The 57496-nt window shown below is 73.6% G+C and carries 44 protein-coding genes, 1 pseudogene and 1 riboswitch (1 of these 46 cut by a window edge); of the genes and pseudogenes, 23 read left to right on the top strand and 22 right to left on the bottom strand.

Translation table 11 applies throughout. From position 1 onward, the window contains the following. Window positions 1–91: 91 nt before the first annotated feature. Both ACWC9R_RS06095 and ACWC9R_RS06100 read right to left on the bottom strand, forming a co-directional pair. Entirely contained in the window at window positions 92–1426 is a 1335-nt protein-coding gene (locus ACWC9R_RS06095; protein WP_450729190.1) for a zf-HC2 domain-containing protein, read from the bottom strand. 158 nt (window positions 1427–1584) lie between these two features. After that, window positions 1585–2145: pseudogene (locus ACWC9R_RS06100) on the bottom strand (sigma-70 family RNA polymerase sigma factor); the annotation flags it as partial. 476 nt (window positions 2146–2621) lie between these two features. On the opposite strand from ACWC9R_RS06100, the gene ACWC9R_RS06105 reads away from it, so the two are divergent. Further along, window positions 2622–2996, top strand: a complete 375-nt coding sequence (locus ACWC9R_RS06105; protein WP_262041265.1) for an STAS domain-containing protein — start codon at window positions 2622–2624, stop codon at window positions 2994–2996. An 80-nt stretch (window positions 2997–3076) separates the two neighbouring features. Here ACWC9R_RS06105 and ACWC9R_RS06110 read toward each other — a convergent pair whose 3' ends face one another. From ACWC9R_RS06110 to ACWC9R_RS06125, 4 genes are all read right to left on the bottom strand, one after another. Further along, on the bottom strand, window positions 3077–4321 hold the full coding sequence (locus ACWC9R_RS06110; protein ID WP_450729191.1) for a sensor histidine kinase: 1245 nt from the start codon (window positions 4319–4321) through the stop codon (window positions 3077–3079). Window positions 4322–4368: 47 nt separating this feature from the next. Beyond that, entirely contained in the window at window positions 4369–5031 is a 663-nt protein-coding gene (locus ACWC9R_RS06115; protein ID WP_450729192.1) for a response regulator, read from the bottom strand. 348 nt (window positions 5032–5379) lie between these two features. Then, window positions 5380–5679, bottom strand: coding sequence for a hypothetical protein (locus ACWC9R_RS06120; protein ID WP_450729193.1), 300 nt, complete (start codon window positions 5677–5679; stop codon window positions 5380–5382). A gap of 217 nt (window positions 5680–5896) precedes the next feature. Next, entirely contained in the window at window positions 5897–7114 is a 1218-nt protein-coding gene (locus tag ACWC9R_RS06125) for a helix-turn-helix domain-containing protein (RefSeq protein WP_450729194.1), read from the bottom strand. A gap of 201 nt (window positions 7115–7315) precedes the next feature. Between ACWC9R_RS06125 and ACWC9R_RS06130 the strand changes: the two genes are divergently transcribed. Beyond that, window positions 7316–7873, top strand: a complete 558-nt coding sequence (locus tag ACWC9R_RS06130; protein ID WP_450729195.1) for a GNAT family N-acetyltransferase — start codon at window positions 7316–7318, stop codon at window positions 7871–7873. A 51-nt stretch (window positions 7874–7924) separates the two neighbouring features. On the opposite strand, the gene ACWC9R_RS06135 is transcribed toward ACWC9R_RS06130, so the two are convergent. Continuing rightward, entirely contained in the window at window positions 7925–8947 is a 1023-nt protein-coding gene (locus tag ACWC9R_RS06135; RefSeq protein WP_450729196.1) for a hypothetical protein, read from the bottom strand. Window positions 8948–9382: 435 nt separating this feature from the next. On the opposite strand from ACWC9R_RS06135, the gene ACWC9R_RS06140 reads away from it, so the two are divergent. The 3 genes from ACWC9R_RS06140 (at window position 9383) to ACWC9R_RS06150 (ending at window position 15053) form a co-directional block, all read left to right on the top strand. Then, window positions 9383–11332, top strand: a complete 1950-nt coding sequence (locus ACWC9R_RS06140) for a serine/threonine-protein kinase (protein ID WP_450729197.1) — start codon at window positions 9383–9385, stop codon at window positions 11330–11332. Between the two features lie 130 nt (window positions 11333–11462). Beyond that, the gene (locus ACWC9R_RS06145) at window positions 11463–13163 is read left to right on the top strand and encodes a succinic semialdehyde dehydrogenase (RefSeq protein WP_450729198.1); all 1701 of its coding nucleotides are present in this window, start codon (window positions 11463–11465) and stop codon (window positions 13161–13163) included. An 18-nt stretch (window positions 13164–13181) separates the two neighbouring features. After that, window positions 13182–15053 carry a GMC oxidoreductase gene (locus ACWC9R_RS06150; protein ID WP_450729199.1) on the top strand — a complete coding sequence of 624 codons (1872 nt, stop codon included), beginning with the start codon at window positions 13182–13184 and terminating at the stop codon, window positions 15051–15053. A gap of 70 nt (window positions 15054–15123) precedes the next feature. On the opposite strand, the gene ACWC9R_RS06155 is transcribed toward ACWC9R_RS06150, so the two are convergent. Then, window positions 15124–16218 (bottom strand): LAETG motif-containing sortase-dependent surface protein, encoded by a 1095-nt coding sequence (locus tag ACWC9R_RS06155; RefSeq protein WP_450729200.1) that lies wholly within the window; start codon window positions 16216–16218, stop codon window positions 15124–15126. 896 nt (window positions 16219–17114) lie between these two features. Beyond that, the gene (locus ACWC9R_RS06160; protein WP_450729201.1) at window positions 17115–17408 is read right to left on the bottom strand and encodes a chorismate mutase; all 294 of its coding nucleotides are present in this window, start codon (window positions 17406–17408) and stop codon (window positions 17115–17117) included. Window positions 17409–17657: 249 nt separating this feature from the next. Between ACWC9R_RS06160 and guaA the strand changes: the two genes are divergently transcribed. Next, entirely contained in the window at window positions 17658–19244 is a 1587-nt protein-coding gene (guaA, locus tag ACWC9R_RS06165) for a glutamine-hydrolyzing GMP synthase (RefSeq protein WP_362607903.1), read from the top strand. A gap of 95 nt (window positions 19245–19339) precedes the next feature. On the opposite strand, the gene ACWC9R_RS06170 is transcribed toward guaA, so the two are convergent. Further along, complete coding sequence (locus tag ACWC9R_RS06170) at window positions 19340–19840, bottom strand: SRPBCC family protein (RefSeq protein WP_450729202.1); 501 nt, start codon at window positions 19838–19840, stop codon at window positions 19340–19342. Window positions 19841–19986: 146 nt separating this feature from the next. On the opposite strand from ACWC9R_RS06170, the gene ACWC9R_RS06175 reads away from it, so the two are divergent. Next, window positions 19987–20772 (top strand): class II aldolase/adducin family protein, encoded by a 786-nt coding sequence (locus ACWC9R_RS06175; RefSeq protein WP_450729203.1) that lies wholly within the window; start codon window positions 19987–19989, stop codon window positions 20770–20772. A 69-nt stretch (window positions 20773–20841) separates the two neighbouring features. Here ACWC9R_RS06175 and ACWC9R_RS06180 read toward each other — a convergent pair whose 3' ends face one another. Continuing rightward, window positions 20842–21600: a bestrophin-like domain gene (locus ACWC9R_RS06180; RefSeq protein WP_450729204.1), complete on the bottom strand. Its 759-nt coding sequence runs from the start codon at window positions 21598–21600 to the stop codon at window positions 20842–20844. A 989-nt stretch (window positions 21601–22589) separates the two neighbouring features. On the opposite strand from ACWC9R_RS06180, the gene ACWC9R_RS06185 reads away from it, so the two are divergent. Together ACWC9R_RS06185 and ACWC9R_RS06190 are read left to right on the top strand one after the other, a co-directional pair. Then, complete coding sequence (locus tag ACWC9R_RS06185; RefSeq protein ID WP_450729205.1) at window positions 22590–23888, top strand: hypothetical protein; 1299 nt, start codon at window positions 22590–22592, stop codon at window positions 23886–23888. Window positions 23889–24090: 202 nt separating this feature from the next. Beyond that, window positions 24091–24636 (top strand): TQO small subunit DoxD, encoded by a 546-nt coding sequence (locus ACWC9R_RS06190; protein WP_450729206.1) that lies wholly within the window; start codon window positions 24091–24093, stop codon window positions 24634–24636. Between the two features lie 227 nt (window positions 24637–24863). Here ACWC9R_RS06190 and cpt read toward each other — a convergent pair whose 3' ends face one another. The 3 genes from cpt to ACWC9R_RS06205 form a co-directional block, all read right to left on the bottom strand. Next, window positions 24864–25397 carry a chloramphenicol phosphotransferase CPT gene (gene cpt / locus ACWC9R_RS06195; protein ID WP_450729207.1) on the bottom strand — a complete coding sequence of 178 codons (534 nt, stop codon included), beginning with the start codon at window positions 25395–25397 and terminating at the stop codon, window positions 24864–24866. A 318-nt stretch (window positions 25398–25715) separates the two neighbouring features. Next, window positions 25716–25946, bottom strand: coding sequence for a hypothetical protein (locus ACWC9R_RS06200; RefSeq protein WP_450729208.1), 231 nt, complete (start codon window positions 25944–25946; stop codon window positions 25716–25718). Next, complete coding sequence (locus ACWC9R_RS06205; RefSeq protein ID WP_450729209.1) at window positions 25946–27439, bottom strand: PspC domain-containing protein; 1494 nt, start codon at window positions 27437–27439, stop codon at window positions 25946–25948. Before ACWC9R_RS06205 ends, ACWC9R_RS06200 begins: the two co-directional genes overlap by 1 nt. Before the next feature lie 249 nt (window positions 27440–27688). Between ACWC9R_RS06205 and ACWC9R_RS06210 the strand changes: the two genes are divergently transcribed. From ACWC9R_RS06210 to ACWC9R_RS06225, 4 genes are all read left to right on the top strand, one after another. Beyond that, on the top strand, window positions 27689–29485 hold the full coding sequence (locus tag ACWC9R_RS06210) for a serine/threonine-protein kinase (RefSeq protein WP_450729326.1): 1797 nt from the start codon (window positions 27689–27691) through the stop codon (window positions 29483–29485). 115 nt (window positions 29486–29600) lie between these two features. Next, a complete protein-coding gene (locus ACWC9R_RS06215; protein ID WP_450729210.1) occupies window positions 29601–30899 on the top strand; it encodes a PspC domain-containing protein in 1299 nt (432 codons plus the stop codon). Window positions 30900–30991: 92 nt separating this feature from the next. Next, entirely contained in the window at window positions 30992–31705 is a 714-nt protein-coding gene (locus ACWC9R_RS06220; protein ID WP_450729327.1) for a LuxR C-terminal-related transcriptional regulator, read from the top strand. A 184-nt stretch (window positions 31706–31889) separates the two neighbouring features. Continuing rightward, window positions 31890–33014 (top strand): alpha/beta hydrolase, encoded by a 1125-nt coding sequence (locus ACWC9R_RS06225; RefSeq protein WP_450729211.1) that lies wholly within the window; start codon window positions 31890–31892, stop codon window positions 33012–33014. A gap of 33 nt (window positions 33015–33047) precedes the next feature. Here ACWC9R_RS06225 and ACWC9R_RS06230 read toward each other — a convergent pair whose 3' ends face one another. Further along, window positions 33048–33239, bottom strand: a complete 192-nt coding sequence (locus tag ACWC9R_RS06230) for a GNAT family N-acetyltransferase (RefSeq protein WP_450729212.1) — start codon at window positions 33237–33239, stop codon at window positions 33048–33050. A 419-nt stretch (window positions 33240–33658) separates the two neighbouring features. Then, window positions 33659–34798, bottom strand: coding sequence for an NlpC/P60 family protein (locus ACWC9R_RS06235; RefSeq protein WP_450729213.1), 1140 nt, complete (start codon window positions 34796–34798; stop codon window positions 33659–33661). Window positions 34799–35134: 336 nt separating this feature from the next. Between ACWC9R_RS06235 and ACWC9R_RS06240 the strand changes: the two genes are divergently transcribed. After that, the gene (locus ACWC9R_RS06240; protein WP_450729214.1) at window positions 35135–35488 is read left to right on the top strand and encodes a hypothetical protein; all 354 of its coding nucleotides are present in this window, start codon (window positions 35135–35137) and stop codon (window positions 35486–35488) included. A gap of 118 nt (window positions 35489–35606) precedes the next feature. On the opposite strand, the gene ACWC9R_RS06245 is transcribed toward ACWC9R_RS06240, so the two are convergent. Continuing rightward, a complete protein-coding gene (locus ACWC9R_RS06245) occupies window positions 35607–36746 on the bottom strand; it encodes an NlpC/P60 family protein (protein ID WP_450729215.1) in 1140 nt (379 codons plus the stop codon). A gap of 7 nt (window positions 36747–36753) precedes the next feature. Continuing rightward, a riboswitch (cyclic di-AMP (ydaO/yuaA leader) is annotated at window positions 36754–36937 on the bottom strand. Window positions 36938–37225: 288 nt separating this feature from the next. Here ACWC9R_RS06245 and pcrA point away from each other — a divergent pair. Beyond that, window positions 37226–39712, top strand: a complete 2487-nt coding sequence (pcrA, locus tag ACWC9R_RS06250) for a DNA helicase PcrA (protein ID WP_450729216.1) — start codon at window positions 37226–37228, stop codon at window positions 39710–39712. Window positions 39713–39772: 60 nt separating this feature from the next. Here pcrA and ACWC9R_RS06255 read toward each other — a convergent pair whose 3' ends face one another. Both ACWC9R_RS06255 and ACWC9R_RS06260 read right to left on the bottom strand, forming a co-directional pair. Continuing rightward, window positions 39773–41530, bottom strand: coding sequence for a peptidoglycan DD-metalloendopeptidase family protein (locus ACWC9R_RS06255; protein WP_450729217.1), 1758 nt, complete (start codon window positions 41528–41530; stop codon window positions 39773–39775). 246 nt (window positions 41531–41776) lie between these two features. After that, window positions 41777–42727 carry an esterase/lipase family protein gene (locus tag ACWC9R_RS06260; protein WP_450729218.1) on the bottom strand — a complete coding sequence of 317 codons (951 nt, stop codon included), beginning with the start codon at window positions 42725–42727 and terminating at the stop codon, window positions 41777–41779. A gap of 378 nt (window positions 42728–43105) precedes the next feature. On the opposite strand from ACWC9R_RS06260, the gene ACWC9R_RS06265 reads away from it, so the two are divergent. Next, the gene (locus ACWC9R_RS06265) at window positions 43106–43564 is read left to right on the top strand and encodes a cobalamin B12-binding domain-containing protein (protein ID WP_450729219.1); all 459 of its coding nucleotides are present in this window, start codon (window positions 43106–43108) and stop codon (window positions 43562–43564) included. A gap of 101 nt (window positions 43565–43665) precedes the next feature. Here the strand turns inward: ACWC9R_RS06265 and ACWC9R_RS06270 are convergent, their stop codons facing one another. Further along, window positions 43666–45369 carry a DUF5691 domain-containing protein gene (locus tag ACWC9R_RS06270; protein ID WP_450729220.1) on the bottom strand — a complete coding sequence of 568 codons (1704 nt, stop codon included), beginning with the start codon at window positions 45367–45369 and terminating at the stop codon, window positions 43666–43668. A gap of 67 nt (window positions 45370–45436) precedes the next feature. Then, entirely contained in the window at window positions 45437–46798 is a 1362-nt protein-coding gene (locus tag ACWC9R_RS06275) for an SWIM zinc finger family protein (protein ID WP_450729221.1), read from the bottom strand. A gap of 166 nt (window positions 46799–46964) precedes the next feature. On the opposite strand from ACWC9R_RS06275, the gene ACWC9R_RS06280 reads away from it, so the two are divergent. The 5 genes from ACWC9R_RS06280 to ACWC9R_RS06300 all read left to right on the top strand — a co-directional run bounded on the left by ACWC9R_RS06280 (window position 46965) and on the right by ACWC9R_RS06300 (window position 54333). After that, window positions 46965–48119 carry an ATP-binding protein gene (locus ACWC9R_RS06280; RefSeq protein WP_450729222.1) on the top strand — a complete coding sequence of 385 codons (1155 nt, stop codon included), beginning with the start codon at window positions 46965–46967 and terminating at the stop codon, window positions 48117–48119. After that, on the top strand, window positions 48116–50542 hold the full coding sequence (locus tag ACWC9R_RS06285) for a DUF5682 family protein (protein ID WP_450729223.1): 2427 nt from the start codon (window positions 48116–48118) through the stop codon (window positions 50540–50542). Before ACWC9R_RS06280 ends, ACWC9R_RS06285 begins: the two co-directional genes overlap by 4 nt. Then, window positions 50539–51822 carry a VWA domain-containing protein gene (locus ACWC9R_RS06290; protein ID WP_450729224.1) on the top strand — a complete coding sequence of 428 codons (1284 nt, stop codon included), beginning with the start codon at window positions 50539–50541 and terminating at the stop codon, window positions 51820–51822. Before ACWC9R_RS06285 ends, ACWC9R_RS06290 begins: the two co-directional genes overlap by 4 nt. A 134-nt stretch (window positions 51823–51956) precedes the next feature. Continuing rightward, entirely contained in the window at window positions 51957–52808 is an 852-nt protein-coding gene (locus ACWC9R_RS06295) for a hypothetical protein (RefSeq protein ID WP_450729225.1), read from the top strand. Window positions 52809–52902: 94 nt separating this feature from the next. Continuing rightward, a complete protein-coding gene (locus tag ACWC9R_RS06300; protein WP_450729226.1) occupies window positions 52903–54333 on the top strand; it encodes a hypothetical protein in 1431 nt (476 codons plus the stop codon). Between the two features lie 186 nt (window positions 54334–54519). Here the strand turns inward: ACWC9R_RS06300 and ACWC9R_RS06305 are convergent, their stop codons facing one another. After that, complete coding sequence (locus ACWC9R_RS06305; protein ID WP_450729227.1) at window positions 54520–55485, bottom strand: peptidoglycan-binding protein; 966 nt, start codon at window positions 55483–55485, stop codon at window positions 54520–54522. A gap of 771 nt (window positions 55486–56256) precedes the next feature. On the opposite strand from ACWC9R_RS06305, the gene sucC reads away from it, so the two are divergent. Next, on the top strand, window positions 56257–57432 hold the full coding sequence (sucC, locus tag ACWC9R_RS06310) for an ADP-forming succinate--CoA ligase subunit beta (RefSeq protein WP_450729228.1): 1176 nt from the start codon (window positions 56257–56259) through the stop codon (window positions 57430–57432). 20 nt (window positions 57433–57452) lie between these two features. Continuing rightward, window positions 57453–57496: the beginning of a succinate--CoA ligase subunit alpha gene (sucD, locus tag ACWC9R_RS06315; RefSeq protein WP_030082896.1), read on the top strand. It continues 841 nt past the right edge of the window; 44 of the gene's 885 nt are visible here — the first part of the coding sequence; the start codon lies at window positions 57453–57455; the stop codon falls past the right edge of the window.

Below are 57496 nucleotides of genomic sequence, written 5' to 3' on the forward strand. Positions count from 1 at the left end.
AGTATCGGGGCGACCCTCCGCCTTGCGATCGCACGCACCAGACGCCGCGGGGCCGCCCTTCGGGCGAACGACGGGAGTTTGACGACAGGTCCTAGAGCCGGGACAGTGACGCGGTCGCGAAGAGCACCTCGCGGATCGCGTCGCGTTCGCCGTCCTGGCCAGCGGCGGCCTCCTCGGGGGAGATGTGGCCCGCGGCCAACTGGCAGAACTCGGCGCTGTCCAGGGCGATATGCGCGACGGTGCGGTCCGGGGTGCCCAGCGCGGCCGGTGAGTCCAGCGCTATGTACCAGTGGCCGCCGCCGTTGCCCTCGACCTCCAGATGGAGGGTACGGCCGGGTGCGCCCGCCTCGACCAGTCGCCGTGGCGGTGCGGCGAGCCCGGCCCGGCGGCGTTCGGCCAGCGCGCTGGGCAGCAGTCGGGCGGCGAGGTCGACCATCTGGTGGAGATGCCCGGAGGCCGGGGGAACGTACGGGTAGTCCACCGCCTCCGCGATGTCGCCGGCGTGCACCCAGCACTCGAAGGCGCGGTCCAGGAACGCGTCGCGCAGCGCCAGCCGGAAGTCCCCGTAGGGGACGGCGAGTTCGGCGGCCCGGCTGCCGGCGAACGACACCTGCCGCACCAGCGCGTAGCTCTGGTCGCGCCACGGCGCGTGCACGGCGACCGGCTTCCGCTCCTCGCCCGCCGCGCGCCAGAACGTTTCGGTACGGACGAGCGGGTCCGGGGTGCCGGGCGGGGCGGCCGTGCCGAGCGGGTCGGTCAGGCCCAGCGCCGTCGCGACCAGGCCGTCCACCGCCATCAGATGCCCCATGACACCGGCGACGGTGGTCTCCCGCTCGACCGCGCGCTCACCCTCGAACCAGCGCAGCCGCACCGGAGCGCGCCACTCCGCCTCGCCCATGTCGTGCAGCAGCGCATCCAGCTTGGCGGTCTCCGCGTCGTACGGCGACGCCCACTCGGGCACCGGGATACGGGCCGGCCGCCGGCCCAGACAGCCCTCCAGCACACGGGAGCGCAGCAGCGGATCGAGGTCGAGGCTGTCGGCGGGGTGCAACAGCCCGACGGCGTCGCGCAGCCGCAGCGCCTCGTCCGCGCAGGAGGCGCAGTCGGTCAGATGCGCCTCGACGGCGGCCGTCTCCTCGGCGGAGCAGGCGGCCAGCGCCCAGGCGCCGAGCAGCGACTTGAGGACGCGGTGCGGCGGAGCCGCCGGGTCGGGGTCGGGCAGCGGTGGTGCGGTGGGCGGTTCGGACCCGGGCCCGGCGTCCGTGAGGGGGCCGGCGGTGTCGTTCACCGGGTCGCGGACGGGCACCGGCGGGGTGTCGGGAAGGGGGCCGTGGTCCTCGGCGGCGGCGCGCGGGGAGGGTATCCGCGGCCGCTCGCCGGGGCTGCCGGGCAGCTCGCGGCCGTCCCATTCGTCCGGGCCGTTCACAGTGACCTTCCCTGGCCCGGGCCGGGTGGTGCGGAGGTGCCGGGGCCGGTGTGCTGGGAGTGCGGCGGGAGCGGGCCGCGGGGTGGGTGGGGCGCCGGTGCCGTGCCGGGCGCCGCGGGGGAGGAGCGCGGGGCGCGTGCGGTGTACGAGGCGCGGTGGCCGGGCGGCAGGGCGTGGTGGTGATGGGCGGTGGAGAGCAGTTGGAGGCCCAGCCGGAGGCGGCGCCGGGCCTCGTCCTCCGTGACGCCGAGGTCGGCGGCGGTCTGGCGGTAGTCGCGGCGCTGGAAGTACGCCAGCTCCAGTGCGGCCCTCAGGGGCGCGGGCATGGACGTGACGATGTAGTCGGCGCGGGCCGCCGTGGAGGCCTCGCGGATCTTCTCCTCTATCTCGGCGGGCGCCGGGGCGCCGTCCCCGCTGTCGCGCGCCGAGGCCGCCTCGGTCTGGCGCAGCCGCTGGACCGCCTGATGGCGGGTGACGCCGGCGATCCAGGAGCGCAGCGGGCCCTGCTTGGGGTCGTAGGAGTCCGGGTGTTCCCAGATGTAGCCGAACACCTCGCGGGTCAGCCGGTCGGCGGCGTCCTCGTCGTCCAGGACACGGTGGGCGAGGCTGTGCACGAGCGAGGCGAAGCGGTCGTAGAGCTCGCCCAGCGCGGCCGCCTCGCCGTGGGCGAGCCGCTGTTGCATCCGCCTGTCCCAGCGCGGTGGCGCGTCGTGTCCCATCGGAACCCCATCCCTGCCCGTCGCCTCCGGGCTCACTCCTCAGCCGTCAACAGCCGCTGCTCCGGCACCCGCACCCACGCCCGGAGCTGTGTGCGCGATCACAGCGCCCACCGTCCCATCGAATGTAATGCGCGGGTCTGACAACGCACGCTCCTTTGCGGCAAACCGAGCCCCGACGGAGACGCGGGTGGTAAAGGCCGCCGGGTGACCGGACTCACTTTGTGGCGATACTGCCCGATCGGAGCCGATCGATGCCGATCGTTCGGGTGCGCATACGGTGAGGTGTTATCCGTGTGTGACCGGATGTCGGCGAAAAGCAGCGGCCCCTGGGGCATAGCCTTAGGCGGACTGCCTGTTGCGCCAAGGATTCGGAAGAGTTTCAGGGGAGAGAGGCCGGGCAGTCGAGGCGGGGAAGGATGAGTTCCGGATGCTACCGGGCCCATCCGGTCCGAAAGCGAGCGAAAGGCTTCGAGCGCGTGTCGTTGAAGGTGGCAGAGGACGAACAGGGCCCATGGGCCGTACTCCAGGTGTCCGGGGAGATGGACCTGGTCACGTCGCCCGCGGTGCGCCAGCATGTGCACGACGCGGTGGCCGACGGCCGGAGATCACTGGTGCTCGACCTCTCCGAGGTGCGGTTCTGTGACTCCAGTGGGGTCGGCGTGCTGATCGCCGCCCGCCGTCTGATGCGCTCCTGTCAGGGGCGGCTGCGGCTGATCCTCCCCGCGCAGGGTGCCGTGGACGGCTCGCACGTCAACCGTGTGCTGGCCGCGCTGGGTGTCCGCCGGCTCTTCGAGGTCTACCCGGACCTGCGCACCGCCGTCGACGAGGCCGCCGCCCCGCTCTCCGCCTGAACGTCCGCCGCGGTCCCGCTCGCCGCCTGAACGTCCCCGGGGCGCCCCCGTCGGCCCCCGTACGCCCGCCTCCGGCTGATTCACCCCGCTCCGTACGGAAACTCCGCCCGTACGACGAAGCCGCCGTCGGAGGTGTGCCGCGCCTCCAGCGTCCCGCCGAGGCTCTGGGCGCGCTCGCGCAGCCCCACCAGCCCGTGCCCGCCGCCGGGAAGCGCGGGAACCGCCGCCGTCGCGTCCGGCGGCCCGTTACGGATCTCCACCCGCAGCCCGTGCGCCGCACGGCTCTCCTCGGCCCGCGCGGTGCTCCGCCCGGCTCTCTCGCCGCGTCCGGCCCCTTCGCCGCGTTCCCCGTCCACCGGATCGACCCGGACCCGGACCCGCGCCCCCGGTGCGTGCTTGCGGATGTTGGTGAGCGCCTCCTGCACCGTGCGGAAGGCCGCCCGCTCCACCGTCTTGGTGCCGCTCGCGCCGGCCGCCACCCCGCCCTCGTACGTCACGTCCAGCGCGCTCATCTCGATCAGCCGCGGCAGCTCCTCCAGGTCCGGCTGCGGGGCCAGCTTGTGCGCCGCGTCCGCCTCGCCGCCGTCCGCCCGCAACACACCCACCATGTGCCGCAGTTCCTCCAGCGTCCGTACGGACAGCTCCCGGATCGTCCTGGCGCCCGCGCGCGCCGCCGGGTCCTCCGCGCCGACCTGCATCGCCCCCGCCTGCAGGCTGATCAGGCTGACCTGATGGGCCACCACGTCATGCATCTCACGGGCCAGCCGCGCGCGTTCGGTGGTCTTGACCCGGTCCGTGAGCAGCCGGTGCTCCCGGCGGCGGCTGCGGGTCAGATCCTCTATACGGGAGGCGAGTTCCCGGCGGGTGCGCATCAGCAGGCCCAGGGCGATCGGCGCGGCCGAGGTGACACTGGCGTCGATCAGCACCTGGGTGTTCTCGCGGTAGACGGTGAGCTCGAAGTCGGTGATCGGATACGGGAAGAAGTGCGCGGCGATCAGCAGCGCCGCGCAGGTGCCCAGCCGCGCGCGGCCGGGCCGCTGGAGGGCCAGGGTGTAGAGCCCGATCATCGGCGCGAACCAGATGTAGCCGATGTAGAGCCCCGGCAGCGTGACGAGGAAGACCAGCAGGGGGAAGCGCCGGCGCAGTACCAGGGCCGCCGCCGCCAGCATCGAGACGCCGACCTCCAGGTCGAGTTCGAGGCCGTTGACCAGCATCGAGTCGGCGATCGCCAGCAGCACCGGGACCACCAGCGGGACGAGGGCGCGCAGCCGCCGCCCCAGCGCCCCGCGCGTCAGCGCCCGCCCCTTCGCCTCCCCGTGGGACACCGCCCGCCCCGCGCGCGCCCGCAGACGGCTGCGGTCGCCCCGGGCCCTCACCACGCCCCCCGGGGGTCGCCTGCCACCAGTCCGGCACGGTCGGCGACGATGGCCGCCTGTATGCGGTTGATGCCGCCCAATTTGCCCAGCAGGGCGCGCACATGGTCCTTGACCGTACTGGGGGCGAGCCCCATCCGGTCGGCTATCTGGGCGTTGCCCAGGCCCTCGCCGAGGAGGGCGAGCACCTCCGACTCCCGCGGCGTCAGCCCGCTGACCGCCCGCGCCGCCGACGTCTGGTCCTCGGCGGTCAGATAGCCCCCGATCACCGCGCGGGTGACCCCCGGATCGAGCACGCTCCCGCCGTCCGCCAGCGTCCGTACGGCCCGTACGAGTTGCTCCGGGTCGGAGTCCTTGAGCAGGAACCCGGCGGCGCCCTCGCGCAGCGCCGCCGTCAGGTACTCCTGGGCGTCGAAGGTGGTCAGCATCGCCACCGCGGGCGGCTCCGGAGCGGCGCGCAGCCGGCGCAGTACGGTCAGCCCGTCCACGTCCGGCATCCGGATGTCCAGCAGCACCACGTCCGCCGCACAGTCCAGCACGGTCCGCACGGCCTCGGCGCCACCGCAGTCCGCGACCATCTCGATGTCCGGGGCCGTCCCCAGGATCATCCGCAGTCCCGATCTGACCAGCCGCTCGTCGTCCACCACAGCGACACGGATCACCGGCCGCCCCTTTCTCCTTCGCACCACCCGAGCCCGCGGAACCGCCCGGCGCCGCGCGATTCCGTTCCCCTGTCACCCGGGACCGCCCTGCGACGGACCCGCACCCCCGCCGAGCGGCGGGGGTGAGCCCGCGACCTCTGGAGGATGCCGTGGGGAGGTCCCCACGGGCAGAGTGGTTCACATGCTGCACCACTGAACAGGCCCCGAGCCCAGGACGCGTTGCAGTTCACATCGGCGGCCGCCGCGACCCCCACACGCGGCGGCCGTCTGTGGCGTGCGGGGGCGGTTCGGAGGGGGATCTCCCCCGCACCGCTCACGCGCGACCTTTCACCCCCTCAAAAGCGCTGGTCAGACGCACTTTCCCGGCCCCGCCGGCCGCTCCCCGCGACACTCCGCGACCCGCACCGCGTCCCGTAACGCCGCACTGAGCTGAACCGACAAAAACCGCAACTGCCGCGCATCCACCGCCGGATCACCGATCAGCTCCCGCGCGTGCTCCAGCAGTCCGACCGCCATCCCGAGCTGCAGCTCCGCCACGTCCTCGGCGTACCGGGCGACATAGCCGCCCTCCCGGTCGGTGAGCAGATAACAGGGTTTCTCGTCGGGGGTGGTCCAGGGGAGGAGGCGGGGGGTGTGGGGGTCGTTCATCGGGTGGCCTCCGGTGCGTACGCCGGGAGGCCGGCGCGGACGGGGAGTGCGTGGGTCACGTCGGTCTGCTTTCGTCGGGAGGACGAGCCCCCGGGGAGCCCGGAGCGGCTGCCAGGGGCCGCCGTCGTTGGCTACGGCGCTGCCACGCTAGGCAGCACGACGCGGCCCGGACAGTGACGTGCCGTGCCACTTTCCGCGCGTACTGGGACGCCGTGTCCTACCCGTCGAGGCCGAGGCGGTCGGCGAGTTCCGTGAGCGGGGAGGTGCGCCGCCGCTCGCGGTGGCGGAGGTCGGCCACGAGACGGCGGCTAGTGGAGTGGTAGCGCATCCATTCCGGGGCGGTGCGCTCGGCGGTGAGCAGCGCCTGCAGCGCGCCGTCGTCCTTGTGCAGGTCGGCGAAGGCCAGCGCGCGGTCCACGTGGAACCGCGCCCGCCAGGTCGGCGGGAGTGCCCCCAGGCCGGGCACGGTGCGCGCGGTCCGTAGTGCCTCGTCGCTCCGGTCCATCTCCACCAGGAAGTTGACCTTGGCCACGCCCATGTTGGCCGGGCCGAACGGCGTCGCGTAGTCCAGGCGGTCCGTACCGATCCGCGCCGCCGCCGCGCCGGCCAGGTTGAGCAGGTCCCGTACGGTGTCGTGCCGCTCCCGGCGGACCGCGGCCGTCGCCGCGCGCAGCAGCAGGACGCCCCACAGGGCCAGTTCGGCCGGCGGGGAGCGGAACCCCGGCTCAACACGTTCGGCGGCGTTCAGCGCGACCTGCTCGGCGTCGGCCAGCCGCCCCTGCTTGGTGAGGACCCAGGCGAGGCTGGAGAAGCCCACGGTCCGCAGATGCGGATCGTCTCCTTCGGCCGCCGCCGCCATCGACCGTTCCAGGGCGGTGAACGCGGCGTCCTCCTTGCCCAGTGCCGCCAGCGTCGTGGCGGCTACCTGGTAGGCCTCCGCCAGGACCGAGTGGGCCGCGGCGGCCTCGGCCCCGGTACCCGCGCGCGCCGCCGCCTTGGCGTCCCTGATCAACTGCGGCAGCAGCGCGCCGATTTCCCCCATCCGCCCGTCGCGGCGGATGCGCTCCGTCGACCGCAGCGAGGCCCGCAGGGCCGCGATACCGGGGGCGTCCTCGGGGTCCGGCTCGTCGCCCAGCAGGTCGGACACCGGCGAGACAGCCTGACGCAGCGCCAGGACGGAGGGCTGCTCGCCCTCGTCGCGCACCTCGAAGGTGGCGGGCTGCCCGACGAGCGCGGACGGCTCCACATCCAGGGCTCTGGCCAGCGCATTCAGCGTCGTCAGCCGCGCCGTCCGGCGTACGCCCTGCTCAAGCTTCCGCACGACATCGACAGACAGCCCCGCCCGCTCGGCGAGCCCCTCCTGGGTCAGCCTCCGCCGCGCCCGCAGCCGCGCGATCCGCTCACCGATACCGGGTTCCTCGTCGAACAACTCCATGGCCACCCCCGCGAAAAGGACGTACCGGCCACGCTACGCCTGTGGGGGCGGGGACGGTTCCCCCAGCTTCGGTCGCGGACGTCAGCTGCGCCCTGGCGACCCGGCCCGATTCCCCGACCGGCAACCGTACGGTCGGCGGAACGGAAGAAGCGGCCCGTTCGTTTCTCCGGTGACCGAGTGGCCCGAGGACGCGGAGTACAGGTGAGCCCCGAACGACGGATCGTGTACCGGGAAGCGCGGCCCGCGGACCGGGAACAGATCGACGCGCTCGACGACTCGTTCACCACGGACACCGTCTACGAGGTCGTCGCGGGGGACGAGGGGTTCGCGCTGCGGTCGGTCTTCGTCGATCCGCCGCTGGTCAAGGTCTTCCCCGACGACGAGGACGATGGGGACGGCGGGACGGATGAGGGGGTGCACAGGGAAGTCGCCGTCGACGGCGGGACGGTGTGCGGTGTCGTTGCTGTCGGGGTCGAGGAGTGGCACCGCCGTCTTGTCATCCAGCAGATAGCGGTGGCGTCCACGCACCGTGGGCACGGTGTCGGCGCGGCGCTGATGGAGCGGGCCTGCGCGTACGGGAGCCGCCTCGGGGCGCGGACGGCCTGGCTGGAGACCACGAGTGTGAACGTCCCGGCTGTCCGGGCGTACCGGCGGATGGGGTTCGCCCTCTGTGGCCTCGACACCACCCTCTACCGGGGTACGCCGAGCGAGGGTGAGACCGCGCTGTTCATGAGCAGGGAACTCGGGGCCGGCGGCTGAACCTCCCCGTGGCCGGTGCCCGGTGGGGGTGCACCGGGACGCGGGCGCCCCCTACAGCCACCCCTCGCGCCCCACCACCGCCGGCCGGACCCCCTCCGGGCGGGGGTCGCCGTACGGGCGGGTGCCGCGGCCGGTGGCCAGGACGACGACCGAGGTCATGGCGGCGAGGCCGTAGGCCGTGGTGGCCATGGACAGGGCGCCCTCGGTGGTTTCGAAGGAGCGGTTGAAGAAGTCGGAGACGGTCAGCCACACCACCGTGCGGACGGTCATGTAGAGCTCCAGTGCCGCGAACACCAGGAGCGCGCCGCGGATGTCCCGGCGCCCCCGGAGGGCCAGCACGCTGAGGATCAGCAGGACGAGGACGGAGCCGACGGTGGTGAACTCGGCGGACGCCGCGAGGTCGAGGGCGCCGAGGACCGAGCCGTCGACCACGCCGCGCAGATAGCGGCCCGCGTCCACGCCGGTGGCCGTCAGGTCGCGGACCGCCCAGCCGAGTTCGGCGAGGGCCATGACGAGGAAGAGCACGCCGCAGATCCGGGACAGGCGGCGCCACTGGGCGTCCTGGCCGGGTGTTTCGGGTGCGGGGCGGCCGTCGTCGGTCCGGCGCTCGGTGGCCGGGAACATCGAGCACAGCACGACCAGCGCCACCACCACGCCCAGACCGCGGGTGGCGAGCGCCCAGCTGCCCAGCGGGTCGTTGCTGTACTGGTGGCGGTAGGCGGCGTGGAGCAGGCCCACGCCCTCCCGCAGGGAGAGCGCGAGCAGCACGAAACCGGACAGCAGCGCCGCGGAGCGCGCCACCCGCCGCTGGGCCAGCGTGAGCGCGGCGATCACCAGGAACACGGCGGTGAAGGCCCATTCGTACGGGCCGAGGATCTGGGTCGTGAGGGAGGCGCCCGGGTTGAACAGGCCCTCGACGAAGTCCCAGGTGCTGCTGTCCCCTTGGGTGATGCCGAAGACCGTCCAGGCGCCCAGCACACCGGCGTACAGCGACAGGCACAGCCCGGTCGCGAGGTAGGCGCCGCTGTGTTCCGGAGCGGCCCGGCGCGGATCGGGACCCGGACGGACATCCACCGTTCCACCGTCCTGCATCACCATGACCGACCCCCGATCCGCTTCTCGTGGCCGCCGTACCGGTCGTTCCCGTACAACAGCCTCACTGTGTCAAGGACGGCGGGAGAGCCGGTGGAGGTTCCACCCCGTGTCGTCCCGCTCACGCGCCGGTCAGCGGCGCGGCTGCCCGCCGGTGGCGGCGAGGAGGCCCCGGAGGCCCCGGCGGGGTCTCCCGGTCGCGCGCCCCGTGCGGCTCCGTCGCCGCCGTCACCTGTTCGCTGCGGTTCAGTATGACGGGGCCGCCCGTGGTCATCTGGCCCCGGAACATGGGTTCTTGGGCGCGGTGGCGGGTCCTGCGGACGTCCTCGCGCGGCTCCGGGAGGGGGTGCGGGTGACCATGGCCGGTCCGTGGGCGCCACCCCTGCCGTGCGGGGCGCCGTACGGCAAGATGGGGCCATGGGGATCTTCGGGGGCGAGGGCCGACTGATCGGTGGCCGGTACCGCCTGGGAATACGGCTGGGCCGCGGTGGGATGGGAACGGTCTGGCGTGCCACCGATGAGGTGCTGGGCCGGCAAGTCGCCGTGAAAGAACTGCACTTGGACGAGGGAACGGCCGAGGCCGAGGCCCGGGTGCAGCGGGAGCGGGCGATGCGCGAGGCGCGGACCGTCGCCGGGATCAAGCACCCGAACGTGATCGTCGTGCATGACGTGGTCGAGCAGGACGGCCGGCCGTGGATCGTGATGGAGCTGGTGGAGGGTGCGTCGCTGGCCGACCGGCTGCAGAGCGGCGGCCCGGTCGCGCCCCGGGAGGCGGCCCGGATCGGCGTCGCGCTGCTGGGCGCGCTGCGGGCCGCGCACACCCGCGGGGTGCTGCACCGCGACATCAAGCCCGCCAACGTCCTGATGGAGTCCGGCACCGGCCGCGTCGTGCTCACCGACTTCGGCATCGCCCAGGTGCCCGGCGTCACGACGCTGACCGACGCCGGCGGCTTCGTCGGCTCGCCCGAGTACACCGCCCCGGAGCGGATGTCCGGGCACGGCACCGGCCCCGAGGCCGACCTCTGGTCGCTCGGGGTGCTGCTGTGCGCCGCGCTGAGCGGCGCCTCGCCGTTCCACCGCGACTCGCTGGGCGGCGTGCTGCACGCGGTGGTCTACGACGAGATCGAACTCCCGGAATCCGCCCGCCCGTTGCACGCCGTCGTGGACGGGCTGCTGGAGCGGGAGCCGGAGCGGCGGCTGGGCGTGGCCGAGACGGAGCGGCTGCTGCGCGGCTATCTGCGGTCGGGCCGCGCCCCGGAGCGTGAGCCGGGCGGGCACCCGGCGCACGGGTCCGGCCGTGGCCCCGGCGGCTCCGGCGGCGGAGGCTTCGGGGCCGCGGGCCTCGCGGCGGAGGCCGAGGCCGTGGCGGGCGGGGGCGCGCCGGGCGGCCCCTTCTCCGGGGGCCCCGGCACCCCGCGCCGCCCCGGGGCCGACGTCCACGCCCCCCTGTACGACGCCCCCGGCGGCGGCCTGCCCGGTGACCACCCGTCCGGCGACCATCCGCCCGGTGAGCACCCGCCCAGCGAGGACCTCCCGGCCGCGGGCACGCCGCCCCCTGGCCCGGCCGCGGCCGGCCCTCCCCCTGCCGGCGGTGGCGCCGGACGGCCCGGCGGCCGCGTCCCGGGCCAGCCGATCCGGGACGCCCTCGACGGCCGGGCGCTGGCCGCGGCCGCCCGCCCGCACACCGGCCGCGCCCGCACCGCCCTGCTGGTCGCGCTCGCCGCGGTGGTGATCGGCGGCGCGGGCGCGGGCCTCGCCGTACTGCTGATGCACACGGACGGGACCGGCGGCGGCACCGGCACCGGCGGCCGCCCCAGCCGCTCCCAGCAGGCCTCGGACAGCGGGCCACCACAGAGCGGCGGCGCCGGCACGGCGCGCCCCACCGTCACCGCGCCGCCGGCCTCCGGGGGCGGCGGCCGGGTCCCGGCCGGATACCGCCTCGTCCGCGACCCGGCCGGCTTCTCGCTCGCCGTCCCCGAGGGCTTCACCCGCTCCTACGAGAACGACCGCGTCTACTACTACTCCCAGGGCAAGCGGTTCCGGATCGGCGTCCAGCTGCAGCGGCAGGTGCCGGAGGGGCCGCTGGGCGCGATGCGCGCCGCGGACGCCAAGGGCCCCGCCGATTACCGCGGTTACCGTCAGGGGAAGGTCACCGAGACCACCCACAACGGGCTCCAGGCCGGCCTCTGGGAGTTCGTCTGGAACGGCGGCACCCAGGACGGCGGCTCGCGCTACACCTACGACCTCAGCTGGGACGAGGGCGGCCGGATGATCGACCTGTGGATCTCCTCCCCGCTCGCCTCGCGCACGGAGGCCAAGCGCCACCTCGACACCGCGCTCGACGCGTTCCGGCTGTCCGGGACGTGAGCCCGGGCGTCCCTTTCGTCCCAGACCAGCACCCTTGCGGCCAGTGAACACTGGCGCGATGGCGGATGCCGAGGGAAAACTCATTACTGCCGGGTACACAAAGCGCCGGGGGAGGAATACGCTCGCCCGCATGACGGACTCGCAGGACACCGGAACAGCTGCCTCCACCGCGGAGGCCCCCGCCGAGGCCCCCGCGGCCGCGCCCGCGGCGCCCGTGGCCACCGCGCCCGCCGAGGCCCCCGACGGAGGCAACCCGGTCGCGCCGGCCCCCGCGGGCGCCCGTACCGCCGCGGAGGTGGTCACCCCGGAGATCGCCGCCCGGCTGGGCCGCGGTGTGGTGAGCGGGGGAGGCCGTACCGCCAACCACACCCCGTTCACCGGCGAGAAGCTGGCCGACCTGCCCGAGTCCACCCCCGAGGACGTCGCCACCGCCTTCGAGCGGGCCCGCGCCGCCCAGGAGCGCTGGGCGAAGGTCCCCGTCAAGCAGCGTGCCGCGGTCCTGCTCCGCTTCCACGACCTGGTGCTGCGCCGCCAGGCCGAGATCCTCGACCTGATCCAGCTGGAGACCGGCAAGGCGCGGCTGCACGCCCACGAGGAGCTGCAGGCGGTCGCCGTCACCGCCCGCCACTACGGCCGCAGGGCCCACGCCTACCTCCGGCCCAAGGCCCGCACCGGCGTCGTGCCGACCCTCACCAAGGTCACCGAACTCCGCCAGCCCCGGGGCGTCGTGGGGCAGATCGCCCCCTGGAACTACCCCTTCGAACTCTCCGTCGGAGACGCCCTGCCGGCCTTCGTCGCGGGCAACGCCGTCGTCATGAAGCCCGACACGGAGACCGCGCTCACCGCCCTGTGGGCGCGCGAGCAGCTCATCGAGGCCGGGCTGCCGGAGGACGTCTGGCAGGTCGTGATCGGCGAGGGCCCGGTCGTCGGCCCCGCCGTCGTCGCGCACGCCGACTACGTCTCCTTCACCGGCTCGACCCGTACGGGCCGCGAGGTCGCCCAGGGCGCCGCCGCACGGCTGGTCGGTGTCTCCCTCGAACTCGGCGGCAAGAACGCCATGTTGGTCCTCCGGGACGCCGACGTGGAGAAGGCCGCCGCCGGTGCCGTCCGCGGCTGCTTCGCCTCCGCCGGCCAGCTGTGCATCTCCATCGAGCGGCTCTACGTCCACGAGTCCATCGCCGACGACTTCCTCCAGCGCTTCGCCGCCCGGACGAAGGCGATGCGGCTCGGCAGCTCCCTCGCCTACGGCGCCGACATGGGCTCCCTGGTCGGCGAGCGCCAGCTGGAGACCGTCACCCGCCATGTCGACGAGGCGGTCGCCAAGGGCGCCACGCTGGTCGCCGGCGGGCGGCCCCGCCCCGACATCGGCCCGCTGTTCTACGAGCCGACCATCCTCGACGGCGTACAGGCCCCGATGGCGGTCTGCGACGAGGAGACCTTCGGCCCGGTCGTGTCCGTCTACCGGTTCCGCGACGAGGACGAGGCGGTGGCGCTCGCCAACGCCACCCCGTACGGGCTGAATTCCAGCGTCTGGACCAAGGACGGCCGCCGCGGCCGCGCGGTCGCCGCCCGGATGCGCACGGGCACGGTCAACGTCAACGAGTCCTACGCCGCCGGGTACGCCAGCGTGCAGGCGCCGATGGGCGGCATGGGCGACTCGGGCCTGGGCCGCCGCCACGGCTCCGAGGGCATCCTCAAGTACACCGAGGCACAGACCGTCGCCCACCAGCGCCTGATGCCGCTGGCCCCGTCCTTCGGCATGACCGACGAGAAGTACGCCCAGTTCATGAGCCGCAGCCTGCGCGCGATGAAGGCGTTCCGGCTCCGCTAACCACCGCAGGGAGAGCCAGTGCCCCAGGAGAACTCTGCCCGGAATCAGGACGGCAACGGCGACCGGGAGGCCGCCGACGCCCCCGAAGCACCCGGCGCCCCCGACGCCCCCGACGACGGCTACGACTACGACGTGCTCGTCGTCGGCTCCGGCTTCGGCGGCTCGGTCTCCGCCCTGCGGCTGACCGAGAAGGGCTACCGCGTCGGCGTCCTCGAAGCCGGCCGCCGCTTCACCCGGCAGACCCTGCCGAAGAACTCCTGGGACATCCGCAACTACCTGTGGGCCCCGGCGCTCGGCTGCTACGGCATCCAGCGGGTGCATCTGCTCGGCAACGTCATGGTGCTGGCCGGTGCGGGCGTCGGCGGCGGCTCGCTCAACTACGCCAACACCCTCTACGTCCCCCCGAAACCGTTCTTCGAGGACCCGCAGTGGGGCGCCATCACCGACTGGCAGGACGAGCTGGCCCCGTACTACGACCAGGCCAAGCGGATGCTGGGGGTGCGCCTCAACCCGACGATGACGCCCTCCGACGTCCACCTCAAGGAGGCCGCCGACAAGATGGGCGTCGGCGACACCTTCCACCTCGCGCCGGTCGGCGTCTTCTTCGGGGACGGCGAGGACGCGCACGGCACCTCGAAGGCGGCCCCGGGCACCGAGGTCCCCGACCCCTACTTCGGCGGCCGGGGCCCGGCCCGCAAGGCCTGCACCGAGTGCGGCGAGTGCATGACCGGATGCCGGCACGGCGCCAAGAACACCCTCAACGAGAACTACCTCCACCTCGCCGAGCGCGCCGGGGCCGTCATCCACCCGATGACCTCGGTCGTCACCGTCACCGAGGACTCACGCGGCGGTTTCGCCGTCGCCACCCTCCCCACCGACAACAGGCGCCGGGGCCGGGGCCGCACCTTCACCGCCCGCCGGGTGGTCCTCGCCGCGGGCACGTACGGCACCCAGACCCTGCTGCACAGGATGAAGGACAGCGGACTGCTGCCCGGCATCTCCGGCAGGCTCGGCGAGCTGACCCGGACCAACTCCGAGGCGCTGGTGGGCGCGCAGACCGACAGCCGCCGCTACCGCAAACGGCACGGCACCAAGGCCGACTTCACCCGCGGTGTCGCGATCACCTCGTCCATCCACCCCGACGCCGACACCCATATCGAGCCGGTCCGGTACGGCAGGGGCTCGAACGCGATGGGCGCCATGTCCATCCTCCAGGTGCCCGTCGAGGGCCGCGGCTCGCGCGCCACCCGCTGGGCGGCGAACTGTCTGCGGCATCCGCTGCTGCTGCTCCGCTCGCTCTCCAACCGCCGCTGGTCGGAGCGCACCATCATCGGCCTGGTGATGCAGTCGCTGGACAACTCCCTGACGACGTACCGCAAACCGGACGGCATCGGAAAGGGCCTGCTCACCGCCCGTCAGGGCCATGGCGCCCCGAACCCCGGGCAGATCCCGGAGGCGACCCGGGCGGCCACCCTGCTGGCCCAGGAGATCAACGGCTTCGCCGGCAGCAACGTCGGCGAGCTGATGGGGACGCCGCTGACCGCGCACTTCCTGGGCGGCTGCCCGATCGGCGCGGACGCCGAGCACGGGGTCATCGACCCGTACCACCGCCTCCACGGCCACCCGGGCCTCTCGGTCGTCGACGGCGCCGCGGTCTCCGCCAACCTGGGCGTCAACCCGTCCCTGACCATCACCGCGCAGGCCGAGCGCGCGATGTCGCTGTGGCCCAACAAGGGCGAGGCGGACCCGCGCCCCGCACCGGGACGGCCCTACCAGCGGCTGGCCCCGGTGGAGCCGGTCCGCCCCGCCGTCCCCAAGGAGGCGTTCGGCGCGCTGAACCTGCCCTTCCTGGCCGTCCCGCCGGTCCCGCCGAAGAAGTCGCTGACGTAGCAGGTGCCTTGAGCGGCACGACGGAGGGCCGCACCCGACGCGGACGCGGCCCTCCTCTGCGCGTCCGTGGTTACGCGGCGGCGCCGTCCGTCTTACGGCGACGGACGGCGAGGACCGCGCCCACGCCGACGGCCATCGCGATCCCGCCCGCGACGCCGATGACCGGCAGCGCCGAGGAGGCACCGGTCTCGGCCAGGTTGCCGGTCACCGGCAGCTCGGCCACGCCGCTCTTCGGCTTCCCGGCGCTGACGGGCTTCCCGCCGCCCTGCGTACGGGGCTTGTTGCCGGGCTTGCCGGGCTTCGCCGGCGGGATCTCGCCCGGGTGGCTGCCGGCGGACAGGATGGTGAAGTCGTACCACTGCTCCTCGGACCAGCCGCAGGAGCCGTCCTTGTTCCGGTAGTCACCCGCCACCAGCGCGAAGCCGTCACCGGCCGTGGCGCCCCGGTCGGCGCGGATGCGCAGCTTCAGCTCGGCGGTCCGGTGCGCGTCGAGCCGGAACCAGCCGAAGTACTCCGCCTCGGCCCACTCGTCGAACGAGGTCCACCGGCCGGTGTCCGGGTGCTGGTACTCCAGGTCGAGCTGCGACTCGGGGTGCTCGACGTCGCCGGTCGGCACCGCGTAGAGGACCGGGTAGACCTCGTCCAGCGTCCGGTCCGTGGTGTTGGCCAGCCGCACGCTGAAGCCCTGCCAGCCGCCGCCCGCGACGAGCCGGGAGGGCAGGCCGGCGACGCTCACCTTGATCGCGTCGTCGTCGACCGTGCACTCGTCCTCGCCCTCGTCCCCGTCCCCGGGGGCGCCCGTCTCGGAGGGGTCGGCCGAGGGGGTGGCCCCGGGGGAGCCGCCCGGCTCGGTGGCGTCGGCGTCCGGGGTCTCTGGGGCGTCCGGGGCCGACGGCCCGGTGCCGTCACCGCTCCCGGCCTCCTCACCGGACTCGGTGCCGTCGCCCGGGGTGGTGCCGCCCGTCGTCGCGTCCCCGGAGCCCGGGGTCTCAGGACGCGCGGTCTCGCCGGACTGCTCCGGGCCGGGGGTGCCCGGTGTGGGCTCGGCGCTCGCGGTGGACTCGGCCCCGGGGCCGGTCGCGTACGCGGCGGGGGCCGCCAGCAGAGCGGCGGGGGCTATGACGGCCGTCGCGGCGGCAGCCGTCAGGGCACGGCGAAGCTTCATCGAGAAGACCTCTCGGGTCCGAAGTGCCGGTTTCCGGCACCAATGAGTTGCGGGCCGTCGCGGTGGGGCGCGGTAGGGCCGTGCGATTGCAGGTACATGACCGGCCATGGCCAAAAATGGTTGTCCGCTCAACCAGAACCGCTGCCGTGATGCCAGTCACACCCGTCACAGCAGCCTCACAGGAATCCCAAAGGCGGCGCACAGCACCTGCCGGAGAGTCCTCACGCGCCGGGCGCACGCCGGGCACAGCGAAGGGCCCCGGACGCCGTCCGCGAGGGGGGTGCGGGCGGCCACGGGGCCCTTGGCTTTCGGTGCCGGCGTCAGGGCAGCGCCGGCACCGAGGGGCGGCGCCGGGGGGGGGGGGGGATGGCGCCGCTGGCTTTTCGGGGTGGTGCGCGAGGGGGCGAAGTCCGCGGCGGCCGGACCCATGGCACTGCAGGGGCCCCGCCGGACGCGGTGCGTCGTGTGTGAAGCATCGTCCTGGATGCGCCTCACCTGGCGCAACCGTTTCGACCGGATGCGGTCGGTCCCGGGCGTCCCCAGGACCGACCACCCCATCGGATGTGACCGGGCTGCTGTCCCCTGCTGACCGGCCACGGCACCGGAGTGAGGTCCCACGACGCGGGCCGCTGCTGGCGGCCGGCGTCTCATCGCTCCGGGTTTCCGCCCGTGAGGCGGCGTCTACGCGTAGTCCTGCAGGCCGCGCCTGGCTGGCGTGGCACCGGGAACAACGAAGCCTCGCGGCGGCCGGTCACGCGCCGTACGGGTGAGTCGGCAACCGAACTCAGATCCGGCAGCCGCGCCGGGGCGCACGCGTCCTGGCACGCGCCTGACCGGCGCGCAAAACCGACCGCAGACCAGCCAAAACCGGCCATGCCGCCGGTCTCGTGGCTGCCTCAGATCTGGCCCCGGGACAGCTCCAGCAGGGTCTTCGCCAGCGAGGTGCCCGGCTTGCCGAGCTGGTCGCGGTAGTGGGCGAGGATCTCCATCTCGCGGGCGAGGTTCACCCGCCGTCCGCCGGAGGTCACGCGCTCGTGCTGGATGACCGCAGAGACGGCCATCCGCTCCTGGACGAGGCCGATGATCCGGCCGTCGAGATCGTCGATCCGCTGCCGTGCGTCGGTGATGACTCCGGCGGCCTCGGGGGAGCGGGCGCCGGTGTCGGGGGCGGTGCTGGTCGAGGTGCTCATGTCCGTGTCTCCTGGGGTGGGTGGCCCCGGGTCCGGGAAGGTCCCGGACAGACACAGGCGCCCCGGACCTTGTCGGCCCGGGGCGCCTGGGAAGTTGCTCGTCAGTGGATCAAGCAGCACGACCATGGCAGCCGGTTGGGCCGGTGCCATAGGTAAAGACGAAGGTCAGCTGCTTGTTCATGGGGCTCAGTATGAGCCCGTTAGAATCGAAAGTCCAACCCTGCTCCACACCGCCGGAAGGCCGCCGAAGTGCCATCAGCGCCCCCTGCCGCTGCCCCGGACGTCGTCCTCGTAGTCGACTTCGGCGCACAGTACGCCCAGCTCATCGCCCGACGGGTCCGCGAGGCCCGGGTCTACAGCGAGATCGTGCCGTCCACCATGCCGGTGGCCGAGATGCTCGCCAAGAACCCCAAGGCGATCATCCTCTCCGGCGGTCCCTCGTCGGTCTACGCCGAAGGCGCCCCCAGCCTCGACCGTTCGCTGTTCGAGGCCGGGGTCCCGGTCTTCGGCATGTGCTACGGCTTCCAGCTCATGGCCCTGAGCCTGGGCGGCACCGTCGACAACACCGGCGCCCGGGAGTACGGCCGTACGCCGCTGACCGTCTCCCGTCCCGGCTCCACCCTCTTCGAGGGCACCCCGGCCGAGCAGCCGGTGTGGATGTCGCACGGTGACGCCTGCTCCGCCGCCCCCGAGGGCTTCACGGTCACCGCGTCCACGGACGTGGTCCCGGTCGCCGCCTTCGAGAACGACGAGAAGAAGCTCTACGGCGTCCAGTACCACCCCGAGGTCATGCACTCCACGCACGGCCAGCAGGTGCTGGAGCACTTCCTCTACCGCGGCGCGGGCATCGAGCCCAGCTGGACCACCACCAGCGTGGTGGAGGAGCAGGTCGCCGCGATCCGCGCCCAGGTCGGCAGCAAGCGCGCGATCTGCGCGCTGTCCGGCGGCGTGGACTCCTCGGTGGCCGCCGCGATCGTGCAGAAGGCCATCGGCGACCAGCTGACCTGCGTCTACGTCGACCACGGTCTGCAGCGCAAGGGCGAGTCCGAGCAGGTCGAGAAGGACTTCGTGGCCGCCACCGGCGTCCAGCTGAAGGTCGTCGACGCCGAGGAGCGCTTCCTGACCGCGCTGGCCGGGGTCAGCGACCCCGAGCAGAAGCGGAAGATCATCGGCCGGGAGTTCATCCGGGTCTTCGAGCAGGCCCAGGCCGAGCTGGTCGCCGAGGCCGGCGCCGAGGGCGAGGAAGTCGCGTTCCTGGTCCAGGGCACGCTCTACCCGGACATCGTCGAGTCCGGCGGCGGCACGGGCACCGCCAACATCAAGTCGCACCACAACGTCGGCGGGCTCCCCGACGACATCGAGTTCCAGCTCGTCGAGCCGCTGCGCCAGCTGTTCAAGGACGAGGTCCGGATGGTCGGCACCGAGCTGGGCCTGCCGGACGCGATCGTCCAGCGCCAGCCGTTCCCCGGCCCCGGCCTGGGCATCCGCATCGTCGGTGAGGTCACCAAGGAGCGCTTGGACCTGCTGCGCGAGGCCGACGCCATCGCCCGCGAGGAGCTGACCGCGGCCGGTCTGGACCGCGAGATCTGGCAGTGCCCGGTGGTCCTGCTCGCCGACGTCCGCTCGGTCGGCGTCCAGGGCGACGGCCGCACCTACGGCCACCCGATCGTGCTGCGCCCGGTGTCCTCCGAGGACGCCATGACCGCGGACTGGACCCGGATGCCGTACGAGGTCCTGGCCCGGATCTCCACCCGCATCACCAACGAGGTCGCCGACGTCAACCGCGTCGTCCTCGATGTCACCAGCAAGCCGCCGGGCACCATCGAGTGGGAGTGATCCCATCCGTGGGGCCGGGGGCGATCCCGCCGGTTTCCTGACCACGCCGCCGCTCGGCCCGCTGAGCGGCGGCGTTGTCGTCGGTGGCCGCGCCGTCAGGCCCGTACGGCCGAGGCCAGCCGCTCCAGCGTGGTGGCCATCGCCGGGCCCATCCGCCGTGGGAAGCCGGGGAGTTCGACGACGAGACGGGGGAGGCGGGCGCGCGACCAGTCGTAGGTGTGGGTGACCCGGGTGGTGGCCGCGCCGCCGGAGCCGTCCATGGCGTCCGTGCCGTCCGTGCCGTTCACCGGCGTCAGCTCGTAGCGCCAGCGCTGTCCGCCGACCAGCCGCCGGCCGCGGAACTCGCCCCAGGTCTCCCAGGCGAGCAGCCGGTCCTTCTCGTACTCCACCACGACGTTCACCGACCGGTACGCGAGGCCGCCCTGCGTCATCCCCATGCTGAACCGGTCGCCGGGCCCCAGCGGCGACGGCCCCTGTGGCCGGCCGCGCAGCATGCCCGAGCCGTCCAGCCCGGCGTGCCGCTCCGGGTCCCGGAGGACGGCGAAGATCTGCCGTGGTGTGGCGACGATGTCCCTGCTGACCGATACGGCCCTCATGGTGTGTCCCCTCTGCTGCTGTTCTGGTGCCCACATCATCCAGGTGGCCCGAGGTCTGCCGGTCGCGACCCTGGTGACCTGCGGTAGTGGAAGGTAGCTTCCGCATCGAGCATCAAGAGCCGTACGTGCGCAGGAGGAGAGCCGCGATGCCCGAGCCGACGCCGATACCCACCGAGCAGCTGCACTTCGCGATGCCGCCGACGCACCCGACCGTCGAGGACGAGCGGCGCCACCGCAAGGAGCGCCTGGTCGCGGCGCTGCGGCTCTTCGGGCGCCAGGGCTTCGAGGAGGGCGTCGCGGGCCATATCACCGTGCGCGACCCGGAGTTCCCGCACTGCTTCTGGGTCAACCCCTTCGGGATGTCCTTCCGGCACCTCACGCTCAGCGACCTGATCCTGGTCAACGCGGAGGGCAAGGTCGTCGAGGGCCGCTACCACGTCAACCAGGCGGCGTTCGCCATCCATGCGCAGGTCCACCGGGCCCGCCCCGACGTCATCGCCGCCGCGCACAGCCACTCCACCTACGGCCGGGCGCTGTCCGCACTGGGCGAGCTGCTGGAGCCGATCACCCAGGACGTCTGCGCGTTCTACGAGGACCACGCGCTCTACGACGACTACACGGGCGTGGTGGTGGACGAGGAGGAGGGGCGGCGGATCGCGGCCGCCCTCGGGCCCCACAAGGCGGTGATCCTGCGCAACCACGGGCTGCTGACCGTGGGCGACTCGGTGGACGCCGCGGCGTGGTGGTTCCTCACGATGGAGCGCTCCTGCCAGGTCCAGCTGGCCGCCAAGGCCGCCGGAAAGCCGGTGCTGATCGACCACCACAACGCCGTCCACACCCGCGAACAGCTGGGCAACGACCTGGTCGCCTGGATCAACTACCAGCCGCTGTACCAGCAGATCGTGCGCCGCGAGCCGGACCTCTTCGACTAGGACGCGGCACGGGGGTACGGGAGGCGCGGTGCCCCGCGGGACGTCCGGCGGTCCCGCGGGGCATCCGCCTCAGGCGTGCGGGAACAGATCGAGGAACGGTGCGACTGTCGCCGAGATGCTGCGGCTGAACGGCGCGTCGAAGTCCCAGACCAGGAACAGCAGGAAGGCGATCAGCGCGCTGAACAGTCCCGCCATCAGCAACTCCCGCCCCGAGCGCCGGATCTGCAGGGTGAACATGACGCCGATCGAGATGGCGCCACCGATGATCAGCCCGAACCACACGACCCCCGGGAGCGTCGAATCCGCCGCGCTCCCCCGGGCGTTGCGGGCCCCGTCGGCCACCGCGACCTGGTCGACGAGGGGCTGGTAGGACTGCCCCTCGAAGTCGTTGCGCGGGCGGTAGTCGGAGACATCCGCCCGGACCTTCGTCAGCAGCGCGGCGCCGCGCGGGGTCAGCTCCCCCCGCTCGGCCATCACCGGCCACTCCTTGTGCACCACATGACTCACGTACGCGTCGACGTCCGTGCGGATGCGGTCCCGTACCGGCGCGGGGTAGGCGCGGGCCCGCGCGCCGACCTCGTGCAGCGCCTGCGCCTCGGTCCGTACGGTGTCCTCGGCCGCGCTTCTGGCCTCCCACACCCCGGCGATGGCCAGCCCCAGCACGATCGCGTAGACCACCCCCACCATCATCGTCAGATACTCGATCACATCGGGTGTTTCGGACGGGTCGTCGTCCTCGGCGATCCGGCGCTCCTTGAGCACGGTGATGGTCAGGACGACGCCGCAGGCGGCGGCCATGGCGAGGGTCAGGACCAGCCATTGGGACATGGGGACCTCCTACGAGGAACGGCGCCCGGCGGAGCCGGACGAGGAGCTCGAACGGGGACGGAGGGCGGCGCCGGCCAGCACGGCCGGGGCGGTGAGCAGCAGGGTCGTGGTCACCATGGAGCGCCCGTCGCGCGGCCGGTGGGACGGGCGCGCATAGCTGCGGGGCAGGACGGGCGGCGGTGACGCCGGGCGTCGGAGGGCGGGGGTGGGGCTGGGCTTCGGCGCGGGCGGCGGGGCCGCGGGGCGGGCGCGGGGAGTCGGGGGCGGTGGTGGTGGCGGGGGCGGCGTCGGCCGGGCTTTGGGGACCGGGGCCGGGGGTGGTGGCGGTGGGGGCGCGGGCCTGGGGGGACGGGGACGGGGTGCCGGCCGGTGGGTCGGCGTCGGCGGGGGCTTGGTCTGGGTGCAGGGGAAGTGCCAGCCGCGGGGCATGGGGAAGCCGGTCGGTACGTCCACGGGCGGCGCCGTCCCGGCGTAGGCGCAGTTGTCGCCCGTGGGCGCGCGGGCGGCGGCCGCCGGTGCGACGGCGCACAGCGCGGCGAGGCCGGTCAGCAGAAGGAGCGCGGCGGCGGCCCGCAATCCGGGGCGGGGGCGCGGCAGTCCGGAGCGGGGGCGCGGCGCTTCCGGGCCGTCCCGTCCGTGCGGGCCGTCCGGTCGGCGCGGTGGTGTCGGTCCGTCCAGGTCATCGCGGCTGTGCGATCCGTGAGATCGGTGTATGTGACGCACGGCGGAAGCTTGCGCAGCGCGCCGTCCGCTCAGCCGTCGCCGTGGCCCGGTTCGCCCGAATAGGGGAAGCGCCGGGGGTTCCGCGGGCCGGTGCCCCGGTCAGGTGTACGGGGGTGGGTGCCCGCCCGCGGCCCCGGGCGTCAACGCGGCGCTGTCCCCACCACCCGCCACCAACTGGACGTTTGAGATGCGCCCCCGCGGGGTGCGGCACAATTCCCCTTCGGACAGGTCAAGTTGAAGATCATTGGTGGCGGGCGGTAGCGGACGTGTCGGTGGATGCGGCGGGCAGACGGGCCGGAACGGGCGAGCCGGGGGAGGAAGCGGAGCGCGCCGACGGCGAGTGCCGGTGCGGACGGTGCCCGCACGGCGCCCGAGCGGGGCACCAGCAGGCGGTGGCCGCGTTCGTCGCGCTCCGCGAGGACTTCGCCGCCGGGCGCGGGGTGCCGGCCGGGCTCGCGCGGTCCGCGGGTGCGGCCCGGCAGTGGGTCTCCGACGAACTGACGCTGTCCGCACGGGAGGTCGCCCAGCGGCGCGGCGCGGGGAAGGCCGCCTGGCTGACGGCCCTACGGGGGCGCACCCTGCTCGCCGTCTGGGGCGCGGTGGTGGCGCTGCTGCTCGGGCAGGCGCTGACCGCGCTCGGCACGGGCTGGACGGCGGCCCGTACGGCGGGGCTGCTCGCGGCCGTCGTACTGGCCCTGGCCCTGACCGCTGCTGCCTGGCGGCACCGGGCGCACGGCGGGGCGCTGGCGCCGCTGATCGGTGAGGACGGGCGGCTGTCCACCTCGCGGACGGTGGCGGCGGCCTGGGTGACCGCCGTCCTGTACGCCGTCCTGACGGTGGCCGTACGGCAGCTGACGGCCGCGGCCCCCGGCGAGCGGCACACACTGCTCCAGGGGCTGGCGCTCGAACGCTCCGCCGCCCTGTTGGTGGCGCTCGCCGCCGGGTGCGCGGTGGCCGTGGCGGCCCACGGGCTGGTCGCCTCCCGGGTACGGGCCGGGCGGCTGCAGAAGGTTCCCGCTGACCGGCCGCGGGCCGCCGATCTGCTGACGGACGACGCCGGGCGGGGCAGCCTCCTGGACGTGCAGTACGTCCTGGTGCACACGGCCGTGCTGGGGTGCGCGCTGGCGCGGCTGGCCGGGCGGCCGGACCAGGCGCCGCAGCTGCCCTGGGGGCTGGTGGTGCTCCTGGCGCTCTCCGGGGCGACGTACCTGACGGGGAAGGCGGTCAGCGGCGGCGGTCCGGTGATCCTCTCCGTCGTCCGCTCCCGTGAACTGGGCGATCTCGCCGCGCCGGTCCGTACCGGCGACGACATCGAGATCCGCGGTGCCGGCTTCGTCCCGCCGGGCGCCGCGACCCCCGACCGGCTCGCCCGGACCGTCGTCCGCATCGGCGACGTCCACGTCCCCGTCCCGCTGGTCCCGGTGGCCGGCGGCTTCGCCAATCCGACGGACGGGGTGCTGACGGTCCCGGTGCCGGTCGATGTCGAGCCCGGCCGGGTGGAGGTCCGGGTGGTCACGGCGGCGGGCGTGGAGACGGACGGTTATCCGATCGACGTTCTGGACTGAGCGGCGGCCGGCGGGTGGTGGCGGGCGGCGTCGGGCCTTGTGCGGGCGCCGGCGTCGCCTTCGCGTGAGGATTCTGTGTGCCCTGGCTGCCCGAAGTGCGTCGGTCCGTTGAACCTCTCGCCCGCGCGCGTACGTATCTCCCCAGGAGGCGCGGGCGCGGGCACAATCGACTGCGCCCGGTGGCAACGGAGAGGCGGACGTCATGGTGCACGCGAATCGTACGATCGGTGCCGAGCTGGGAGGGGCGGGCGTCGAGAGTGCCGGCGCCGGGCTGCGGGGACAGCTGGCGCGCCATGCGCTGCTGCCGCTGCGGCTCTTCCTGGGGGCCACCTTCCTCTACGCGGGCATCGACAAGCTGACGGACCCGGGGTTCCTGTCGGCCGGCGGTACGGGATCGCTCGGCGAATTGCTGCGCCAGGTCCATGACACTGCGGCGCTGCCCCAGCTGGTGGAACTCGCACAGCAGAGTCCGGTGGGCTTCGGCTATGCCATCGCGGCCGGGGAACTGGCCGTGGGCCTCGCGACCTTGGTGGGTCTGCTGGGGCGGCTGGCGGCGCTCGGCGGTGCGCTGATCTCGCTGACGCTGTGGCTCACCGTGAGCTGGGCGACCACGCCCTACTACTACGGCAACGACCTCGCCTACCTGATCGCCTGGCTCCCGCTGCTGCTGGCCGGAACACCGAGGTTCTCCCTGGACGCCGCCCTGGCGAACCGCCGCAAGCGGCATGGGGCGCAGTTGTTCGGCTAGGGGTGTGACCTCCACGCACGGCACGGCGCAGCACAGCACCGCGCTGCGCTGTACGGCTCGCTGGGGCGGGTGTTCCCCAGGGGGCGCGGCTTGAGCGGTCTGTGGCTGTCGGGAGGCGGGGGCCGGGTCTGGGAGTCGGGAGTTGGGGCCCGGTGGCCGGTGGCCGGTGGCCGGGGCCGGGCCCGGGGGTCGGGAGGCGATTGCCGGAAGCCGAGGGGTGGCGGCGGTCAGCTGATGTGGGCGGCGATGGCGCGGGCACACGCCAGGGACTCGGTCCGCGTCGTGTCCACCTCCAGGTCATAGCAGACCCCCTGGTGAACCAACTCGGCCTGTGTCGTGGCCATCCCCGGGACGCGGTCGCCTCGTGCGATCTCCCGGCCCGTGGCGACCGCGGTCTCACACCGGACGCCGACCCAGAGGACGGTCAGGTCGCCCAGAGCCTTCCGCCACCGCTGCTGGGACGCCGCCCCGCCGAGGAAGACGTCATCGATGATGACCCTGGCGCCCGCACGGGCCATCGCCGCGATCCCCTCCCGCCAGGCCGCCTCCAGCGCCGTGAACTCCGGCCCGACGCGCACCGCGCCGTCCGACGCGCACACCATCCCCTCGTCCGAGGCCCGCAACGTCGCGGGCAGGGCGTCGACGAACGAGTCGCACCCGAACGCCAGCCACGGACCCGGCAGTACGGCCTGCAGACACCGCACGATGCCGGACTTCCCGGAGCTGGAACCACCGTTGAGAAGGATCATCTGAGTCGTCACCGCGTCACGGTAGAGCGCTTCCCCTACGGCGCGGTACGCATATTCGCCGGAGCGTCCGGCGGGCGGAGCGTCGAGCGGCCGGAGCGCATGTCGGCCGGGGTGCATGTCGGCCGGGGTGCGCGGCGGGGGATGCTGCGCTGTGGGTGTGGCCCGGTGGTTGCCATTGTCCGGTGGTCGCCACGGCCTGGTGAACGTTCCCGGTCGTGGCAGGGGGCGTGCTGACCCGGGGAGTTCGGCGAGGCGGACGGTGGCGTGGGGCTGTTCGTGCCGGGGGCGCGGGGACGCTGGCGGCTGGCGTCAGAGGGCAGGTGCCAGGGTTCAGGGGTCCGTGGGCGACGAGCTGTCCGGGTGGTGCGGGTGGTGCGGGCGGCGGGATCTGGTCCAGACGGCTGCGGTGATGCCGGCGAGGAGCAGGCCGGCGGGGAGGGTGAGGAACAGCCAGGGGCCGGGGGCCTGCCAGAGGCCGAGGGCGTCCAGGCCGTAGGCCGTGCCGAGGGTGAGGGCGGTGAGGCCCACGAGCAGGCGGGCCGGTTCGAAGGGATGGCGCATCACCGGAGGGCTCCCTGGAGGGTTGCGGTGGTCGGCGGGGCGGGTGCCGGGAGGGCGGTGGCCGACGTGCGGACGGCCGCGGGGGTGGAGCCCGGTGCGGCGCGCAGGACGGCGACCTGTCCGGCGCCGAGGTTGAGCGTCAGCTCCACCGAGCCGTGCGGCTTCTCGCCCTTCTTGAGGCCGTCGGCGGCGAGGTCGACCGTCCGGTGCCCGCCCGCCACGAGGTCCACGTCGTGCGGTGATTCGCCGGGCAGCTGGATGTCGCCGGCGCCGAGCGAGAGGTGGAGACGGGCGGAGACACCGTGCGGCAGCGTCACTTGAAGGCGGCCGGCCCCCACGTCAACTCCGGCGCGGACCGTGGTGCCCGCCTTGAAGGGCAGGCCGGTGAGGTCCAACCGTCCCTCTCCCGTGCCGAGCTCATAGTGCGGCCGGACGGCGGCGGCCGTGGTCGGGAACCAGGTCTCCTTCTGCCACTGGGCGGTGAGGTTGTCGGGCAGCGTCGCCGCGCCCGCCAGCAGCAGGGACGTCAGCACCACCATGAAGACCGTGCCGCCGCCCGTGCGTCCGCACCAGACGCTGAGCACCAGCCCGAGGCCGAAGACGAGCAGCGCGCAGGCCAGGCCGGCCTGGAGGGCCGGCGTCAGCCCGTCATGGCGGAGGACGGCACTGGTGGTGCCGCCGCCGGCGAGCAGCGCGAGCAGGAACGTCCAGCCGCCGATCGGGCGTCCGCCGCGGCGGCTTCGGCCCGTGCCACGGGTGGGCGGTGTGCCGTCCGGCGGCGGCACGGGGCGGCCGGTGGGGTGGTCCGCTTCGGGCCCGGCGTCGTACCCGTGCGCGGAGGGGGTCGCGGCGGTGCCGTGCTCGGCCCGGTAGCTGAGGTCGAGGGGGAGCGGGGTGGTGTCGGGCCCCCACAGGTAACCCGGCCCGGCCGCCTCCCCGGAGCGCTGGGCACGCCACCAGGAGGGGCCGGCGGGCACCGGGGGCGCCTTGGTCTCGGGCGGGGCGTCGGCGACCGCCTGGGCGGTGGCGGTGTCCATCGCCGCCGGGCCCCTGGCCTCCACCAGCCGGCGCCGCCGCGACCAGTAGGCCGAACCGGCCACCGCCAGCGTCAGCATGATGGCGAAGGACATCATGGTGCCCTTGGCGAGGGTCGTCAGGAACAGACCGCAGCCGATCAGCGCGAAGAGCAGGGCCGTCAGCGCGGCGCCCTCGACCCGGCCGGAGAGCAGCCGGCGGCCCTCGTTCTGCTCCTCGCCGTCGAGGGGGATGAGCAGCCAGGCGAAGCCGTAGGCGATGAGGCCGAGGCCGCCGACGGAGAGCACGGCGAGCGCGACCCGGAAGATCACCGGGTCGAGGTCCCACTGCCGGCCCAGTCCGCCGCAGACCCCGCCGATCACCTTGTGCCGCCGGCTGCGGCGCAGCGGCCGGGACGACGGGGCGGAGCCGGCGGGGTCGGAGGGCGCCGACTCCTCGACGTGCGCTGCATCATTCATGGAGCCATGGTGACAAGGGCGAGCGCGCCGCGGCATCCGTGGAAACCCTGGCGTATCCCTGAGTTCCGCCGAAGGCAGCCCCGAGATCCCCCAGGGGGTCCCGAAATCCCTCGCGCGTTCGCATATGCCCCCGCGTCGGTGCCCGGCCGGAGGACGCGCGAGGGACGGGCGGTGGCCGGACGGCTGCCCGGCCGCATCGGCGACTATCGTTGAGCCTTGAATACGTACGGGTTTCCGGAGGGGCGTGCGGTGACGGAGGCGGCGGCGGTGGACGAGGGGCGACTGGTCGCCGGGCGGTATCGCCTGGTTGAACGGATAGGCCAGGGCGGTATGGGCACCGTGTGGCGCGCCCGGGACGAACTCCTCGGCCGTCAGGTCGCGGTCAAGTGCCTGCATGTCGCACCGCAGCTCGACGAGGACGAACTGGCAAGGCGCCATGAGCGCACCACCCGTGAGGCACAGGCAGCGGCCCGGATCAACCACCCCAACGTGGTGAGCGTCCACGACGTCGTCGACGACGCCGGGATGCCGTGCATCGTCATGGAGTACGTCCCCTCCACGACGCTCGGCGACGCCATCAAGGAGGCCGCGCGGAACGACAGTTCGGTCACTCCACGCGAGGCCGCCCGTATCGGACGCGGCATGGTGGCGGCGCTGCGTGCCGCGCACTCCGCCGGTGTGCTGCACCGTGACGTCAAGCCGGGCAACGTGCTGCTCGGTGCGGACGGCCGGGTCGTGCTCACCGACTTCGGCATCGCGGTCGCCACCGGTGCCTCCACGCTCACCAAAACGGGCGAGCTGGTGGGCTCCATCGACTACTTGGCGCCCGAGCGGGTCAGAAGCGGCACCCCGGGGCCGGCCTCCGACCTGTGGGCGCTGGGCGCGACGCTCTATCAGGCGGTCGAGGGACGCCCCCCGTTCCGGAAGCCCACCGCGGTCGAGACCGCGTACGCGATCGCCATGGACCCTCTTGAGGCGCCACGCAACGCCGGGTCGCTGAGCCCGCTGATCGAGGCGCTGCTCGCCAAGGAGCCGGCCGACCGCCCGACGGCCGAGGTCGTCGAACAGGCGCTGCGGGCCGTGGAGGCCGAGGCGGACACGGCGCTGATGGGCTGGTCCACGATGGCTCTGGGGACGGTCGCACACGGCCGCCCCGAGGCGGCCGATCCGGGCGGGGAGACCGAGTCGTCCACCCGTCCGGTGCACCACACGGGCGAGACGGCGGCCACTTCGGTCCGCGGCACCGGAACCGGCACCGGGGCACGTACGGAGGCGGCAACGGGTGCGGGGACCGGCGCCGTTGCGGACACCAGCAGCGAGGCCGTGACCGGCCCGGTCGCCTTTCCGGAGGGGACCGGCGCAGGACGGTCCGCCCGTGCCGACGGTCTTCCCGGCGGCGCGGCGCCCCGTAAGAAGCGCGCCCGGATCGTGGTCTGGAGTGCCGTCGGGGTGCTGGTCGCCGGCGGCGGCGGGGGCACGGCCTGGTACCTGATGCGCCCCACCGAATCCGGTGGCTCCAGCCAGGCGGCGGCGAACAAGAGCACCACCCCCAAGCTCCCCAAGGCCCCCGCCCACAGCATCGGGCCGACGCCGCCCCTTCCCGACGGTTACCACAGCGTCAAGGAGACCGCACTCGGCGTCAGTTTCCCGGTCCCCGACGGCTGGACGCGCCAGCCCGAGGACGGCGGCCGGCAGATCATCTACCGGACGCGGTTCGCGCAGATCCTCGTCAGCGTCCTGGACTTCTCCTCGGGCGACCAGGTGCAGCACTTCAAGGAGGTGGAGAAGGGTTTCATGGCGAAGTACTCCGTCTACAAGAACCTGCGCCTGCAGCCCACGTCCTTCCAGGGCGACCCCGCCGCGATCTGGGAGTTCACCTTCGGGGGCCGGGCCCGCACCTTCCGGGGGATCGACCTGGGCTTCGGCCGCGAGGGCGGTAAGGAGTACGCGATCTACGTGTCCGCGCCGGAGGCCGACTGGTCGAAGTACGCGAAGGTCTTCTCGGTGGTGAAGGACGGCTTCCGCAGGACCGACCCCCAGAGCTGAGGCGCCCGGGCCGCGGGGCTTTCGCCCGGAGCCGGACCACACCCGCAAACCTCAGGGACAGCCTCAGGGACGACCCTGATGCCCCGGGCCCGGGTGTCGTGTGACGATCGGGCACATGACCACCGCTCCGCCCCGCGCCGACCCGGCCTACGCCCCGGCGCCGGACCCCGACGATCCGCCCGTGCGCAAGCTCTACCGCAGCGCCGACGGACGGCTGCTCGGTGGCGTCGCGCGGGGTCTCGCGGGACACCTCGGACTGCCGGTGTCCTGGGTGCGGATCGTGTTCGTGGCCCTGTTCATGGCCGAGGGGATGGGCGCGCTGCTGTATGCCGCGTTCTGGTTCTTCGTCCCGCTGGGCGTCGGCGGCGTGGAGCACCGGCAGCCCGCCCCGGCGGACGGCAGGCGCCGCCTGCTGCGGCACCGCCCCGACAGGGGCCAGGTCTTCGCGCTGATCGCGCTGCTCCTCGGGGCCTCGGTCGTCGCCTCCCGCTTCCAGCTGGGCCAGGCCGACGGCTATCTCTGGCCGGTGCTGCTGATCGGCGCCGGTGTCGCCCTGGTGTGGCGGCAGGCCGACAACTCCCGCCGCGCCCAGTGGCTGGAGCTCGGCCGCCGCAAGGGCGTGCTGCCGATGGTGCGCGGCGCGGCCGGTGTGCTGCTGGTCGGTGTCGGGGTGACCGGCATCGTGGTGCTCCAGGGTTCGGTGCGGCATCTCGGTTCGGTGCTGCAGGCCGCGCTCGCCGTCGTGGTCGGGATAGCGCTGCTGGCGGGGCCCTATCTCGTACGGATGGCCCAGGACCTCTCCGAGGAGCGGCTGATGCGCATCCGCGCCCAGGAGCGCGCCGAAGTGGCCGCCCATGTCCATGACTCGGTCCTGCACACCCTCACCCTGATCCAGCGCAGCGCCGACGACCCCCGGGAGGTGGCGCGGCTGGCCCGCGCCCAGGAGCGGGAGCTGCGCGCCTGGCTCTACAAGCCCGAGGGCCGCGGCAAGGAGGAGGACGAGGAGCCCGCCACCCTCGCGGAGGCGGTCCGCAAGGCCGCCGCCGAGGTGGAGGACGCCCACGGCGTCCCCCTCGAGGTCGTGGTCGTCGGCGACTGCCCGCTGGACGAGCCGCTGGGCGCCCAGATGCAGGCCGCACGCGAGGCGATGGTCAACGCCGCGAAGTACGGCGGCGAGGGCGGCGCGGTGCAGGTGTTCGCCGAGGTGGAGGGCCGTACGGTCTTCGTCTCGGTGCGGGACCGCGGACCCGGGTTCGACCTGGACGCGGTCCCTGAGGACCGGATGGGCGTACGGGAGTCCATCATCGGACGTATGGAGCGCCACGGCGGCACCGCCCGGCTGCGCTCCGCCCCCGAGGGCGGCACGGTCGTCGAGCTGGAGATGGAGCGCGCGGAGACGGAGCGCGGGAGATGACCGGGCAGCCGGGCGAGCGGCTGCCGGAGGCGACAGCGCGCGCCGGGGCACGGGATGATGACGGGGCAGGCACCGAGGGACGGGCGGAAGAGATGAGCAGCGACGGCGCACAGCAGGGCGGGACCGGCGACGGGACGGCCGGGGGCCGGACCGTACGGGTCGTGCTGGTCGACGATCACCGGATGTTCCGCACGGGCGTCCAGGCCGAGATCGGCGAGACCGGGCGCACCGGCGTCGAGGTGGTCGGCGAGGCCGCCGACGTCGACCAGGCGGTCACGGTCATCACGGCCACCCGACCCGAGGTCGTCCTCCTGGACGTCCACCTCCCCGGGGGCGGCGGCGTGGAGGTGCTGCGCCGCTGCGCCGCGATGTCGGCCGACGCCGAGCGCCCGGTCCGCTTCCTGGCGCTCTCCGTCTCCGACGCGGCCGAGGACGTCATCGGCGTCATCCGGGGCGGCGCCCGCGGCTACGTCACCAAGACGATCACGGGCACGGACCTGGTCAACGCGATCTTCCGGGTGGCCGACGGCGACGCGGTCTTCTCCCCGCGGCTGGCCGGCTTCGTCCTGGACGCCTTCGCCTCGACGGACGCCCCGCCCATCGACGAGGACCTCGACCGCCTCACCCAGCGCGAGCGCGAGGTCCTGCGGCTGATCGCCCGCGGCTACGCCTACAAGGAGATCGCCAAGCAGCTGTTCATCTCCGTGAAGACCGTCGAATCCCATGTGTCCGCGGTGCTGCGCAAGCTCCAGCTCTCCAACCGCCATGAGCTGACCCGCTGGGCCGCGGCCCGACGGCTGGTCTGAGCTGCGGAAAGGGGCACGGCGCGGGCGTTCGCACGGCTTCATGACGAGGGAGTAACAAAGCACCACAGAAGGGCAACCAGGACCCGGCGGATCTCCTCTAAGGGCGCGGAGAGGCTCACTGCCGAAGGCGGGGGCGGAACCACCCCACGTCCTTCGCCTAGTTTGCCCTGGAAGCGAGATCCCGATGAGCCTGACGGGCACGCCCTTCTTCCTCACCTCGGTCGCGCTGTTGATCGTCGCCGTCGTGCTGCCGTTCGCCCTCTGGGGCCGAATAGCCGGGCCGGCCCTGGCGCGCGGCTTCGCCCGGCTGCTGATGCTGCTGTTCGCCCAGGTCACGGCCATCACCGTGGTCTTCGTCCTGGTCAACAACGCCAACAACCTCTACGACACCTGGGACGACCTGCTCGGCACCGGCAGCCATGTCGAGGCGGCCCGCGACCTCGGCCCCGACGGCATGGGCGGCCGGCAGATCACACACGAGCCCAAGCAGCTCCAGCGGTTCCGCCCGGCCGACGACCCGAGCGTGGGCGCCGACGTCCGGATGACCGAGCTCCAGGGCCGCATCTCGGGGGTGCGCGGCGAGGTGTACGTCTGGCTGCCGCCCCAGTACAACGACCCCGCCTACCGGGACCGGAAGTTCCCGGTGGTGGAGCTGCTGCCCGGCTACCCGGGCTCGGCGAAGTCGTGGATGGGCTCGCTGCACGCGGCCCAGCAGCTGATGCCGCTGATGCGGAGCGGTGCGGTCAAGCCGGCCATCCTGGTGGCGCCCCGGACCAACCTCCTCCCCGGTGTGGACACCGGGTGCGTCAACCTCCCCGGGAGGGTCAACGCCGACAGCTGGCTGACCGTCGACGTCCGCAAGATGGTCATTGACAACTTCCGGGCCGGCGACAAGCCGGACTCCTGGGCCCTGGCCGGGTATTCGGCCGGTGCGCACTGCGCCGCCAAGCTCGCCCTGGCCCACCCCGACCGCTACCGCGCCGCGGTCGCCATGTCCGGCTACAACGACCCGGCGCTCGAACGGGACTCGCTGGCCGGCAAGGACCCCCAGCTGCGCGCCCGGTCCAACCCGCTGAACATCCTGAAGGCGGCCAACGCCGCCGGCAAGCCGCCGCGTACCGCGCTGTATGTGTCGGGCGCTTCGGGCGACGGCTTCCAGGCCGGTCTCGCCCTGCGGCAGTTCGCGATGCCGCCGACGACGGTGACCGTACGCCAGATCCCGTCGAACGCGGGCGGCCACACCACGGCGGTCTGGGCGCAGCAGGTGCCGGAGACCTTCCGCTGGCTGGGCACCCAGCTCAGGGCCTGAGCGCACGGCAACGGAAGCGGAGCGAGCGGCGGTTCACCCCCTGCGGCGGGCGGCCGTGACCAGGGGCCGGACCCGCCGGCCCATCGCCTCGTAGCGCGCCCGCCCCTCCGGACTGGCCACCAGCACTCCCTGCCGTGTGCCCCGTTCCACCGCCCGGCGGGCCAGCGCGTCCATGACCGCCCGCCCCAGCCCGCGCCGCCGGTGCGCGGGCTCGGTGCCGATCATGTCGAAGACGACGGAGGGCGCGTATTGCGCGGGACGGCCGCCCGGCGCCCCGGTGGTGAGGGCGGCACGCCCGCTCGCGCGGGGCGCACGCCTTGATCCACAGGCCGGGCGCGGTGAGCGTGTCCACGAGGCCGCGCAGGACGGCCGGGTCGGCCCCCGGGAGGACATGGCGCGCGAGGTGGCCGGGCCGCCGCACCTCGATCCGGAACCCGCCGGGCACCGCCCGCGGCGCGTCCGTACCGCGAGCACGGGCCCAGCCGTCGACCCAGGCATGGACGGCGGACGGGAGCGCGGTGTCCGGGACCGCGGCGCTGTGCGTCATCCGGCCGAGCGTGCGCGGGGGCCCTCGCCGCCCCAAGTGACTTTCCAGCGGCGGCAGTTCAGCGGGCGCACCCCTGTGCGCCCCCGCCGGACCTCCCCTACGCGGGCCGGGTCGCCGCCGCGAACGGCATCTGGTCGATCGGGGCGAGCCGTACCGGCGCCCCCGGGTGCGGTGCGTGGATCATCTGGCCGTTCCCGACGTAGAGCCCCACATGGCTGATGCCCGAGTAGAAGAACACCAGGTCACCGGGGGCGAGTTGGGACCGGCTGATCCGCGGGCCGGAGCTGATCTGGGTGTAGGTCGTCCGGGGCAGGGCGACCCCGCCGGCCTTCCAGGCGGCCTGGGTCAGGCCCGAGCAGTCGTACGCGGAGGGGCCCGTCGCGCCCCAGACGTACGGCTTGCCGAGGGCGCCGTAGGCGAAGGAGACGGCACGGGCGGCACGGGGACTGGGCGCCTGCGCGGCGGCCGCGGCGGCCTGCGCGCCGCCGGGAACGCCGGACGGGCCGTCCCCGCGGTCCGTCCCGTCCGTGCGGCTCCGGCCCGGGCCGCTCCGCTCCGGCCCGCTCCGCGCACCGCCCCGGGAGGCCATCCGCTGCCGCTGCTCCGCGGTCAGCCGGCTCAGCAACTGCTCGGCGGCGCCCAGCTTGTGCACGATGGTGACCCGGTGCTTCTTCAGCCGGGCCTCGGTGTCCGCCAGCCGCTCCACGGTGTCCTCGGCCCGCTGCCGGACCTGCCGGACGCTGCCGAGCCGGCGGGCGTACCCGGCCACGGCGGTCGCCTGGTGGCTGCCCGTACGCTCCAGCACCGCGGCGCCGTCCAGATAGCGCTGCGGGTCGGCGGACAGCAGCAGCCGTACCGTCGGGTCGATGCCGCCGGAGCGGTACTGGCTCGTGGCCAGGGTGCCCAGTTCGGCGCGGGCGGCGTTCAGCCGGCGGGTCCTGCGGGCCGCCTCGTCTTGGAGCCGGCTCAGCTCCTCCCGTGCGGTGTCGGCGGATTCCTTCGCGCCGTTGTAGTGCTGCGTGGCCACCTCTGCCTCCTGGTACAGCGCGTCGACCCGGTCCTTGACCTGGGCGGGGGTGGGCCGGGGTGCGGCCTGGGCGGTGCCGTCGAAGCCGGTGGCGGTGGCGGCACCGGCCAGGGCCAGAGTGGCGGCCGTGCGGGCGGTGCGCGCGCGGCGCGAGCCACCGCCGGTGAGCGAGGCGAGCGGATGCTGCCGGGGCTTGCGGTGCGAGGCCACGGTGGCCGTTCCTTTCCGTCCTTCGAGCCGGGGGCCCGGCGGCCGGTCCGCCACGGGGGCGACGGACCGGCCGCCGTACCTCTCGGCGGGACGGCCGACGGAACGCCGGTGGGAGACCGGCGAGGCGGGGAGTCGGCCGCCTGGAGGAGGACGCTAAGCCGGGGTGTCGGGCAATGAGCCCCCTTGCCCGGCATTGTTCGCATTCGACCGCGATGGGTACGCGCGCGACCGCGGCGCCATGGCCGTACGGCCGGGACCGGTCTGGCCTGACCGAACTGTCGATAGCGGGCGCCCTGCCCGAAGGGCCGTGCTATACGGCGGCTACGATCACGCACTATGGACGTAGTAACCAATATCTTCGTCGGCCTGCACATCATCGGCATCGCCTCCCTGCTGGGCGGCTTCCTGACCCAGATGAAGGCGATGAGTGCGGGCACCGCCCGCTTTGTGCCGGCCATGCTGCACGGCGCGCTGACGATGCTGGTCACCGGCATCGTGCTGGTCGGCCTCAACCAGGCCCAGGACCACCCCCTCAACAACATCAAGCTCGGCGTCAAGATGGCCCTGCTGGTGGTGATCCTGGCGCTGGTCTACGTCAAGCGGGACGACGAGACGGTCGAGAAGCCGCTCTTCGCCGCGGTCGGCGGGCTCACCGTGGCCAACATCTTCATCGCGGTGCTCTGGACCTGACGAGCGCCCCGCCGACAGCACACCGCGCGGTCCCCGCACTCCGTAGGTCGGAGGCGAGGGCCGCGCGGTGGCGTGTGGGGGGTGACCGTGGGGGGTGGTCTGTGGGGGAGCGGGGGCCTCAGCCCGGGCGGACGCTCCCGTAGATCGGCATGTAGTAGATCGACTCCTCCCGGACGTTGGCGCCCGGCTTCGGAGCGTGGACCATCTTGCCGTTGCCTATGTACATGCCGACATGGCTGATGTCGTCATAGAAGAACACCAGGTCGCCGGGCTTCAGGTCCTTGGTGGCCACCCGCTCGCCGATCTTGACCTGGTCCCAGGTCGTACGGGGCAGATCGACGCCCGCCGCCTTCCAGGCGGCCTGGGTCAGCCCCGAGCAGTCGTAGGAGGTGGGCCCGGTCGCGCCCCACACATACGGCTTGCCGATCTGGGAGCGGGCGAAGGCGAGCGCCTTCTCGCCCTTGGCGGTGGAGGTCGAGTCGCCCGTGGAACCGCCGGCCGAACCGCCGCCCGTGGAGCCGTCGCCGTCGTGCTGCCGCTGGCGCTCCCGCTCCTGCTGCTTGCGCGCCTCCTCCGCGGCCCGGCGCTTGGCCGCTTCCTCCTTCTGGCGCTCCAGCTCCGCCAGCCGCGCCTTCTCCTGCGCGGTCAGCCGGGACAGCAGCTGCCGGGCCTCGGACAGCTTGTCCTGGACGGAGCGCTTGGACTCCTTGAGGGAGGCCTGCGACTTCTGCAGCCGCTCCAGGCTGTCGGTCGCCTCGGCACGCTGCCGGGCGGCCGCCGACTGCTGCTCCTGGTAGTCGCTGACGGCCTGCTTCTGCCGCCCGGTCAGCCGCTCCATGAGGTGGTTGCGGTCGACGAACTGCTGCGGGTCCTTGGCGAACATCAGCTGCGCCGTCGGGTTCATGCCGCCGGTGCGGTACTGCGCGGAGGCGAAGGTGCCCAGCCGGCGCCGGGACTCGTTCATCTTCTCGGCGCGCTCGGCCGAGGCGTCGAGCAGGTCGTCCACCTTGTCGCGCTGCGCGTCGGCGCGCTCCTTGGCGGCGTTGTACTTCTGGGTGGCCACCTCGGCTTGGTGGTAGAGGTCGTCGACCTTCTTCTGGACCTCTTCGACGGAGGGCTTGGGCGCCCTGGGCGCCGCGTTGGCCGACTGCGAGAGCAGGGTGACCGAGGCGAGGGCGGCGGTGGTGAGCCCGGCCGCCGTACGACGGCCTGCGGGTGAGGCGAGAACGCTGGTGCGCGGCTTGCGATGCGACGCCAAGACCGGCAACTCCTTCCGTGGACCGCCTACCGGGTTAGCTGTCGGGTTCGGGCGGTGTCGCTGACGGAAGGCTTGCCCTACGGTCCGGACGTCCACTGGCGATGGCAGTACGGACCGATTCACCCCGGTGGTGCTGGTGGGTCCCCGGCTCCGGGTGCCTGGGGCAGGGCCGGACTCGGCGTCGGCGGCCCGTGCGAACCTGTCGTCCGCGGGGAGGCGGGCTGCCTGAGCGAGGACGTTAGCCAACTCGTGTGGCTTCTGTGAAGGCTGATGTTCGATATGCCCGAAACCTTTTCGTGACCTGAACGCGATGCGCGGTCTGTTGTGCCAGATGTCGGATTCGGGTAGACGAGGCGCCGCCGGTCGGCCGCGGTGCCGGACGTCCGGACCGCCGCTGCGCCGGTGCCGGCTTCACAGGCGGCCCGCAATCCGCCACTCCGCCGCGGAGTGTCAGTGCGGCCGCCTAGACTCGGTGGGCGATGAGCAGCCTCTTTGACGACAGCTTCCTGGCGGACCTCGGCCACAAGGGCGAGGAGCAGCATCCTCCGCCCCCCGAGGACGAGCACGGCCCGGCCCCGGAGGAGATCCCCGCCGACCTCTTCGGCGGGCGGTTCGACGCGCCCGTCCCCAGGGAGGCCTACTACCGCGACGGCGCCGCCCGCCCGGCCGTCGACGCCGCGGCGCTGCTGGAGGGGCTCAACGACGAGCAGAAGGCCGCCGTGGTGCACGCCGGCGGCCCGCTGCTGATCGTCGCCGGTGCCGGTTCCGGCAAGACCCGGGTGCTGACCCACCGCATCGCGCACCTGCTCGCCGAGCGCCATGTCCACCCCGGCCAGATCCTCGCGATCACGTTCACCAACAAGGCCGCCGGCGAGATGAAGGAGCGCGTCGAGGAGCTGGTCGGCCCGCGTGCCCACGCCATGTGGGTCTCCACCTTCCACAGCGCCTGCGTCCGCATCCTGCGCCGCGAGTCCAAGAAGCTGGGCTTCACGTCCTCCTTCTCGATCTACGACGCCGCCGATTCCAAGCGCCTGATGGCCCTGGTCTGCCGCGATCTCGATCTGGACCCCAAGCGCTTCCCGCCCAAGTCCTTCAGCGCGAAGATCTCCAACCTCAAGAACGAGCTCATCGACGAGGAGACCTTCGCCGGAACGGCCGCCGACGGCTTCGAGAAGTCGCTGGCCGAGGCGTACGCGATGTACCAGGCGCGGCTGCGCGAGGCCAACGCCCTGGACTTCGACGACATCATCATGACGACGGTCAACCTGCTCCAGGCCTTCCCGGACGTCGCCGAGCACTACCGCCGCCGCTTCCGCCATGTCCTCGTCGACGAGTACCAGGACACCAACCACGCCCAGTACACCCTGGTCCGCGAGCTGGTCGGCCCCGGCACCGCCGAGATGCCCGCCGCCGAGCTGTGCGTGGTCGGTGACGCCGACCAGTCGATCTACGCCTTCCGCGGTGCCACGATCCGCAACATCCTCCAGTTCGAGGAGGACTACCCGGACGCGACCACGATCCTGCTGGAGCAGAACTACCGCTCGTCGCAGACGATCCTGTCCGCCGCCAACGCCGTCATCGAGCGCAACGAGAACCGCCGCCCCAAGAACCTCTGGACGGACGCCGGCGCCGGGCCCGTGATCACCGGCTATGTCGCCGACACCGAGCACGACGAGGCGCAGTTCGTCGCCGACGAGATCGACCGGCTGACGGACGCCGGCGACGCCAGGGCCGGCGAGGTCGCCGTCTTCTACCGCACCAACGCCCAGTCCCGTGTCTTCGAAGAGATCTTCATCCGGGTCGGACTGCCCTACAAGGTCGTCGGCGGGGTGCGCTTCTACGAGCGCAAGGAGGTCCGCGACGTCCTCGCCTACCTGCGGGTGCTCGCCAACCCCGAGGACACCGTCCCGCTCCGCCGCATCCTGAACGTCCCCAAGCGCGGCATCGGCGACCGCGCCGAGGCGATGATCGACGCCCTGTCGTCGCGCGAGAAGATCACCTTCCCGCAGGCGCTGCGCCGGGTCGACGAGGCCTACGGCATGGCGGCCCGCTCCGCCAACGCCGTCAAGCGCTTCAACGTCCTCATGGAGGAGCTGCGGACCATCGTCGAGTCCGGCGCCGGCCCCGCCACCATCCTGGAAGCCGTCCTGGAGCGCACGGGCTACCTCGCCGAACTCCAGGCCTCCACCGACCCCCAGGACGAGACCCGGATCGAGAACCTCCAGGAACTCGCCGCCGTGGCCCTGGAGTTCGAGCAGGACCGCGGGGCGGCTGCGGCAGAGGGGGCTGCCGCCCCGGGCCCGGGCACCCTGTCCGAGTTCCTGGAGCAGGTCGCGCTGGTCGCCGACTCCGACCAGATCCCGGACGAGGACGAGGAGGGCAGCGGCGTGATCACCCTCATGACGCTGCACACCGCCAAGGGCCTGGAGTTCCCGACCGTCTTCCTGACCGGCATGGAGGACGGCGTCTTCCCGCACATGCGCGCGCTGGGCCAGACCAAGGAGCTGGAGGAGGAGCGCCGGCTCGCCTACGTCGGCATCACCCGCGCCCGCGAGCGGCTCTACGTCACCCGCTCGACGATGCGCAGCGCCTGGGGCCAGCCCTCGTACAACCCCCCCTCCCGGTTCCTGGAGGAGATCCCGGCCGACTACCTGGAGTGGAAGCGCACGGGCCCGGCGACGCCGTCCGCGACCATGGGCGGCCTGTCGGGCGGCGGAGGCGGCTTCGGCTCGGGGCTGTCGTCGTCGCGGACCAAGGGCGCCGGCGGCTTCGCGACCCGTCGCGGCCAGGGCAGCCGTCAGGTGGTCCCGCTGTCCATCGGCGACCGCGTCACCCACGACAGCTTCGGCCTCGGCACGGTCGTCGGCGTCAAGGGCAGCGGTGACAACGCCGAGGCGACGATCGACTTCGGCGGCGAGAAGCCCAAGCGGCTGCTGCTCCGGTACGCGCCGGTGGAGAAGCTGTAGCGAGAGAGGCCGGCCCCCGGGGACATCCCCTGGGGGCTGCCACCGGGCGGGCGGCGGCGGTCAGTTCGGGTCGAGGCCGTGGTCGCGCAGCCAGGGCAGCGGGTCGACCGCCGCGCCGCCGCCGGGACGCACCTCGAAGTGCAGATGCGGTCCGGTGGAGTTGCCGGAGTTGCCCGAATAGGCGATCTGGTCACCGGCCTTGACCGACCCGGAACGGATCTTGGTGCTGCTGAGGTGGCAGTACCACGTCTCCGTGCCGTCGGGCGCCGTCACGATCGCCATGTTGCCGTAGGCGGAGTTCCACTGGGTGCGGATGGTGCCGTCGGTGGCGGACATGACCGGGGTGCCGTAGCTGACCGGGAAGTCGATGCCGGTGTGCAGCGACATCCAGTTGACCCCGGCCTGGCCGAACTGGGCGCTCAGCCCGTGCTGCTTGACCGGCAGCAGGAACTTGGGCCGCATGGCCTCCTTGCGGGCCGCCTCCTTCGCCTTGCGCTGGCGCTCCAGCTCCTGGCGTTCCTTGAGGTCGATCCGCTCCTGGGTGCGGCTGGCGCGGTCGCGGAAGTCATCGGCGCTGGCGCTGAGTCCGGCGAGCTGGGTGTCCAGCTTGTTGTTGGCGGCGGACGGCTTGACGGCCCCGGCGTCGGGCGCCGCCTGGGCGGTCGCCTCCTCCTTGTCGTCCGCGCCGGCCGTGACGGCCGCGGCGGCCACCGCGCACACGCCCATGGCGGCGACCGAGGGCACCGCGACGGTCAGCAGCGCCGACCGCTTCGCCGTGCGCCGACGGCCCCGGCCGCGGACGGCCTTCCCGGCCTCCGCCCCGGCGACCCGGCGGCCCACGGGGGACGGGGCGGCGGGGGTGACCGGCATGGCCTGCGTCATGGCGTCCGCCACGGCCGCGGCCTCGCGGTAGGCGTCGGCGTCGCCGGAGGAGTCGTCGCCCTCGGCCCGGCCGGTGTCGTACGGGTCGTTCCCGGACGGGTCGCCGTCGGGAGTGCCGTGGGTGAGATGCCCGGCTTTGTCCCAACTGGCGCTGTCCCACTGGAGGGTGTCGGCCGGCGGCGGTCCGGCCTGTGCCGGGATGCCGGCGATCAGGTCCTGGTCCGTGGTCGACCAGATCGCGGTGGCCTCGAAGCTCGCGGTCTCCTCGACCGCGGTGGCCTGCCGGTCGAAGGCGTGGAAGGAGTCGGCGGTCTCGTACGCGCCGGTGGCGTAACCGTCGGTGTCGTACGCGCCGGTGGGATAGCTCCCGGTGTCGTAGCCGCCGTGACCGTACGCGGTGGCCTCGTATCCGGCCGTCTCGTATCCGGCTGTCTCGTATCCGGAGGAGGGGTACCCGGCCGCGTCGTGCGCCGGGGCGTCGTACGCGGTGTGGGCGTACGGGTCGTAGCCCGGGGCGGCCGCGTGCGGGTCGGCGACGGCGTGGGTGCCGGTGTCCCAGCCGCCGGTGTCCCACTGGCCCGTGGCGTAACTGCCGGTGTCGTACGCGCCGGTGGCATAGCCGCCGCCCGCCGGGTACGCGCCCGAGTCGTAGGCGTCGGTGCTGTAGATGCCGGTGCCGTACGAGCTCATGCCGTAGGCGTCCGCCGTGCCGTGCGCACCGGTGTCGTACATTCCGGCGTCGTAGGTGCCGGTGTCGTACATGCCGCTCTCGTACGAACCGGGGAGCGAGCCGAAGAGGGGGTCGCCGTCACCGTATGCGGCGGCGCCGGTGGCGGACTGCGGCCCGTAGGAGTCGTAGGCCGGATAGTGCGCATACGAGGCGTCGGAAGCAGAGCCGGTCGGAGGCTGGGCCCCCGAGGGGTGACGGTCGTTCACCAACTTCTCTTTCGCCTCGGCAGCAGGAGAATTAGCGGCGACTGTACCCGGCGGTACGCGACGGCGACAATCTTCAACTGGTTTTGGGCTAGGCCAGATCGGGCATTTGGCCGCCTTTCGGGAGTCCCCATGCGAGCTCTTGGCGCCTCGTTCGAAGTTTGTTCGACCTCGCGTCAAGATCAGGTCGCCGTTACGGCGCCATGACCGCGTTCCGTGAGGTGTCCGCAGGTCGTCCCGGGCGGCCGTTCAGGCCACCGATATGGCGTCCGCGGCGCCTTCCGCGGATTCCGCCGAGGTCAGTGCCTCCCGTATTCCGGCGGCGACGGTGCCATTGACCGGTAGGGCGAGATGTCCGACACCGGCGACATGCACGCTGTACGCGATCAAATCCGGGTGACTGATTCTCGCTGTTGTGGCCGGAACCATCACCTGATCCTCCTCGCTCCAGAAAGCGACGAATTGCGTGCGGCAATTCGGCGCCGGCAGCGACAGCTCCGCTATCACCTCGGAATCGGGGCGCATCTGGCGGACGAGGGGGTGCGCGGACATCAGGGGCGCGATACGGGTGCCGGAGTGCGGGGTGCCGAGCGTGACGACCGTACGGACGCGGCTGTCGCCGCCGAGCCGCTGTACGTAATAGCGGGCGATGAGTCCGCCGAGGCTGTGGCCCACGAGGTCCACCCGGCGATGGCCGGTCCGGGAGCGGAGCTCCTCCACATGGCGGCCGAGGAGTTCGGCGGCCTTACGGAGATCGCAGGTCAGCGGCGAGTAGTTGAGCGCCTCGACATGACGCCAGCCGTGCCGGTGCAGTGAGCGGCGCAGCAGCAGGAAGACGGAGCGGTTGTCGATGAAGCCGTGGAGCAGGAGGACCGGCGGATGCGAACGGCCCTCGGTCGGCAGCGGCGTCGGAGGAGCGGGGGCCGGTACCGGGGTCTCCGGTGACCCGGGGGGCTCCGGTGCCGGGAACCCTTCCGGGGGCCCGGCCGCGGGGTGGGGTGCGGGCCGTGGCGCGCGGCGTTCCTGGGAGATGCCGGTCGGATAGAGGAGGAGATGGGCGGCGAGGACCGCCAGTTCCACGACCGTGCTGCGCAGCGGGAGCGGCGCGGCGCGGGCGGGGAGCGGGCGGGCGCACCACAGGGGCGCGGAGACGAGGCGTGCGAGCAGAAGGGGTGCGGAGAGAAAGGGCAGGGCCTTCATGGCCGACCTCCCGGATGGCACGCGGAAGGCGTCACCGACCCCCGTATGCCCTCGTGGGAAGCCCTGGGCGGTGCCGGCGGGCAGGCGGCGTGATCGCGGCTCGTGCTGCTGCGTGCCCGGCGGGGCGGTGGCCCGGCGGTGGCTTCCCGGGCGCCCGGCCCGCGCTGCGCCGCCCGGCTCCGGCGGTACGACACGCGGGACGCGGCGCGTGGCGAACGTGTCCCGTGTGTGATTTCCCCCTCCCCGGATGTCACGAAACGGCTGGGTACGGGATGCTGGCGATAACGTTCGTTCACGCTCGTGGCCGCCGGATCGCGGTCGCGCGATCGATTGTCGGCTCGGCGGCACCACAGTGCCGTGCATGGCTTGGAGGCAGTGATGAGTGTGGCTCGGCATGACGGAGCGCAAGCGGGGAGCCAGGGCGCGGCGGGCAGGTCGGGGCCGATCCGTGTGGTGGTGGCCAAGCCGGGCCTGGACGGGCACGACCGGGGCGCCAAGGTCATCGCGCGGGCGCTGCGCGACGCCGGTATGGAGGTGATCTACACCGGGCTGCACCAGACCCCGGAGCAGATCGTCGACACCGCGATCCAGGAGGACGCCGACGCGATCGGGCTGTCCATCCTCTCCGGGGCGCACAACACCCTCTTCGCGAAGGTCATCGCCCTGCTGGAGGAGCGGGACGCGGCGGATATCAAGGTCTTCGGCGGTGGCATCATCCCCGAGGCGGACATCGCTCCCCTCAAGGCGCAGGGCGTCGCGGAGATCTTCACGCCGGGCGCCACCACCGCCTCGATCGTGGAGTGGGTCAACGCGAACGTCCGCTCGCCGGCGGCCTGAGGCATCCCGCAACCGGCGGAGCGGCCCGGCCCGGCGGCGGCCGGGCCGGGACGGAGCGCGGAACCGGCGCGCCCTGGGGCGAGCGGTGTCGGTGCCCGTGCTCATGGCAGGCGGGGCCCGGACGGGGGCGCCCCGGTGCCGGGCCCGGTGGCGTCGGCCGGCGGCGGGGTGAGTTCCGCGCGCATCGTGGCGCGCAGGCGCAGGGTGCCGACCAGGCGTTGGAAGGCCTCGGACCAGTAGCCGCCGGAGCCCGGGGAGGCGCCTTCGGGCTCGTCCGTGACGGCCGTGAGCATGTCGAGGCGGTCCGCTGCGGCCGGGTCCAGACAGCGCTCGGCCAGGCCCATCACGCCGCTGAAGCTCCAGGGATAGCTGCCCGCGTCCCGGGCGATGTCCAGGGCGTCGACCACCGCTCCGCCGAGCGGCTCGGCCCACGGGACCGCGCACACGCCGAGCATCCGGAAGGCCTCCGACAGGCCGTGCGCCGCGATGAACTCCGCCACCCAGCGGGCCCGTTCGTCCTCCGGCAGCACCGTCAGCAGCTTCGTCTGGTCCCGTGACGAGCCGGCCGGCGCGACCTCGGCGGCCTGGGACGGGGCGGAGGGCGAGCCCAGCAGTGCCCGTGCCCACGCGGCGTTGCGCTGGCGTACGGCGGCGCGGCACCAGGCGTCGTGCAGCTCCGTCCGCCAGTCGTCGCCCACCGGCAGGGCGGTGATCGCCGCGGCGTCCCGGCCGCCGAAGCGCGCGTGCCAGCCGTCCAGGGGCGCCGCCTCCACCAACTGGCTCAGCCACCAGGACCGTTCGCCCCGTCCGGAGGGCGGTGTGGGCGTCACGCCGTCCCGCTGCATCCCCGGGTCGCACTCGTGGGGCGCCTCCACCGCGACCACCGGTGTGCCGGCCGTACGGTCCAGGCCGATGCAGGTGTGCGCCCGCTGTGCCATACGGGCCGCGAGCGCGGAACCGGGCAGGGTGGAGAGGAGTTCGGCGGCCGTGGCGCGGACGTTGCGGCTGCGGTCGGACAGGGCCTCCTCAAGGAACGGCTCGTCGGCCGCCGAGAGGTCCGCGCGCAGCGAGTCGAGGAACATCAGGCGGTCCTCGGCCCGTTCCGTGGACCAGGTCGTGGCCAGCAGTGCCAGGCCCGCCGGCGGGTCCTGCCGGCGCAGGGTGGTGAGCAGGGCGACCCGCTCCGCGAACAGGCCCTCCTCCCAGCGCCGCCGTACGGCCTCGGGCCCGTCGTCACCGGGGAGCCCGGACGTGCCGCCCATGCCCCGGAGCACGAACTTCCACTCGTCGTTGAGCCGGGCCAGCCACAGGGCGCGCGGCCCCGCCAGGGCGAGCGCGGCGGACCGCAGGTCGGTACGGGCGCGGGCGGCGTCGAGCAGCGCGGGCAGCAGTGCCTCCGGGGCGCGGTAGCCGTGCTGACCGGCGGCGGTCAGCCACTGGGGCAGCAGCTCGGTGAGGTCGGGGGCGGTGCCCCGGCGGCTGCCGTCTCCGCTGCCGCCGCGGTCGGCGAGCAGCAGGGACAGCCGGCGGCGGGCCGCCGGAGGCAGTGAGGGCCGCGGGTCGGCCGGGGCCGGGGCGGGCCGCTCAGCGGCCGGTGCGGGGCGCAGCGCGGCGCGTCGGCGCACCGTGCTCACCGCGGCCGCGTCCAGCAGCGCGGCCGCGGCGTCCTGTCCCGGCCGCGCCGCCACCGGCGGTGTCCGGCGCCCGGTGCCGAGCAGCGCGGCGCTCACGAGGTCGGGCCAGGGGGCGGGGGAGGCGGGTGACGTGGGGGTGGGAGGTGAGGTGGGAGGGGTGGTGCGGGTCATGCCTTCCTCCAGGCATCGTTGAGGGGCGGCGTCCAAGAGGGCCGGGGAGTCGTGGCCGGGGCGCGGGTCACAGGGACACCGGGGCGGGGTCCCAGGCGGTCAGCGGCAGAAAGCCGCGAGGGCCGCATTCGCCGAAGACCGTGACCGGCTCCCCGCCCGACAGGGCGACCAGCTGCCACCGGCTCGTCCGGCCGAGGCCGCGCGGGTCCAGTGGGAGTGCCGACTCCCCGTCCGCGTCGGCCAGTTGCCAGCCCCGGCCGTCGCGGCCCGGTATCGGCGTGACCTCGCTGAGCACCACCGGCCAGGAATCCAGCCAGGGGTCGTCGCGCAGCGCGTCGCCGTACGCGGCCAGCGCGGCGTCGATGCCACCGCCGGGCGGGACCGGCCCGGGGGCCGTCGGGGCGTGCCGCTCGCCGAGCGCGGCACGCAGCGGGCGGGCGCCCGGGTAGTAGGCGAGGTCCGCGTCCAGCACCAGGCCGGGCGGCAGCGCCAGGTCCAGGGGGCGGGCGGGGGAGCCGCCGTAGGAGAGGTGCAGCGCCATCCGGCCGGACCGCTCGCCCCGCAGATAGATCTTGCGGGTGTGCAACGCGCCGTCGTCGCTGTCCTGTTGGGCGAGCACCAGCCAGCGGTCCCGGACCGTCGCCGCATCGGGGCCGGTCAGCAGGTCCGCCGCGTCGGTGGTCAGCCCGACGCGCGCGCGGACCGTCGCCGCCAGCGGGCCCGGCAGCCGGTCGATGCCGAGGAACCCCTGGTCGAGGAGGTGCAGCAGCGCGCACTCCTCCAGCAGCCGCGCCGGCCAGTCCGTGCCGGCCCCCACCACCGAGGCCAACTCCCGTACCCGCGAGGCGAGTCCGGGAGCCTGGGCGTCGACCATGCGGGCCGCCGTCTCGTCCCAGGAGCCTCCCCCGCTCTCGGCTGAGGCCAGCCCGGACCGCACCAGGTCCTGCAGCCGCTGTTCCAGCTCCGTGGCGCCGGCGCCGATCCGCCGCATCCGGCGCTCCGCCCGCCGCCTGGCGGCCTCCGGGTCCGCGGGCGCACGCGACGGGGCGTCCGCGCCCGGGGAGCCGCCCGGGGTCCGCTCGGCCCGCTTCCGGCGCCCGGCCAGCCACTCACCCGCCCACGCCGACGGCTCCCCGGCCGGCACCTCTCCGCCGTCGCCCGCCCAGAGCAGCAGCAGTCCCAGCGCGTGCTTGCACGGAAACTTCCGGCTCGGGCAACTGCACGTGAAGGCGGGGCCCGTGAGGTCCACGACCGTCTGGTAGGGCTTCTTGCCGCTGCCCTTGCACCGCCCCCACACCGCGCCCCCGTCCGCGCCCGTCTCCGACCACGGTCCGGGCGCCGCGAGCTTGCCGCCCGCTCTGCGTGATGCCTCGTCAGGTGCCAGTGCGCGCACCTGGTCCGTCGTCCAGCGTTCCCCCTGCGGATTCATGTCTCCGACGCTACGGCGGACCACTGACAATCCGCGGCGGCCGCGACGAACTCGCAGGCCGGGGAGGGTTTTCGAGGCATTGTCAGTGGCGTGGTGCAGGGTGGATTCCGCAAGCGGCCGGAGCGATGACGGGGTGCCGGCCGCGCCCGTACGACGAGGGGGAACCATGTCCGGGAACAGCTTCACGACGACGGCCGGCGAGCGCGGCCGCACGGCCGGGACGGCGCCGGAATCCGCGGGCGGTGAGGTGCTGCGACCGCATGCCGAGGACAGTTTCGCGGCGGAGCTGGCGGCCCTCGCGGCGGCCGACGACCGGCCGCGTCCGGAGCGCTGGCGGCTCTCGCCGTGGGCGGTCGCGACGTACCTCCTCGGCGGCACACTCGCGGACGGCACGGTCATCACCCCCAAGTACGTCGGACCGCGCCGCATCGTCGAGGTCGCCGTGACGACCCTCGCGACGGACCGCGCCCTGCTCCTGCTGGGTGTGCCCGGCACCGCCAAGACCTGGGTTTCCGAGCATCTGGCGGCGGCCGTCAGCGGCGATTCGACCCTCCTGGTGCAGGGCACCGCCGGCACCCCGGAAGAGGCGGTCCGCTACGGCTGGAACTACGCCCAGCTGCTCGCGCACGGCCCCAGCCGGGAGGCGCTGGTGCCCAGCCCGGTGATGCGCGCGATGGCGCAGGGCATGACCGCGCGGGTCGAGGAGCTGACCCGTATCCCCGCCGACGTCCAGGACTCGCTCATCACGGTCCTGTCGGAGAAGACCCTGCCGATCCCGGAGTTGGGGCAGGAGGTGCAGGCGGTCCGCGGGTTCAACCTCATCGCCACCGCCAACGACCGCGACCGCGGGGTCAACGAGCTCTCCAGCGCGCTGCGCCGCCGCTTCAACACCGTCGTGCTGCCGCTGCCCGCGACCCCGGACGAGGAGGTCGACATCGTCTCGCGCCGGGTCGGGCAGATCGGGCGCTCGCTGGACCTGCCGGCCGGGCCGGAGGGCCTGGACGAGATCCGCCGCGTCGTCACGGTCTTCCGGGAGCTGCGGGCCGGTGTCACCAGCGACGGCCGGACCAAGCTCAAGTCACCGTCCGGCACCCTCTCCACGGCCGAGGCCATCTCCGTGGTGACGAACGGCCTGGCGCTGGCCACCCACTTCGGGGACGGGATGCTGCGCTCCGGCGACGTCGCCGCCGGCATCCTCGGCGCCGTGGTCCGCGACCCCGCCGCCGACCGGGTCGTGTGGCAGGAGTACCTGGAGACCGTGGTGCGCGAGCGCGAGGGCTGGAAGGACTTCTACCGCGCCTGCCGTGAGGTGAGCGCATGAGCGGGCGAGGCGAGCGAACGGCCCACGGAGGCGGGCCGGTGCTGCTCGGGGTGCGCCATCACGGCCCCGGGTCGGCGCGGGCGGTGCGCGCCGCCCTGGAGCAGTGCGGGCCGGCCGCGGTCCTGATCGAGGGGCCACCGGAGGCGGACGAGCTGGTGCCGCTCGCCGCTCAGGAGGGGATGCGGCCACCCGTCGCGCTGCTCGCCCATGCCCTGGACGACCCCGGCCGCGCCGCCTTCTGGCCGCTGGCCGAGTTCTCCCCGGAGTGGGTGGCGATGCGCTGGGCGCTGGCGCACGGCGTCCCCGTCCGCTTCATCGACCTGCCCGCGGCGCACTCCCTGGCCGCCGGGGACGACACCGAGCCCGTGGACGACGGGACCGGCGCGCAGGAGACCGGAGCCCAGGAGAGCGACGCCCAGGAGTCCGGCGCCGCGGTGCGGATCGATCCGCTCCGGGCGCTGGCCGAGGCGGCCGGTTACGACGACCCCGAGCGCTGGTGGGAGGACGCGGTCGAGCACCGCGGCGGCGGGGAGGCCGGTGCGGACGCGCTGGCACCGTTCGCGGCGCTGGCCGAGGCGATGGGCACGCTCCGCGAGACCTACGGCGACGGCGGACACGACCGCGATCCGGTGCGGGAGGCCCATATGCGGCTCCGGCTGCGGGCCGCGCGACGGGAGTTCGGCGACGGCATCGCCGTGGTGTGCGGCGCCTGGCACGTCCCCGCCCTCGCACGGCGCACCACGATGACCGCCGACCGCCAACTCCTCAAGGGCCTGCCGAAGGTGAAGGCGGCGGTGACCTGGGTGCCCTGGACGCACCGGCGGCTCTCCCGCCGCAGCGGCTACGGCGCCGGCGTCGCCTCCCCCGGCTGGTACGGCCATCTCTTCAGCACCCCCGACCGCCCCGTCGAACGCTGGCTGACCAAGGTCGCCGGACTGCTCCGCGAGGAGGACTACGCCGTCTCGTCGGCGCATGTCATCGAGGCGGTGCGGCTCGCCGAGGGGCTGGCCACGGTGCGCGGCCGCCCGCTGGCCGGGCTGACCGAACTGGACGACGCGGTGCGCGCCGTCATGGGGGACGGCACCGACGCCCCGTCCTCGCTGATCCACGACCGGCTGGTGGTGGGGGAGGTGCTGGGCGAGGTCCCGGAGGACGCCCCCGCGGTGCCGCTGGACCGGGACATCGCCCGCAGCCGCCGGACGCTGCGGCTCAAACCGGAGGCGCTGGAACGGGAGTTGGAGCTGGACCTGCGCAAGGAGACCGACGCCGGGCGCAGCCGGCTGCTGCACCGGCTGCGGCTGCTCGGCATCCCCTGGGGCGAGCCCACCCGCTCCCGCGGCAGTACGGGCACCTTCCGGGAGACCTGGCTGCTGCGCTGGGAGCCGGAGCTCTCCGTACGGGTCGCCGAGGCCGGTATCTGGGGCACGACCGTGCTCTCGGCCGCCACCGCCAAGGCCGCGTCCGAGGCGGCGGGGGCGAGCGGCCTCGCCGAGGTCACCGCGCTCGCCGAGCGCTGTCTGCTCGCCGAACTCCCCGACGCCCTCCCGGTGGTGATGCGGGCGCTGGCGGACCGCGCGGCGCTGGACGCGGACGTCGGCCACCTCGCCCAGGCGCTGCCCGCCCTCGTCCGTTCCGTGCGCTACGGCGATGTGCGCGGCACCGACGCCCTGGCGCTCCGCGAGGTCGCCACCGGCCTTGCCGAGCGGGTCTTCGTCGGACTGCCCCCGGCCTGCGGGGGGCTGGACGCCGACGGCGCCGCCGAGATGCGCGGCCATCTCGACGCCACCCACCAGGCCGTCGCGCTGCTCGGCCAGCCGGAGGCGGGGCAGCCCGAAGGGCCCCCGCTGCGCGAGCGCTGGGCCGGAGTGCTGCGGGCGGTCGGCGAACGGGACACCGTGCCGGGCCTGATCCGTGGCCGCGCGACCCGGCTCCTGCTGGACGACGGCGCGCTGGGCGACGGGGGAGCGGAGCGGCTGATGAGCCTCGCCCTGTCGCCCGGCACCCCGCCCACCGACGCCGCCGGATGGATCGAGGGCTTCGTCGGCGGCGGGGACGGCGGCATGCTGCTGGTCCACGACGAACGGCTGCTGGCGCTGGTCGACGGCTGGCTGACCGGTGTCCCGGACGCCGCGTTCACCGACGTCCTCCCGCTGCTGCGCCGCACCTTCGCGGAGTACGGGACCGGAGTGCGGCGCACCCTTGGCGAACTGGTCCGCCGGGGCCCCGCGACGGCACCCCGCAGCCCGGACGGTGCCGCCCCGGACGCGGCCGTGCCCGGCTTCGGCCCCGGCCTGGACCGCGACCGCGCCGCGGCCGTCCTCCCCACGCTCCGCCTGCTGCTGGGCATCGGACACCACGGCTTCGACGACGACCCACCGGAACCGTCCCGACCGGCCGACGACCTCACGGGAGCACGGACATGACCACCACGACACCGGACCCGACGACCGCCACCCCGCCCACCACGGCCACGAACGCGCCCACTACGGCCACCGCCCCGGCGGCTCCCGCTCCCGCCTCCGCCCCAGCTCCCGCCCCCGTCCCCGAGGCCGAACGGCTGCGTCGCTGGCGGCTGGTGCTCGGTGGCGGCGACGCGGACGGGACGGGGTGTGGGCTCAGCGGCCGGGACGCCGCGATGGACGGGGCGCTGGCCTCGCTCTACGGCAGGGAGAAGGGCGGCCGCAAGGGGGACGGCGGCGGCAGGCGTGCGGCGGGCCTCGGGGCCTCGGCTCCCGGAGTGGCGCGCTGGCTCGGCGACATCCGTACGTACTTCCCGTCGTCCGTGGTGCAGGTGATGCAGCGGGACGCCATCGACCGGCTGGGGCTGTCCGCGCTGCTGCTGGAGCCGGAGATGCTGGAGGCCGTGGAGGCGGACGTGCATCTCGTGGGCACCCTGCTGTCGCTCAACAAGGTCATGCCGGAGACGACCAGGGAGACCGCCCGCGCCGTCGTCCGCAAGGTCGTCGAACAGCTGGAGCGGAAGCTGGCGCAGCGCACCCGCGCCACCCTCACCGGCGCCCTGGACCGCTCCGCGCGGATCAGCCGGCCCCGCCACCGCGACATCGACTGGGACCGCACGATCCGGGCGAACCTCAAGAACTACCTCCCCGAGTACCGCACGGTCGTGCCCGAGCGGCTGATCGGCTACGGCCGCGCCGCGCAGTCGGTGAAGAAGGACGTGGTGCTCTGCATTGACCAGTCCGGTTCGATGGCCGCCTCGGTCGTCTACGCCTCGGTGTTCGGCGCGGTCCTGGCCTCCATGCGGACCCTCGACACCCGGCTGGTCGTCTTCGACACCTCGGTGGTCGACCTGACGGACCAACTGGACGACCCGGTCGACGTCCTCTTCGGCACCCAGCTCGGCGGCGGCACGGACATCAACCGCGCGCTCGCCTACTGCCAGTCCCGCATCACCCGCCCCGCCGACACCGTCGTCGTCCTCATCAGCGACCTCTACGAGGGCGGCATCCGGGACGAGATGCTCAAGCGGGTCGCCGCGATGAAGGCGTCCGGGGTGCAGTTCGTGACGCTGCTCGCGCTGTCCGACGAGGGCGCGCCCGCCTACGACCGGGAACACGCAGCGGCCCTCGCGGCCCTGGGCGCACCGGCGTTCGCCTGCACTCCGGACCTGTTCCCCGACGTGATGGCGGCCGCCATCGAGAAGCGGCCGCTGCCCATACCGGACATGGCGGAGCAACGGTGACAGGTGGCGCGGCGGGACTTGCGTGGCACCTGGTTGCTCATGCAAGTATCAGCTCATCGCTCGATCGCCCGCGACGCGCGTGACACCGGGGACACGTCCCTCGGCTGTCCCCGTCCGTATGGGAAGGTCCCCCCTTGTCCGCTGTGTTCGCCCTGCCTGCCGCCGTGCGCCTGCCGCGCACGGTGGCCGTGCGGCGTGCGCTGCTGGCCGGGCTCTTCCTGGCGGGCTTCGTCGCCCTCGGCTTCGCCTTCGGTCCCGGCGCCCATGCCGACGACCGCACGGGGAGCGCGGACCAGACCGGGGCAACGGCCCCGGCGCGGCCCGCCGCCGAGGTGTCCACCCCGGACCGGGCCGCCACCCGGGACGGGGCGAACCGGCTGTCCGGCTCCGAAGCCGAACTCAACCGGCGCGGCGAGGAGTCCCACGCGAAGCTCGCCGAGCGCACCCACACCGCGTCCCACGCGGTGACCGAGGCCGTACGGCCCGCCGCCGAGCGGACCGCACCGGTCACCGGCCGGATCACCGAGCCGGTGAGCCGCGTCGTCCGGGAGGCCGGGGACGCGGCCGGTGCCGCGCTGCCCGTACACCTCCCGTCCGGTGGGCACACCGGCCGGCCCGGTGACGGCGGCCCGCACCAGCACGGCCGCACGCCGGACCACGGTGCGCCGCAGGCCGCTTCGCGGGCCGGCGCCCAGGCGGCGCAGCTCCGCGACGACCTGCACCGGACGGCCTCCGAGGGGCCCTCGGACACCGTCCACGAGCAGCGGGACCCGGGCCACAACGGCCTTCCGGGGCAGTCCCCGCAGGGCCCGGCGGCGCCCGCCTCACACACCGCCGGTGACGGCAACGGCCCCCGTGGCGGGGACCAGCACGCCGCCGTCACGGCCGACTCCACGCGCTTCCGGCTGCTGCCCGGTGGCGTCCGCACGGCCGATGGCGCTCCGACGCGTCGGCGTGCCGAAGAAATCCTCGAATTCCCGGGCTAGGGCAGACCGCTCCGCGTCTGTAACTGGACCTGCCGCGCGGGGGCGGGACAGGTCTGCCCGTCAAACCCCTCAGAATTCGAAGGACTTCACCTCCATGCGCTCCACCATCCGTCGTTCCATCGTCGTCGCCGCTGCCGCCACCGGCCTGTGGGCCCTGGGCTCGGTCACCGCCAACGCCGCCGACCTGCCCGTCGGCACGGACCTGCCGGCCACCGGCACGGTCACCGACACCACCCCGCAGCTGCCCACCGGCAAGGTGACCGGCACCGCGTCGAAGACCGTCGAGACCGCCGGGAAGACGGTCGGCGAGGCGGCGGGCAAGGCCACCGGCGCCCTCGGCGACGTGCCGGCCCAGAAGCTGCCCACCGGCAAGCTGTCGCAGCTCGGTGACGTGACCGGTGCGGTCGACGGCGTGCGCGAGCAGGCCGGCGGCGCCGGGCTGCCGGACACCGGTGAGGTGCGCGGCGCCGCCGGTGCGAAGCCGGCCAAGAAGGCCGTCAAGACCGCCAAGAAGGCCGCCAAGGGCGCCGACCTCGGCCGGGCCGGCCGCCTCACGGACGGCACGCTGCCCGCCGTTCCGAAGCTGCCCGCCACCCCGGGCGTCCCGTCCCTGCCCGGCACCCCGGCGCTGCCCAAGACCCCCGCGCTGCCCAAGGCCCCCGGCTCGGCCGACAACCTGCTGGCCGGTCTCGCCGGTGCGGGCATCCGTCCCGAGCAGCTGACCAAGCAGGCCCAGGGCGGTCTGGCCACCGCGCGTCCGGTCGTCGACCAGACCGCCGCCGACGTGCTGCCGCCCGTCGCCCGCCGGGTCGTCGTCAAGGTCGTGCCGGTCGCCCAGGGCGCGGTCGGCGGTGCCGGTCAGCTGGCCGGTGACGCGGCCGGTCAGGCGGCCCCGTTCGTGACCGTCGTCGGCGGCCAGGCGCAGCTGTTCGCGCAGGGGGCCGCGGCCGACGCGGTGCCGTTCGCCCAGGGCGTGGCCACCGACGCGGTGCCGTTCGCACAGGGTGAGGTGGCCAAGACGGTGCCGTTCGCCGAGGGCAAGGTGGCCGACGCGGTGGCGTTCGCGCAGGGCGCGGCCACCGACGCCACCCCGTTCGCGCAGGGTCTGGCCACCGTCGTCGTGACCGACGCACAGGGCACCACCGGCCAGGCCGTCACCGGCGCGCGCGGCCTGACCCCGGCGAAGTCCGTGCCGGCCGTGCCCGCCGTGCCGTCCGTCCCCGCCGTGCCGTCCGTGCCCGCCGTTCCGGCCAACGTGACCGACGCGGTTGCCGTTCCGTCCGTCCCGGCGGTCCCGGCCGTCCCCGCCAACGTGACCGACGCGGTGCCCGCCAACGTCACCGACGCCGTTGCGGTCCCGGCCGTCCCGTCCGTGCCCGCCGTCCCGTCCGTGCCCGCGGTCCCGGCTGTCCCGGCCAACCTGACCGACGCCGTTGCCGTGCCGGCCGTGCCCGCTGACCTGGCCGACCTGACCAACGCCGCCAACATCCCGGCGCTGCCGGCCCTCCCGGTCCAGGCCGTCTGAGCCACAGGCCGACACCACCGGCTCCCGGTCGCGGCGGCGACCGATGCCGGAACACCCAAGAACAGCCGGGCGGACCTCTGTGGGGGAGGACCGCCCGGTCTTGGTGTTTCCGGACGCCGACAAGGCGTGCGGGACGGGCCGGCAGGCCGTATGCCAAGAGGCCGTACGCCAACCAGGCGCCGCCGGTTAGGCGTTGGGCACCTGCAGCCGTTCCCAGCTGACCTGCCCCGGGATGCCGTCCGCGTCCTCGCCGCGGAAACCGAGCTTGTGCTGCCAGGCCGCGTACGACGCGCGGTCCGCCTCGGTCCACTCCGGGCCGGGCCCCACCTCGTAGTGGTCGCAGCCCTCGGCGACCAGCCGTTCGCCCATCGCCGTGATCAGCGAACTGCTGGCCCCCGACCGGAAGAAGTCCCCGCCGGGGAACGGTTCGTACGACGCGTACTCCGACTCGGGCTCCGGCTCCGACGACGTCGGCTCCGGGCCGTCGGTTTCCGCACCGCCCGTTTCCGTGTCGCCGCCGGGCTCCGCACCATCCGTCTCCGGTGCGCCCTCCGCCGCCTTCGCCAGCCGCTTCTTGATCCGGCCCCGCAGGTCGTCCATCCCGAAGCCGAGCGGATCGACCTTCCCCGGCTGCCACTCCCTGTGGCCGATCACCGAGTGCTCGTTCCAGCCGTGCGCCCGGCAGATCGCGGCCGACACCTTCTCGATGGCGGTCTGCTGCGCCTCGGGCCACGGGTCCTTGTCGTCACCGAGGTTGATGCACTCGAAGCCGTAGAAGTGGCGGTTGCCGTCGGTGTCGGCGTCGTTGTCCACGGGCAGGTCCGGGTCCTCGTTGATCACCGCCCGCAGGACGTCGCCGTCGCCGAGCCCGGCGTGGTTGGCGCGGCCGTTGCCGACGAGATGGACCTCTCCCTTCTTGTCGATCACGCCATGGCACAGCGGCCCCGGCAGATCGGAGCGCCCGTCGTAGCAGAGGTCCACGGAGCTGTCGGTGCCCTCGGTGGCGGTGTGGTGGATCATCACGCCGTGCACGGGGGCCCAGGGGCCTTTCGAGTTCCGGTTGTGCGTACGCCAGCTGCGGACTTCGTGGACCACCAGGCCCTCGTCGCGCAGTGCCTTGAGCAGCCGGCTCGCGGTCAGCGGGGTGGCCATCAGGCGATTCCTTCCTCGTCGACCGCGGCGTCGGCCACCGCGGTGGTCTGTGACCTGCCCGGCGGCGGAGTCAGCGGATGCCGCGCGCAAGCACTGCGGCATAAACACCGGGGCAGGTCGTATGTGTCCGCATTCCCCCTGGAATCCCCGCGAACACCGAGTGCGCGGAGGTCGGGAAATCGAGAAAGGAGGGAGGGAGCGGGAGAGGGAGTGTGGGGAGGGAGTACCACTGCGCGGGGACGGGGCCGAAGCGTGTGACTCATGGCGCCTGAGCATGCGGAAGTGCTCAACACAGTGTTCGCAGAAGGGAGTTGAAGGGTCAAGAGGCCGAGCCGGAAAGCGGAGCCGCCCCCGAAACCGCCCGCCCCCCCCCGCCCACAGACCCGCACGCCGCCAAGCGCGCCCCCCCCAGGCGCCACAGGTGCGCACCCCGAGTGACGACGGACCGGCGGCAGGCCCCCGCCAGGATGGGTGTTCTCGCCGCATTGCCCCCCGGAGTGGTGGAAAACCGCCCGACAACATGCGGAAATCCCAGGGAGGCGTAACTTGGCCAAAAGATCTGTGATGGTAATCACCGCTGGAGTGTGATCTGCGATTTAGGGCCTCAGGTCCTGCGGCGATAACCTGCGGGACGGACATGCCGCGTATCCGGTCACCGTGTACGCCTCCCTCAGTGACAGCGCCGTCACGTTGCCCTTCGCGGCACGCCCATCGCAGACGAACGAACCGCGATCACTACGGCGATTCTGAGAAGACAAGGGACGGACGCGCGTGGACCTGTTCGAGTACCAGGCGAGGGACCTCTTCGCCAAGCACGGTGTACCGGTGCTGGCCGGTGAAGTCATCGACACGCCTGAGGCGGCCCGCGAGGCGACCGAGCGGCTGGGCGGCAAGTCCGTCGTCAAGGCCCAGGTGAAGGTCGGCGGCCGCGGCAAGGCCGGCGGCGTGAAGCTGGCCACCAGTGAGGACGACGCGGTCGAGAAGGCCGGTCAGATCCTGGGCATGGACATCAAGGGCCACACGGTCCACAAGGTGATGATCGCCGAGACCGCTCCGGAGATCGCCGAGGAGTACTACGTCTCGTACCTCCTCGACCGCACCAACCGCACCTTCCTGGCCATGGCCTCCGTCGCCGGCGGCATGGACATCGAGGAGGTCGCAGCGACCCGCCCCGACGAGCTCGCGAAGGTCCCGGTCGACGCCAACGAGGGCGTCACGATCGAGAAGGCCCGCGAGATCGTCGCCCAGGCGAAGTTCCCGGCCGAGGTCGCCGAGAAGGTCGCCGACGTCATGGTGACCCTGTGGAAGACCTTCGTCGCCGAGGACGCGCTCCTCGTCGAGGTCAACCCGCTTGCCAAGGTCGCCAGCGGTGACGTCATCGCCCTCGACGGCAAGGTCTCGCTGGACGAGAACGCCGAGTTCCGCCAGCCGGAGCACGAGGCGCTTGAGGACAAGGACGCGGCCAACCCGCTTGAGGCCGCTGCCAAGGCCAAGGGCCTCAACTACGTCAAGCTCGACGGCCAGGTCGGCATCATCGGCAACGGCGCGGGTCTCGTCATGAGCACCCTGGACGTCGTCGCCTACGCCGGCGAGAAGCACAGCAACGTCAAGCCCGCCAACTTCCTCGACATCGGTGGCGGCGCCTCCGCCGAGGTCATGGCGAACGGCCTGGAGATCATCCTCGGCGACCCGGACGTCAAGTCCGTGTTCGTCAACGTCTTCGGTGGCATCACCGCCTGTGACGAGGTCGCCAACGGCATCGTCCAGGCCCTGGAGCTGCTCAAGTCCAAGGGCGAGGACGTCAACAAGCCCCTGGTCGTGCGCCTCGACGGCAACAACGCGGAGCTCGGCCGCGAGATCCTGTCGAAGGCCAACCACCCGCTGGTGCAGCGCGTGGACACCATGGACGGCGCGGCCGACAAGGCCGCCGAGCTGGCTGCTAAGTAAAGGACGAGGACACAACAACCATGGCTATCTTCCTGACCAAGGAAAGCAAGGTCATCGTCCAGGG

Source organism: Streptomyces sp. NPDC001219, from assembly GCF_053597915.1.

Bases quoted from the DNA above. Each gene is read 5' to 3' on its own strand.
- ACWC9R_RS06120 (WP_450729193.1), bottom strand. From the start codon at position 5,679: ATGAACGACCCCCACACCCCCCGCCTCCTCCCCTGGACCACCCCCGAC.
- ACWC9R_RS06125 (WP_450729194.1), bottom strand. From the start codon at position 7,114: ATGGAGTTGTTCGACGAGGAACCCGGTATCGGTGAGCGGATCGCGCGG.
- ACWC9R_RS06140 (WP_450729197.1), top strand. From the start codon at position 9,383: ATGGGGATCTTCGGGGGCGAGGGCCGACTGATCGGTGGCCGGTACCGC.
- ACWC9R_RS06145 (WP_450729198.1), top strand. From the start codon at position 11,463: ATGACGGACTCGCAGGACACCGGAACAGCTGCCTCCACCGCGGAGGCC.
- ACWC9R_RS06155 (WP_450729200.1), bottom strand. From the start codon at position 16,218: ATGAAGCTTCGCCGTGCCCTGACGGCTGCCGCCGCGACGGCCGTCATA.
- ACWC9R_RS06160 (WP_450729201.1), bottom strand. From the start codon at position 17,408: ATGAGCACCTCGACCAGCACCGCCCCCGACACCGGCGCCCGCTCCCCC.
- ACWC9R_RS06170 (WP_450729202.1), bottom strand. From the start codon at position 19,840: ATGAGGGCCGTATCGGTCAGCAGGGACATCGTCGCCACACCACGGCAG.
- ACWC9R_RS06175 (WP_450729203.1), top strand. From the start codon at position 19,987: ATGCCCGAGCCGACGCCGATACCCACCGAGCAGCTGCACTTCGCGATG.
- ACWC9R_RS06180 (WP_450729204.1), bottom strand. From the start codon at position 21,600: ATGTCCCAATGGCTGGTCCTGACCCTCGCCATGGCCGCCGCCTGCGGC.
- ACWC9R_RS06190 (WP_450729206.1), top strand. From the start codon at position 24,091: ATGGTGCACGCGAATCGTACGATCGGTGCCGAGCTGGGAGGGGCGGGC.
- ACWC9R_RS06200 (WP_450729208.1), bottom strand. From the start codon at position 25,946: ATGCGCCATCCCTTCGAACCGGCCCGCCTGCTCGTGGGCCTCACCGCC.
- ACWC9R_RS06205 (WP_450729209.1), bottom strand. From the start codon at position 27,439: ATGAATGATGCAGCGCACGTCGAGGAGTCGGCGCCCTCCGACCCCGCC.
- ACWC9R_RS06215 (WP_450729210.1), top strand. From the start codon at position 29,601: ATGACCACCGCTCCGCCCCGCGCCGACCCGGCCTACGCCCCGGCGCCG.
- ACWC9R_RS06220 (WP_450729327.1), top strand. From the start codon at position 30,992: ATGAGCAGCGACGGCGCACAGCAGGGCGGGACCGGCGACGGGACGGCC.
- ACWC9R_RS06225 (WP_450729211.1), top strand. From the start codon at position 31,890: ATGAGCCTGACGGGCACGCCCTTCTTCCTCACCTCGGTCGCGCTGTTG.
- ACWC9R_RS06230 (WP_450729212.1), bottom strand. From the start codon at position 33,239: ATGATCGGCACCGAGCCCGCGCACCGGCGGCGCGGGCTGGGGCGGGCG.
- ACWC9R_RS06240 (WP_450729214.1), top strand. From the start codon at position 35,135: ATGGACGTAGTAACCAATATCTTCGTCGGCCTGCACATCATCGGCATC.
- pcrA (WP_450729216.1), top strand. From the start codon at position 37,226: ATGAGCAGCCTCTTTGACGACAGCTTCCTGGCGGACCTCGGCCACAAG.
- ACWC9R_RS06260 (WP_450729218.1), bottom strand. From the start codon at position 42,727: ATGAAGGCCCTGCCCTTTCTCTCCGCACCCCTTCTGCTCGCACGCCTC.
- ACWC9R_RS06265 (WP_450729219.1), top strand. From the start codon at position 43,106: ATGAGTGTGGCTCGGCATGACGGAGCGCAAGCGGGGAGCCAGGGCGCG.
- ACWC9R_RS06270 (WP_450729220.1), bottom strand. From the start codon at position 45,369: ATGACCCGCACCACCCCTCCCACCTCACCTCCCACCCCCACGTCACCC.
- ACWC9R_RS06275 (WP_450729221.1), bottom strand. From the start codon at position 46,798: ATGAATCCGCAGGGGGAACGCTGGACGACGGACCAGGTGCGCGCACTG.
- ACWC9R_RS06280 (WP_450729222.1), top strand. From the start codon at position 46,965: ATGTCCGGGAACAGCTTCACGACGACGGCCGGCGAGCGCGGCCGCACG.
- ACWC9R_RS06285 (WP_450729223.1), top strand. From the start codon at position 48,116: ATGAGCGGGCGAGGCGAGCGAACGGCCCACGGAGGCGGGCCGGTGCTG.
- ACWC9R_RS06290 (WP_450729224.1), top strand. From the start codon at position 50,539: ATGACCACCACGACACCGGACCCGACGACCGCCACCCCGCCCACCACG.
- ACWC9R_RS06300 (WP_450729226.1), top strand. From the start codon at position 52,903: ATGCGCTCCACCATCCGTCGTTCCATCGTCGTCGCCGCTGCCGCCACC.
- ACWC9R_RS06305 (WP_450729227.1), bottom strand. From the start codon at position 55,485: ATGGCCACCCCGCTGACCGCGAGCCGGCTGCTCAAGGCACTGCGCGAC.